The organism is Nonomuraea aurantiaca (genome assembly GCF_020215705.1).
Lineage (GTDB): Bacteria > Actinomycetota > Actinomycetes > Streptosporangiales > Streptosporangiaceae > Nonomuraea > Nonomuraea aurantiaca.
Genome location: NZ_JAIWNB010000013.1, coordinates 1 through 57,671, shown reverse-complemented (window position 1 = coordinate 57,671; position 57,671 = coordinate 1). Strand labels below are relative to the sequence as shown.

At 70.8% G+C, this 57,671-nt stretch carries 48 protein-coding genes (1 of these 48 running past the window's edge); 29 read left to right on the top strand and 19 right to left on the bottom strand.

Annotated features, from left to right (window positions below):
- Positions 1 to 227: the 3' portion of a PPOX class F420-dependent oxidoreductase gene (locus LDL49_RS28690; RefSeq protein ID WP_225295281.1), read on the top strand. It extends 160 nt beyond the left edge of the window; only the last 227 of its 387 coding nucleotides appear in the window; the start codon falls outside the window, past its left edge; its stop codon occupies positions 225 to 227.
- A gap of 139 nt (positions 228 to 366) precedes the next feature.
- A complete protein-coding gene (locus LDL49_RS28685; protein ID WP_225295279.1) occupies positions 367 to 1,824 on the top strand; it encodes a serine/threonine-protein kinase in 1,458 nt (485 codons plus the stop codon).
- A gap of 22 nt (positions 1,825 to 1,846) precedes the next feature.
- Here LDL49_RS28685 and LDL49_RS28680 read toward each other — a convergent pair whose 3' ends face one another.
- On the bottom strand, positions 1,847 to 2,143 hold the full coding sequence (locus tag LDL49_RS28680) for a DUF3817 domain-containing protein (RefSeq protein WP_225295277.1): 297 nt from the start codon (positions 2,141 to 2,143) through the stop codon (positions 1,847 to 1,849).
- A gap of 108 nt (positions 2,144 to 2,251) precedes the next feature.
- Here LDL49_RS28680 and LDL49_RS28675 point away from each other — a divergent pair, with 108 nt between their 5' ends.
- From LDL49_RS28675 to LDL49_RS28665, 3 genes are all read left to right on the top strand, one after another.
- Entirely contained in the window at positions 2,252 to 2,863 is a 612-nt protein-coding gene (locus tag LDL49_RS28675) for a TetR/AcrR family transcriptional regulator (protein WP_225295275.1), read from the top strand.
- 141 nt (positions 2,864 to 3,004) lie between these two features.
- Positions 3,005 to 3,511 (top strand): LLM class flavin-dependent oxidoreductase, encoded by a 507-nt coding sequence (locus tag LDL49_RS28670; protein ID WP_225295635.1) that lies wholly within the window; start codon positions 3,005 to 3,007, stop codon positions 3,509 to 3,511.
- A complete protein-coding gene (locus tag LDL49_RS28665; RefSeq protein WP_225295273.1) occupies positions 3,492 to 3,674 on the top strand; it encodes a site-specific DNA-methyltransferase in 183 nt (60 codons plus the stop codon). The genes LDL49_RS28670 and LDL49_RS28665 overlap by 20 nt, the downstream gene beginning before the upstream one ends.
- 13 nt (positions 3,675 to 3,687) lie before the next feature.
- On the opposite strand, the gene LDL49_RS28660 is transcribed toward LDL49_RS28665, so the two are convergent.
- Positions 3,688 to 4,362: a TetR/AcrR family transcriptional regulator gene (locus tag LDL49_RS28660; protein ID WP_225295271.1), complete on the bottom strand. Its 675-nt coding sequence runs from the start codon at positions 4,360 to 4,362 to the stop codon at positions 3,688 to 3,690.
- Between the two features lie 88 nt (positions 4,363 to 4,450).
- Between LDL49_RS28660 and LDL49_RS28655 the strand changes: the two genes are divergently transcribed.
- The 5 genes from LDL49_RS28655 to LDL49_RS28635 all read left to right on the top strand — a co-directional run bounded on the left by LDL49_RS28655 (position 4,451) and on the right by LDL49_RS28635 (position 9,901).
- Positions 4,451 to 5,989 (top strand): acyl-CoA carboxylase subunit beta, encoded by a 1,539-nt coding sequence (locus LDL49_RS28655; RefSeq protein WP_225295269.1) that lies wholly within the window; start codon positions 4,451 to 4,453, stop codon positions 5,987 to 5,989.
- Positions 5,986 to 6,201 carry an acyl-CoA carboxylase subunit epsilon gene (locus LDL49_RS28650; RefSeq protein ID WP_225295268.1) on the top strand — a complete coding sequence of 72 codons (216 nt, stop codon included), beginning with the start codon at positions 5,986 to 5,988 and terminating at the stop codon, positions 6,199 to 6,201. Before LDL49_RS28655 ends, LDL49_RS28650 begins: the two co-directional genes overlap by 4 nt.
- A gap of 2 nt (positions 6,202 to 6,203) precedes the next feature.
- Positions 6,204 to 7,955, top strand: coding sequence for an acetyl/propionyl/methylcrotonyl-CoA carboxylase subunit alpha (locus LDL49_RS28645; RefSeq protein ID WP_225295633.1), 1,752 nt, complete (start codon positions 6,204 to 6,206; stop codon positions 7,953 to 7,955).
- Positions 7,956 to 8,069: 114 nt separating this feature from the next.
- The gene (locus LDL49_RS28640; protein ID WP_225295266.1) at positions 8,070 to 9,497 is read left to right on the top strand and encodes a pectinesterase family protein; all 1,428 of its coding nucleotides are present in this window, start codon (positions 8,070 to 8,072) and stop codon (positions 9,495 to 9,497) included.
- Positions 9,498 to 9,514: 17 nt separating this feature from the next.
- A complete protein-coding gene (locus LDL49_RS28635) occupies positions 9,515 to 9,901 on the top strand; it encodes an RICIN domain-containing protein (protein ID WP_225295264.1) in 387 nt (128 codons plus the stop codon).
- 49 nt (positions 9,902 to 9,950) lie between these two features.
- Here LDL49_RS28635 and LDL49_RS28630 read toward each other — a convergent pair whose 3' ends face one another.
- From LDL49_RS28630 to LDL49_RS28615, 4 genes are all read right to left on the bottom strand, one after another.
- Positions 9,951 to 10,511 (bottom strand): DUF4261 domain-containing protein, encoded by a 561-nt coding sequence (locus tag LDL49_RS28630; RefSeq protein ID WP_225295262.1) that lies wholly within the window; start codon positions 10,509 to 10,511, stop codon positions 9,951 to 9,953.
- A gap of 131 nt (positions 10,512 to 10,642) precedes the next feature.
- The gene (locus LDL49_RS28625; protein ID WP_225295260.1) at positions 10,643 to 11,674 is read right to left on the bottom strand and encodes a hypothetical protein; all 1,032 of its coding nucleotides are present in this window, start codon (positions 11,672 to 11,674) and stop codon (positions 10,643 to 10,645) included.
- Between the two features lie 120 nt (positions 11,675 to 11,794).
- On the bottom strand, positions 11,795 to 12,781 hold the full coding sequence (locus LDL49_RS28620) for an alpha/beta fold hydrolase (protein ID WP_225295258.1): 987 nt from the start codon (positions 12,779 to 12,781) through the stop codon (positions 11,795 to 11,797).
- Between the two features lie 195 nt (positions 12,782 to 12,976).
- Positions 12,977 to 13,918: an AraC family transcriptional regulator gene (locus LDL49_RS28615; protein ID WP_225295256.1), complete on the bottom strand. Its 942-nt coding sequence runs from the start codon at positions 13,916 to 13,918 to the stop codon at positions 12,977 to 12,979.
- 82 nt (positions 13,919 to 14,000) lie between these two features.
- Here LDL49_RS28615 and LDL49_RS28610 point away from each other — a divergent pair, with 82 nt between their 5' ends.
- The 5 genes from LDL49_RS28610 (at position 14,001) to LDL49_RS28590 (ending at position 20,062) form a co-directional block, all read left to right on the top strand.
- Positions 14,001 to 14,837 carry an NAD(P)H-binding protein gene (locus LDL49_RS28610; protein ID WP_225295254.1) on the top strand — a complete coding sequence of 279 codons (837 nt, stop codon included), beginning with the start codon at positions 14,001 to 14,003 and terminating at the stop codon, positions 14,835 to 14,837.
- A gap of 129 nt (positions 14,838 to 14,966) precedes the next feature.
- Positions 14,967 to 17,417, top strand: coding sequence for a beta-galactosidase (locus tag LDL49_RS28605; protein WP_225295252.1), 2,451 nt, complete (start codon positions 14,967 to 14,969; stop codon positions 17,415 to 17,417).
- Between the two features lie 354 nt (positions 17,418 to 17,771).
- Entirely contained in the window at positions 17,772 to 18,737 is a 966-nt protein-coding gene (locus tag LDL49_RS28600; protein WP_225295250.1) for a sugar kinase, read from the top strand.
- The gene (locus LDL49_RS28595; RefSeq protein ID WP_225295249.1) at positions 18,709 to 19,470 is read left to right on the top strand and encodes an IclR family transcriptional regulator; all 762 of its coding nucleotides are present in this window, start codon (positions 18,709 to 18,711) and stop codon (positions 19,468 to 19,470) included. The genes LDL49_RS28600 and LDL49_RS28595 overlap by 29 nt, the downstream gene beginning before the upstream one ends.
- Complete coding sequence (locus LDL49_RS28590) at positions 19,457 to 20,062, top strand: bifunctional 4-hydroxy-2-oxoglutarate aldolase/2-dehydro-3-deoxy-phosphogluconate aldolase (RefSeq protein WP_225295247.1); 606 nt, start codon at positions 19,457 to 19,459, stop codon at positions 20,060 to 20,062. Before LDL49_RS28595 ends, LDL49_RS28590 begins: the two co-directional genes overlap by 14 nt.
- A gap of 9 nt (positions 20,063 to 20,071) precedes the next feature.
- Here the strand turns inward: LDL49_RS28590 and LDL49_RS28585 are convergent, their stop codons facing one another.
- Together LDL49_RS28585 and LDL49_RS28580 are read right to left on the bottom strand one after the other, a co-directional pair.
- Positions 20,072 to 21,085: a LacI family DNA-binding transcriptional regulator gene (locus tag LDL49_RS28585; RefSeq protein ID WP_308016199.1), complete on the bottom strand. Its 1,014-nt coding sequence runs from the start codon at positions 21,083 to 21,085 to the stop codon at positions 20,072 to 20,074.
- Between the two features lie 71 nt (positions 21,086 to 21,156).
- On the bottom strand, positions 21,157 to 21,672 hold the full coding sequence (locus LDL49_RS28580; protein WP_225295243.1) for a hypothetical protein: 516 nt from the start codon (positions 21,670 to 21,672) through the stop codon (positions 21,157 to 21,159).
- A 225-nt stretch (positions 21,673 to 21,897) separates the two neighbouring features.
- Here LDL49_RS28580 and LDL49_RS28575 point away from each other — a divergent pair, with 225 nt between their 5' ends.
- From LDL49_RS28575 to LDL49_RS28535, 9 genes are all read left to right on the top strand, one after another.
- Positions 21,898 to 24,702, top strand: a complete 2,805-nt coding sequence (locus tag LDL49_RS28575) for an AfsR/SARP family transcriptional regulator (protein WP_225295241.1) — start codon at positions 21,898 to 21,900, stop codon at positions 24,700 to 24,702.
- 138 nt (positions 24,703 to 24,840) lie between these two features.
- Positions 24,841 to 25,083, top strand: a complete 243-nt coding sequence (locus LDL49_RS28570) for a thiomuracin/GE37468 family thiazolyl RiPP peptide (RefSeq protein WP_225295239.1) — start codon at positions 24,841 to 24,843, stop codon at positions 25,081 to 25,083.
- Between the two features lie 59 nt (positions 25,084 to 25,142).
- The gene (locus LDL49_RS28565) at positions 25,143 to 27,833 is read left to right on the top strand and encodes a lantibiotic dehydratase (RefSeq protein WP_225295237.1); all 2,691 of its coding nucleotides are present in this window, start codon (positions 25,143 to 25,145) and stop codon (positions 27,831 to 27,833) included.
- Positions 27,826 to 28,860 (top strand): lantibiotic dehydratase C-terminal domain-containing protein, encoded by a 1,035-nt coding sequence (locus tag LDL49_RS28560; protein WP_225295235.1) that lies wholly within the window; start codon positions 27,826 to 27,828, stop codon positions 28,858 to 28,860. The genes LDL49_RS28565 and LDL49_RS28560 overlap by 8 nt, the downstream gene beginning before the upstream one ends.
- A 3-nt stretch (positions 28,861 to 28,863) precedes the next feature.
- Complete coding sequence (locus tag LDL49_RS28555; protein ID WP_225295234.1) at positions 28,864 to 29,892, top strand: thiopeptide maturation pyridine synthase; 1,029 nt, start codon at positions 28,864 to 28,866, stop codon at positions 29,890 to 29,892.
- Positions 29,889 to 31,307: a SagB family peptide dehydrogenase gene (locus tag LDL49_RS28550; RefSeq protein WP_225295231.1), complete on the top strand. Its 1,419-nt coding sequence runs from the start codon at positions 29,889 to 29,891 to the stop codon at positions 31,305 to 31,307. The genes LDL49_RS28555 and LDL49_RS28550 overlap by 4 nt, the downstream gene beginning before the upstream one ends.
- A gap of 57 nt (positions 31,308 to 31,364) precedes the next feature.
- A complete protein-coding gene (locus LDL49_RS28545) occupies positions 31,365 to 33,383 on the top strand; it encodes a YcaO-like family protein (RefSeq protein WP_225295229.1) in 2,019 nt (672 codons plus the stop codon).
- A complete protein-coding gene (locus LDL49_RS28540; RefSeq protein ID WP_225295227.1) occupies positions 33,376 to 35,322 on the top strand; it encodes a TOMM precursor leader peptide-binding protein in 1,947 nt (648 codons plus the stop codon). Before LDL49_RS28545 ends, LDL49_RS28540 begins: the two co-directional genes overlap by 8 nt.
- 11 nt (positions 35,323 to 35,333) lie before the next feature.
- A complete protein-coding gene (locus LDL49_RS28535) occupies positions 35,334 to 35,687 on the top strand; it encodes a hypothetical protein (RefSeq protein WP_225295226.1) in 354 nt (117 codons plus the stop codon).
- On the opposite strand, the gene LDL49_RS28530 is transcribed toward LDL49_RS28535, so the two are convergent.
- The 4 genes from LDL49_RS28530 to LDL49_RS57210 all read right to left on the bottom strand — a co-directional run bounded on the left by LDL49_RS28530 (position 35,638) and on the right by LDL49_RS57210 (position 47,378).
- Positions 35,638 to 36,852: an MAB_1171c family putative transporter gene (locus LDL49_RS28530; RefSeq protein WP_225295224.1), complete on the bottom strand. Its 1,215-nt coding sequence runs from the start codon at positions 36,850 to 36,852 to the stop codon at positions 35,638 to 35,640. The genes LDL49_RS28535 and LDL49_RS28530 overlap by 50 nt on opposite strands.
- A gap of 51 nt (positions 36,853 to 36,903) precedes the next feature.
- Complete coding sequence (locus LDL49_RS28525; RefSeq protein ID WP_225295222.1) at positions 36,904 to 37,332, bottom strand: helix-turn-helix domain-containing protein; 429 nt, start codon at positions 37,330 to 37,332, stop codon at positions 36,904 to 36,906.
- Positions 37,333 to 37,442: 110 nt separating this feature from the next.
- On the bottom strand, positions 37,443 to 37,769 hold the full coding sequence (locus tag LDL49_RS28520) for a hypothetical protein (RefSeq protein ID WP_225295220.1): 327 nt from the start codon (positions 37,767 to 37,769) through the stop codon (positions 37,443 to 37,445).
- Positions 37,770 to 37,811: 42 nt separating this feature from the next.
- Complete coding sequence (locus LDL49_RS57210; RefSeq protein WP_263655633.1) at positions 37,812 to 47,378, bottom strand: LamG-like jellyroll fold domain-containing protein; 9,567 nt, start codon at positions 47,376 to 47,378, stop codon at positions 37,812 to 37,814.
- 191 nt (positions 47,379 to 47,569) lie between these two features.
- Between LDL49_RS57210 and LDL49_RS57205 the strand changes: the two genes are divergently transcribed.
- The 3 genes from LDL49_RS57205 (at position 47,570) to LDL49_RS28475 (ending at position 52,103) form a co-directional block, all read left to right on the top strand.
- Positions 47,570 to 50,341, top strand: coding sequence for a helix-turn-helix transcriptional regulator (locus LDL49_RS57205; protein WP_308016198.1), 2,772 nt, complete (start codon positions 47,570 to 47,572; stop codon positions 50,339 to 50,341).
- Between the two features lie 98 nt (positions 50,342 to 50,439).
- Entirely contained in the window at positions 50,440 to 51,192 is a 753-nt protein-coding gene (locus tag LDL49_RS28480; protein ID WP_225295218.1) for a peptidylprolyl isomerase, read from the top strand.
- Between the two features lie 89 nt (positions 51,193 to 51,281).
- Positions 51,282 to 52,103: an SAM-dependent methyltransferase gene (locus LDL49_RS28475; RefSeq protein ID WP_225295216.1), complete on the top strand. Its 822-nt coding sequence runs from the start codon at positions 51,282 to 51,284 to the stop codon at positions 52,101 to 52,103.
- A 3-nt stretch (positions 52,104 to 52,106) separates the two neighbouring features.
- Here the strand turns inward: LDL49_RS28475 and LDL49_RS28470 are convergent, their stop codons facing one another.
- Positions 52,107 to 53,591, bottom strand: a complete 1,485-nt coding sequence (locus LDL49_RS28470) for a serine/threonine-protein kinase (protein WP_225295214.1) — start codon at positions 53,589 to 53,591, stop codon at positions 52,107 to 52,109.
- A 105-nt stretch (positions 53,592 to 53,696) separates the two neighbouring features.
- A complete protein-coding gene (locus LDL49_RS28465) occupies positions 53,697 to 54,017 on the bottom strand; it encodes a hypothetical protein (protein ID WP_225295212.1) in 321 nt (106 codons plus the stop codon).
- A gap of 134 nt (positions 54,018 to 54,151) precedes the next feature.
- Between LDL49_RS28465 and LDL49_RS28460 the strand changes: the two genes are divergently transcribed.
- Positions 54,152 to 54,394, top strand: a complete 243-nt coding sequence (locus LDL49_RS28460) for a DUF2188 domain-containing protein (protein ID WP_225295209.1) — start codon at positions 54,152 to 54,154, stop codon at positions 54,392 to 54,394.
- Positions 54,395 to 54,402: 8 nt separating this feature from the next.
- On the opposite strand, the gene LDL49_RS28455 is transcribed toward LDL49_RS28460, so the two are convergent.
- From LDL49_RS28455 to LDL49_RS28435, 5 genes are all read right to left on the bottom strand, one after another.
- Positions 54,403 to 55,008 carry a flavin reductase family protein gene (locus tag LDL49_RS28455; protein WP_225295207.1) on the bottom strand — a complete coding sequence of 202 codons (606 nt, stop codon included), beginning with the start codon at positions 55,006 to 55,008 and terminating at the stop codon, positions 54,403 to 54,405.
- Positions 55,009 to 55,038: 30 nt separating this feature from the next.
- Positions 55,039 to 55,344 (bottom strand): hypothetical protein, encoded by a 306-nt coding sequence (locus LDL49_RS28450; protein WP_225295205.1) that lies wholly within the window; start codon positions 55,342 to 55,344, stop codon positions 55,039 to 55,041.
- Between the two features lie 52 nt (positions 55,345 to 55,396).
- A complete protein-coding gene (locus tag LDL49_RS28445) occupies positions 55,397 to 55,552 on the bottom strand; it encodes a hypothetical protein (protein ID WP_225295203.1) in 156 nt (51 codons plus the stop codon).
- 105 nt (positions 55,553 to 55,657) lie between these two features.
- Positions 55,658 to 56,185 carry an SRPBCC family protein gene (locus LDL49_RS28440; protein WP_225295201.1) on the bottom strand — a complete coding sequence of 176 codons (528 nt, stop codon included), beginning with the start codon at positions 56,183 to 56,185 and terminating at the stop codon, positions 55,658 to 55,660.
- Between the two features lie 32 nt (positions 56,186 to 56,217).
- Complete coding sequence (locus tag LDL49_RS28435) at positions 56,218 to 56,625, bottom strand: hypothetical protein (RefSeq protein ID WP_225295199.1); 408 nt, start codon at positions 56,623 to 56,625, stop codon at positions 56,218 to 56,220.
- Positions 56,626 to 56,720: 95 nt separating this feature from the next.
- Here LDL49_RS28435 and LDL49_RS28430 point away from each other — a divergent pair, with 95 nt between their 5' ends.
- Positions 56,721 to 57,380: a TetR/AcrR family transcriptional regulator gene (locus LDL49_RS28430; RefSeq protein WP_225295198.1), complete on the top strand. Its 660-nt coding sequence runs from the start codon at positions 56,721 to 56,723 to the stop codon at positions 57,378 to 57,380.
- Positions 57,381 to 57,671 lie beyond the last annotated feature (291 nt).

Here is a 57,671-nt window from a genome sequence, read left to right as displayed (position 1 = left end):
AGGCCCGCAACCTGCGGCGCGACCCCCGGGTCGCACTCTCCCTGACGCCGCCCGACAACCCGTTCCAGCCGGTCATCGTCCGCGGCAGGGTCGTCGAGTGGCTCGAGGGCGACGTCGCCTGGGAGATCGTCGACCGGATCTCGACGAAGTACATCGGCGGCCCCTACTCGCGCAGTCAGGAGCGGGTCGTCGCGCTCATCGAGCCCGATCGGCAGATCGTGGGCTGAGACGCCCTGTCGCATGTCATCTTGCTGGGTGCGATCTTCGCTTACTGTGCATCTCGGGGAAATCGCTGAGGCAGAATGTCCGGGCCAGGGCGCACGGACGCGCGGCGTGGCGGGGGGATCACGGAGGATGACATCGGGAATGAGCACCCAGGCGCAGGAGCAGCTCGGCCCTTACCGGATGATCGAGAAGATCGGCGAGGGCGGCATGGGGATCGTCCACCTCGGTATCGACGGCGCGGGCCGCAAGGTCGCGATCAAGGTGCTGCACCAGCACGTGGCCGCCGACCTCAAGGCGCGTGACCGGCTGGTCCGCGAGGTGGAGACCATGCGGCGGGTGCGCAGCCCGTACGTCGCCGAGGTGATCGACGCCGAGCTGACGGGTGGCCGGCCGTATGTGGTGACCCGTTTCGCCGCGGGCCGCACGCTGGAGGACATCGTGCTGTCCCAGGGGCCGATGGAGGCGCGCGAGGTCATCAGGCTCGCCCAAGGACTGTGCCAGGCGCTGGTGGACGTGCACGCGGCCGGTGTGATCCATCGGGACCTCAAGCCGTCCAATGTCATGCTGGTCGGCGGCGAGCCGCTGGTCATCGACTTCGGCATCGCGCACCTGGTGAACGCGACCAGGCTCACGCTGACGGGCATGTTCGTGGGGACGCCGGGTTATCTGGCGCCCGAGATCATCCGGGACTCGCAGATCACCCAGGCGGCCGACGTGCACGCGCTGGCCTCGACGGTGTTCTTCGCCGCCACGGGGCTGCCGCCGTTCGGGACGGGGACGTTCGAGGCGGTCTGCTACAACACGATGGAGGGGCGGGCGCAGCTCGACAAGGCGCCGGTGTGGTTGCGAGACTGGCTCAGCCGGGCGCTTGAGGTCGATCCGGCGGCTCGGCCCAGCGCGCGGGAGCTGTTGCGGATGGCCAGGGCGCTCGATCCCGCGGGCCGCCCAGTCGAGGCCAAGGGGCGCCGAGAGCGTACGCTGACCATGGACGCCGTCTCCGACCTGCTCCCGCCGGTCGACTACGCCCGGAGGCACCACGAGGAGCCGCCGTCGTACGTGCCCGCCCCGGCGCCGACCCTCCACGTCGATCAGCCGGAGGAGCGCCGCCCGGCCCCGGCTCCCGCGCAACCCTTTGATCTCCAGCGGTTCCTGGCCGGTAGCGGGTTCGTCGGGGTGCTCGCGCTCGTGACGCTGGTGGCGTTGACCGTCCTCATGCCGGTCGCCGTGGGCCTGCTGGCGGCGGCGCTCACGGTGGCGCTGCGCGTCGCCGAATACTTCCTGGCCGAGACCGAGCGGACGTTGTCCAGGGAGGCGCTCGTGACGGGGGGCCACATGCTCCTGTCGCTGGCGTTCGGCATCGCCGCCGCGAGCTTCCTGCACATGGCCGGCCGGTTGAGCGTCGGCCACGCGGAGTCGCTGGCCGCCGGCGCGTTCACGCTGGGGCTGTTCGTGCTGCCCGGCTCGGGAACCGTACGGTGGGCCGCCTCGGACATCCTCGCCCGCTTCCTGCCCGGCCGCAGCGCGACCGTGGTGACGGTGGCCGTGATGGGACCGATCGCGCTGATCTCGGTGATCGTGGCCCTGGTCCAGGGCTTGTAGCACCGCGCGAAACGGTCTTCCCTCAGGCGGGTTGACCGGCCGCCGCGCGCGCCGCCATCCGCCGTTCGAACCACAGGGAGCAGAACGGCGGCACCGCGCACGCCAGGCCCAGCACCACCGCGCCCCGGCTCCAGCCCGCCTCGCGTGCCGAGAGCAGCACTCCGGCCACGTACAGCACGAACAGCGCCCCGTGGATCGGCCCGAACACCTTCACGCCGAGCTCCCCGGTCGCGGTCACGTACTTGAAGAACATCCCGACCAGCAGCCCTGCCCACGAGCATGCCTCGGCCACCGCCACGACCCGGAACCAACCCAGCATTTCCCACCCTTTCGCCCGAATACCGCGCATACTCTACAGGCTGTAGAGGACGGCGAGCGGCGGCCGAGGGCCGTTCTGGGGTGCATGATCGTCTGGCACACTGAGTGCATGAGTGGACGAGGTCGCCCGCCGGACCCGGACCTCGAAGCGCGGGTCCATGCCGCGGCGCTCGACCTGTACGGCGAGGTGGGCTGGGCGGGGTTCAGCCTGGACGTGGTGGCGCGGCGGGCGCGGGTGGGCAAGGCTGCCCTCTACAGCAGGTGGGGCAGCAAGGAGAAGCTGATCGTCGACGCGCTGACGGCCATGCACCCCGATCCTGACTCGCATGCCCCGAAGCGGTCGGGGTTGCTGCGGGAGGACCTCATCGTCATGGCCGTGAACATCCTCGACGGCTACTTCGATCGCCGGGGCCTGGTCATCCTGCGGGCGCAGATCGAGGCCAAGGTCTATCCGGAGCTGTTCGGTCATGCGCTGGAGCGGCTCCAGCGAGAGCGCATCAGGGAGGGCCGCGCCATCGTGGTGAGCGGCATCGACCGGGGCGAACTCCCGGCGGGGACGTCCCCGGCTCGGGTGCTGGACGCGGTCGCGGGCATCCTGACCAACCACGTGCTGTCGACACCGGCCAGCCAGATGCCCGCGCTGATCAAGCGCAAGGAGAAGTTCGCCGAGGAGACCGTCGACTTCGTGCTGTCGGCGGTCGGCTACCGGTCGGCCGTCTGACCGTTCCAGGACAATCGGTCACTTGCTGGGTTCTCGACGGCGGGATCGCCATCATCACCGGCGCGGGCCACGGCTGGGACCTCCAGGACCTCGCGGCCAAGGTGACGACGTCGTTCCGCCCCAAGGCCGCGGCCTTCCTCCATCACTCTTCCTGGTTTCGCCGGACGGGCTGAGGAGACCGGCTTCGACGTCGTCACCACCACCGAGGTCGATCACGATCCCTTCCTGCCGCTGGCGCTGGCCTCCCAGGCGACCAGCCGGGTCCGGCTCGCGACGGGCATCGCGGTCGCCTTCGCGCGCACGCCGATGGCGATGGCGTACGTCACCAACGATCTTCAGGCGCTCTCCGGTGGGCGCTTCGTCCTCGGCCTCGGCACCCAGACCAAGCCCCACATCACCCGCCGCTTCAGCATGGAGTGGGGCAAACCGGTGACCCGGATGCGGGAGTACATCACCGCCCTGCGCGCGATCTGGAACGACTGGAACAAGGGCGAGGACGTCCGGCACACGGGGGAGTACTACCGGCACACGCTCATGACCGCGACCTTCCGCCCGGCGCCGCACGGTCACGACAATCGAGCGGCTCCACGCGCTGTCGGTCCGTCCGGAGGCCGACCGCTGGGACCGGATGGCCGACCTCGTCGATGACGAGGTGCTGGACACGTTCTGTACGAGCGGCACGCTGCCCGAGGTGGCGGCGGAGCTGCGCCGCCGGTTCGGCGGGCTGGTCGACCAGGTGCATCTCCATCCGCCGGCGGGCACGCCGGAGGCGGAGATCCGCGCTGCCCTGGCCACGCTCCACGACGGGTGAGCGACAGGTCCTCTCAGCGGGCCTCAAGGTGGGCTTGGATGGCCTCCATGACGGCCCGCGGCGAGGCCGAGCGGCTGAAGGTGGCCACCACCACCTGCTCACCTTTCTCCTGTGGCTGCTCCAGATGGCGGAACGTGGCGATGACGTAGCCGAGGGCGTGATCCAGGAGCCCGAAAGGATCGTAGGCGCCCCCGGCGCGCAGCCAGCCGCGCAGGACCTGGTTGTGCGCCGCCACGACGGAGGCGGCCATGAGCTCGGCCCGCAGGCCGGCGTCGGGCGAGTCGCCGAGCCATTCGCCGACGAACTCCCGGAACAACCGCTGGTAGCGGGCCACGCTGGCGATCTCACGGTCGCGCAGCGCTGGCACCTCCCGGACCAGGCGGTAGCGGCGCAGCGACACCTCGGCGTCGTCGACGTAGTGCGCGAGCACCAGGCGCACGGCGTCGGTGATGGCCACGATCGCGGTGTCGGCGGCGGAGGCGCGCAGGCGGGTGTCGATCCTGGCCAGCAGCGCGTCGTGGTCGGGGAAGATCGCGTCTTCCTTGGAGTGGTAATGGCGGAAGAACGTGCTGCGGCTCACGCCCGCCCGGGCGGCGATGTCGTCCACGGTGGTGGCGTCGTAGCCGTTCTCGTCGAACAGGGCGACGGCGGCTTCGGCCAGGCGATGGCTGATGCTCGGTTTCGGCACAGGGGCCATTCTTCCGGATTCAGGGGTGTCCAAAACGTACGAAACTCAGTACCGTACTTATGAAACTGAGTCCCATGGACGGTGAGGGATGAGACCACCTGACACCGCGGGCAGCCTCGCCCGCCTGAAGGAGCGGCTCGACGAGGCCGTCCACGTCGCCGAGGCGCGGGCGGTGACCAAGCAGCACGCCAAGGGCCGGCTGACCGCCCGCGAGCGGATCGAGCGGCTGCTGGATCCCGGCTCGTTCGTCGAGCTGGACGCCCTCGCGAAGGGCTCGCTCGGCTACGGCGACGGCGTGGTGACCGGGTACGGGACGGTGGACGGCCGCCAGGTGTGCGTGTTCTCGCAGGACTTCACGGTCGCGGGTGGCAGCCTGGGGGAGGTGTACGGGCAGAAGATCTGCAAGGTCATGGACCTGGCGATGCGCAACGGGTGCCCGATCGTCGGCATCAACGAGGGCGCCGGGGCGCGCATCCAGGAGGGTGTGGTCTCGCTCGGGCTGTACGGCGAGATCTTCCGCCGCAACATCCGCGCCTCCGGCGTGATCCCGCAGATCTCCCTCATCATGGGCGCCTGCGCGGGCGGTCACGTGTACTCGCCGGCGCTCACCGACTTCACCGTCATGGTGGACGAGTCCTCGCACATGTTCGTCACGGGCCCGGACGTGATCAAGACCGTGACCGGCGAGGACGTCACCTTCGAGGAACTGGGCGGCGGGCGGGTGCACAACAGCCGCAGCGGTGTGGCCCACTACCTGGCGCACGACGAGGACGACGCGCTGGACTACGTCCGGGCGTTGCTGTCGTACCTGCCGGACAACAACCTCGACGAGCCGCCGCACCCGGTGTTCGAGGCGGACCTGGAGGCCTCCGCCGACGACCTGGCGCTGGACGTGCTGGTCCCGGACTCGCCGAACCAGCCATACGACATGCACGAGGTGATCGGCGCGCTGCTGGACGACGGCGAGTTCCTGGAGGTGCAGGCGCTGTTCGCGCCCAACATCGTGGTCGGCTTCGGCCGGATCGAGGGCCGGCCGGTCGGCGTGGTGGCCAACCAGCCGATGCGGCTGGCCGGGACGCTCGACATCGACGCCTCCGAGAAGGCCGCCCGGTTCGTACGCACCTGTGATGCCTTCAGCGTCCCCGTGCTCACGCTGGTGGACGTGCCCGGCTTCCTGCCCGGCACCGACCAGGAGTGGAACGGCATCATCCGGCGCGGCGCCAAACTCCTGTACGCCTACGGCGAGGCCACCGTCCCGCTCGTCACCGTCATCACCCGCAAGGCCTACGGCGGCGCGTACGACGTGATGGGCTCCAAGCACCTGGGCGCCGACGTCAACCTGGCCTGGTCCACCGCGCAGATCGCGGTCATGGGCGCCCAGGGCGCGGTCAACATCCTGCACCGCAAACGCCTGGCCGCCGCCGACGACCCCGACGCGCTGCGCGCCGAGCTGGTCCACGAGTACGAGGACACCCTCGCGACTCCATACCTGGCGGCCGAACGCGGCTACGTGGACGCCGTCATCCGGCCGAGCGAGACCCGCCGTGAGGTCACCAGGGCGCTGCGGCTGCTGCGCGGCAAGCGCGACGCCCTGCCGCCCAAGAAGCACGGGAACATCCCGCTATGAGCACCAACGAGGACACCGAGGTGCGCGTGGTGAAGGGCGCTCCGACGCCGGAGGAGCTCGCCGCCCTGGTCGTGGCCCTGCGCCTCGCGCGACCGGCGGCCGCCGCGCCGCGACCCGCCGTCACCCGTCCACGGCGCGTGCTGCGCCGCCCCCTCGTGCCAGGCCCGCGCGGCTGGCGAGAGTCGAGCTGGAACCTGGGAGGACACCTGTGAGCCTGCGCAAAGTGCTGATCGCCAACCGCGGCGAGATCGCCGTCCGCGTCGTCCGCGCCTGCCGGGACGCGGGCATCGGCTGCGTGGCCGTCTACGCCGATCCCGACCGCGACGCGCTGCACGTCCGCCTGGCCGACGAGGCGTACGCGTTGGACGGCGCCACGCCGGGGGAGACGTACCTGTCGATCGACAAGATCATTGAGGTGGCGGCGCGGTCGGGCGCCGACGCCGTGCATCCCGGTTATGGGTTCCTGGCGGAGAACGCCGCCTTCGCCCAGGCGGTCATCGACGCCGGGCTGGTCTGGATCGGCCCGCCGCCGCCCGCCATCACCGCCCTCGGCGACAAGGTGGAGGCCCGGCACATCGCCCAGAAGGTCGGGGCGCCGCTGGTGGCCGGGACGGCTGGCCCGGTGTCCGGGGTGGACGAGGTGCTGGCGTTCGCGCGGGAGCATGGCCTGCCCATCGCCATCAAGGCGGCCTTCGGCGGCGGCGGGCGCGGCCTCAAGGTCGCCCGCACCCTCGAGGAGATCCCCGACCTGTACGACAGCGCGGTCCGCGAGGCGGTGGCGGCCTTTGGGCGCGGCGAGTGCTTCGTCGAGCGCTACCTCGACCGGCCCCGCCACGTCGAGACCCAGTGCCTGGCCGACGCCCACGGCGGCGTGGTCGTGGTCAGCACCCGCGACTGCTCGCTCCAGCGCCGCCACCAGAAGCTGGTCGAGGAGGCGCCCGCGCCGTTCCTCACCACGGAGCAGGAGGCCCTGCTGCGCGACAGCTCCAAGGCCATCCTGCGCGAGGCCGGTTACGTCGGCGCCGGGACCTGCGAGTTCCTCGTCGGCCAGGACGGCACCATCTCCTTCCTGGAGGTCAACACCCGCCTGCAGGTCGAGCACCCGGTCAGCGAGGAGGTCACCGGCATCGACCTCGTACGCGAGATGTTCCGCGTCGCCGAGGGCGAGCCGCTGGGCTATGACGACCCGCCGGCTCGCGGCCACTCGATCGAGTTCCGGATCAACGCCGAGGACCCCGGCCGCGGCTTCCTGCCCGCCCCCGGCACCATCACCCGCTGGCGGGCCCCCTCCGGCCCCGGCGTCCGCCTCGACGGCGGCTACGAGCAGGGCGAGACCGTGCCCGGCTCCTTCGACTCCCTGGTCGCCAAGCTGATCGTCACCGGCGCCTCCCGCGAGCAGGCGCTCCAGCGCGCCCGCCGGGCGCTGGCCGAGTTCGAGGTCGACGGCATGCCCACCGTGCTGCCCTTCCACCAGGCGGTCGTGGACGACCCGGCGTTCACCGCCGAGCCGTTCACCGTCCACACCCGCTGGATCGAGACCGAGTTCGACAACCACCTCACCCCCTACGCCGGACCGGCCGCCACGGCGGAACCGGCGGAGCGGGACCGGATCACCGTCGAGGTGGCGGGCAAGCGCCTGGAGGTCGTCCTGCCCGCCGGGCTCGGCGGTCCGCAGAGCGCCGGCCCGTCCAGGCCCGCCGCCCCGCGCCGCCGAGGCGCGAGTGCCGCGCGGTCCGCGCCCAGCGGAGACGCCCTGGTCAGCCCGATGCAGGGCACCATCGTCAAGCTGGTGGCCGCCGATGGTGACACCGTGCGCGAGGGCGACACGATCGTGGTCCTGGAGGCCATGAAGATGGAGCAGCCGCTCACCGCCCACCAGGCCGGCACCGTGGTCGGAATGGCCGCCCAAGTGGGCGCCACGGTCGCGGCGGGCGCGGTGATCTGCGAGATCAAGGACCCGTCGTGACCCTGAAAGCTTCATGCGTGACCTTGGGATTTCGGCTCGCGGTCGCTCGTTGAGTTGACATCCCTTTGACGGTGCCTCTTCCTCGGTGGCGACGAGAGGAAGGGGAAACGCGACATGTTCGTACGCAAGCATGCGGGCGCCGCGCTGCTGGCGGCTACGGCGATGGTCTGCGGAGCCGTACCGCAGGCCGCGGGGGCGGCGGCCGTACCCGTCGCCGGTGGCGTTTACCAGCTCAAAGTGACCAAGAGCGGCCAGTGCCTGGACGTGACGGGCGGTTCGCCGGACAACGGCGGCCTGCTGCAGCAGTGGGGTTGCTCGGGAGCCACCTGGCAGCAGTTCACGGTCGTCTCGGGCGGCTCCGGCGTCTACACCCTGCGCGCCGTCAACAGCGGGCGTTGCGTGGACGTGCCCGGCGGAGCGGCCACCAGCGGGCTGCGGTTACAGCAATGGGGCTGCGGCGACGGCACGAAGGGCAACCAGCTGTGGCGGTTCGTGGCCTCCGGCAGCGGGACGTACCAGGTCGTCAACGTGGCCACCAGCCTGTGCATGAGCGACGAGGGCGCCTCCACCGCCTCCGGCGCGTCGATCATCCAGGAGACCTGCACCGCCAACACCAACAAGCAATGGGCCTTCGAACCCGTGGGGTCCAGCGCCAAGCCCACGGTGGCGGCGGACGGCTCCGGCACCTACCGGACCGTGCAGGCCGCCGTCGACGCCGTGCCTGCGGGCAACGCCGGCCGGGTGACGATCACCATCGCGCCCGGGTCATATCGCGAGATCGTCCGGGTTCCCTCGAACAAGCCGTACATCACGCTCCAGGGACTTGGATCTTCGGCGGCCCAGACTGTGATCGTTAACAACCACTATGCCGGGGCATACGGGACATTCGGCAGCGCCACCGCCTTCGTCGACGGACACGACTTCATCGCCACCAACCTGACGATCTCCAACGACTTCGACGAGAACCCGAACGTCACCGGCCACCAGGCGGTCGCGCTCAACCTGAACGCCGACCGCGCGGTCCTGCGCAACGTGCGCCTGCTCGGCGACCAGGACACCTTCCTGGTCAACAACGCGGCCCGCGCCTATGTCGCCGGTTCCTACGTCGAGGGCACGGTCGACTTCGTGTTCGGCGGCGGCACCATCGTCTTCGACAACTGCGACGTCTACGAGAAGCGCAGCACCGGCGGCCCGATCACGGCCGCGAGCACCGACGCGGCCAAGACCTACGGCTTCCTGTTCTACAAGTCGCGGATCTCCGGAGGGTCCTCGGCCGGGACCACCACCCTGGGCCGTCCCTGGCGGCCCGACGCCCAGGTGCTCTACCGGGAGTCCACGCTCAGCTCGGTGATCAATTCCGGCCAGCCGTGGACCGACATGTCCGGCAACTCCTGGAAGAACGCCCGCTTCTTCGAGTACCGGAACACCGGCGCGGGCGCCGGCTCGAACGCCAACCGGCCGCAGTTCAGCGACGCCCAGGCCGCGAACTACACGCCGCAGAAGTACCTGGCCGGCTCCGACGGCTGGAACCCCATCTCCTGACCCCCCGAAGGACGATCATGAACTTCCGTGCAACGCTCACCGCGCTGGCCGTCCTGGCCGCGCTCGGGGTGGCCGCCGCGCCCGCCCAGGCGGCCACCCCCGTCGCCGGCGGCACCTACCAGCTCAAGGTGACCAAGAGCGGCCAATGCCTGGACGTGACGGCGGGGTCGAAGGACAACGGCGGGCTGCTGCAGCAGTGGAGCTGCAGCGGTGACAGCTGGCAGCGGTTCACGCTCCAACTCCGCCAGAGCGGCAGCGTCTGCGTCAGCTGCACGGGCAAGAGCACCACCAGCGGCTCGGCCTTCACCCCCGGCTCGTTCTATTCCTACACCCTCGACCCGGCCGCCGACGTCCCGTCCCTGCTCAGGACCTACGCGGGGCCCCAGGCGAACATCGGCGCCTGACGCTCCCGTCGCGGGCCGCGCGTCCATCACCAGTGACGCGGGCGGCCCGTCAGGGCGCGGGCGTCAGCCGGACGTATCCGTACGGGTTGAAGAACAGATCGTCCTCGTCGTAACGGTCGCACGGGCCGGTGCGCAGCGACCAGCGGGGTGCGTCCTCGGTCATCCGGAACCCGGCGCCGTCCTCGATCTCCTCGGCGCGCGGATCGGTCAGCAGGTAGATCGCCAGCGTGTCCAGGTGCGCGACCAGCTCAGGCAGCTCGGCCTTCGCCGGAGGCGCCGCACCGACCTCGATCTCCACCTCGGGCGCGCCGAGCAGGTGCATACCGCAGCTGTAGAGCACCTGGCCGTCGTGGATCGGCCGCTTCACCCAGGCGGCGACGAGCGCGCCGGCCAGGTCCTCGTCCGTGACCTCGGCCAGGCCCTCGTCTGTGAGGTCGGCCGCCTGGTCGGCCAGTGCGAGCCAGCGGTCCCGGCCGTGCGCGATCCCACTGCTCTCGTTCTTCACCGCCGTGGCGCCGGACCGCAGCAGCGCGGCAGCCGACATCGGATGGGGACGCTCCGCGATCGGGTGCGGATGCTCCGCGATGGGATGGGGATGCTGCGCGGTCATGCGCGGTCGAGTGCGGGTGCTGCGCGATCGGGCGCGGCTGCTGCGCCATCCGGTGTGGATGCTCCGCGATCGCGCTGGGAAGTTGGCGGCGCCGACCCTGTGCGGGGGCGGGCGCCGCCGGCGCGCACGCGTCAGCGGAAGTCGGAGACGCGGAACACGGCCATCATGTCCTTGGTCCGGACCCCGGAGTAGAAGGACGCCTCGGCGCCCACCCAGCCGCGGAAGGCCCCGCTGTCGTCGATGATCTGCTCAAGCGGCTTGATGTGGGAGTTGCCCGAGTAGCAGAACTGCTTGGCTTCCATGGCCAGGCAGGTGCACCAGTGCCACAGGGTGTCGCGGCGATCGCTGTTGGAGACCTTGACGAGGTAGTACTGGATGGAGCTGACGTTCGCCTTGGTGCCGCCGCCGACGTTGGGGCAGCCGCCGGACTTCTGGCAGGCGCCCGGGGACGACGGCTGCAGGTACGTCAGGCACCACGTCGTCGTGGCGCAGTTGCGGAAGGAGGACTGCTTGAAGACCTGGCCGTCCGACCGCACGATGCGATTGCCCGCCCAGGAGACCAGGTCCTGCTTGAGCGTTCCGGAGAAGGCGCGCACGGAGCTCATCGCGCGGCGAGTGGTGAGCGGGGCGTTGCTCCCGTAGCCGTATCCGTTGGTAGCCAGGGTGCCGCCGGCGAACTGCAGCTGGGCGAGCTTGCCGTCAGGCGACAGCTTCACGCGCCACTTCTCGGTCCAGGTCTGGGCGATCTTCCACCTGATGCTCACCACGTCGCCGGCCAGCGTGTACGTACCCGTGCGGGATTCGTCCGGGGCACCGGTGAAACCGGCGGCGGTCAGCACGTCGCAGGCGCGTACGCGTGTGCTGGAGCCGCCCGCCTTGGTCGCGCAGCTCGAATCCGGGACGACACCGGTTTTCTGCCTGCCCTCGGGCTTGCGCTGCCACCAGAGGTAGGTGCTCGCGCTGACAGTGCCGCCCGCCTTGAACTGGTACGTACCCAGACGCACCCAGTTCTGAGTGGACCCGGCGCGCAGGAAGCCCTGCGAGACCACAAAGTTGGCCTTCCCGCCGGGCAAGGACGACTGGGATGGTGCGGCGCTTGCCGAACTGGCCATGGGGGCCAACAGGGTGAGCGTCGCGAGCACGGCGGTGAGAACTGCGCGCACGGAGATCCTCCTCGAATACGGTCTTTACCGATTCTTGCCCATGCGGCCCTCCGATACCTGCCTGTTTGACTTATGTTCACTGCCGCTGGTCACGATTGTTGGGACTCCCGATCTGCGGTTTCAGGCCGGCAGACCGGCGAGCCAGCCGGTCAGGATCTCGTTGACCTCCACATGGCGTTCCTGCTGAACCCAGTGCCCGCAGCCGTCGAGGATGTGTGAGGAGACCAGGCCCGGCAGGGTCGCCGGGAACGCCTTGATGGCGTCGGCCAGCCAGGTGGTGGAGGCGTCCAGCGCGCCGCCGATGAACAGGGACGGCTGGGTGATGGGGGCGCCGTCGAAGCCGGCGAGGTCTTCCCAGTCCCGGTCCATGTTCCGGTAGCGGTTGAGCGCCCCGCTCATGCCGGTCCGCTCGAACTCCGCGGCGTAGACGTCGAGATCATCCTCACTGAGCCAGGCGGGCCGCCGATCAGCGGGGAAGCGCTCGCGCAGCCTCCCGCCCCGGGACACGAAATGCGGATCGGGGGAGTCGGCGGGCGGCATGGTGTCGGCGGACAGGGCGGCGTAGAAACCGGCGAGCCAGCCGCGGACGTCGGGTTCGATCTCGGCCTCGGCCCGGCCGGGCGCCTGGAAGTAGCCGACGTAGAACTCCTCCTCCGCGCCCCTTTCTCCCGCGCCCCTTTCTCCCGCGAACTCCTCCTCTGCGCCCATGCGCGCGAACATCTCGGTGGGTCGCGGCCCGCCGCGTGGGGCGTACGGCACGCTCAGCAGTCCGACCGCGCGGAAGACGTCCGGCCTGATCAGGGCGGAGTCGGCGGCGATGGTCGCGCCCCAGTCGTGGCCCACGATCACCGCCGTCCGCTCGCCCAGGGCGTGCACCACGTCGACGTTGTCCTCGACCAGGTCGAGCATCCGGTACGCGGCTACGTCCTCAGGCTTGGAGGAGCGGCCATAGCCACGCACATCGACCGCGACGGCCCGGTACCCGGCCACGGCCAGCGCCGGCATCTGGTGGCGCCAGGAGTACCAGGACTCAGGGAAGCCGTGCACCAAGAGCACCAGCGGCCCAGAGCCCTGCTCCACCAGGTGGATGCGGCCGGCACGAGTCATGACCAGCCGATGTGTGAGCTCCGTGTCTGAGGCGGGCTGGGCCATCGATCCTCCAACGCTTTCGATCCTCCCCGGCCGAGTGCACCACCGGCCGGTGGCTTTCGCGGGAATCATCTGAGAGATGGTGAGTCCGCCGCGAATCGTGTTGCCGCTTCGGCAAAACCGCTCTGAGATGCCACCCCCTTGGACTCCGGATCAGTGTGCTTGGCGCCAGAGGGACGGGCTGACGCCGCGGGCTCGCTTGAACGCCACGCTGAAGGCGAACGGGTCCTCGTACCCGACCGCACGGGCCACGGCGGCGATGGTCATGTCGGTGTCGCGGAGCAGGTCCGAGCCCAAGGTCATCCGCCAGCCGGTGAGGTAGGTGAGCGGGGGTTCGCCGACCAGGTCGGTGAAGCGGGCGGCGAAGGCGGCGCGGGACATGCCGACCTTGGCGGCCAGCGCGGCGACCGTCCACCGGTGAGCGGGATCCTCGTGGAGCAGGCGCAGCGCGTCGCCGATGGCGGGCACCGTCAACGCCCGATACCAGGCGGGGGACGCCGCCTGCGGCGTGGCGCACCAGGCTCGCAGCGCCAGTACGAGCACCAGATCCAGCAGCCGGCCCAGGACGGCGTCCTGACCGGGCTCCTCGCGGGCGATCTCGGTGGCGAGCAGATCCAGCGCTGCCCGGGTACGGGGCCCTGCGGGGATGACCGCGAGCGGCGGGAGCATGGTCAGAAGGCGGTCGCCCACGTCGCCGTAGAGGTCGTAGCCGCCCCGGATCATGGTCGTGGCCCCGGGCAGGCCGTCGCCGTAGGTGCGGGGAGCCAGTCTCCGCTGGGCCCCAGGCGGCACTTCGCTCCCGTCGAGAAGGTGTTTCCTGCCCTGGTAGAGCATGACCTGGGGCGGGGTGTCCGGGTCGTCGGCGATCGTGTGACGACCGGTGCCGCTGATGAGGGCGAGGTCGCCCGCGGACAGGCGTACCGGTGCGGCATCGGCCTCGTCGAGGCGGACCGACGCGTGACCGCCGAGCGTGGCCACGATCGTGAGCGGAGGAGCGTCGGCGAAGGTCAGCGACCACGGTGGCCGCTGGATCAGCTGCCTGATCATCGCGTTGCCGGCGCGGGCCCGATGCAGCAGATCGCTCAGGACGTCCATGGAGGCCACCGTAGACGATCACAAAGGTATTCCGGACTTTCTCCCATGGACCGTCTTGGCCTCCCTGCAGTTCTCTGGGCACATGACGAACATCCTCATCTTGGGCGGCGGAAACGGGAAAACCGGTCGCCGCATCGCCCGGCGCCTCCGGGACGCCGGTCAGCCGGTACGGACCGCGTCACGCGCCACTGGTGGCATCCGCCTCGACCTGGGCGACTCCGCGACCTGGGCACCCGCGCTCGACGGCGTCACCGCGGCCTACGTCATGGAGCCCAGCCTGCAGACCGGCGCCGAGGGCCGGGAGCGCATTCCCAGGTTCGTGTCCGAAGCGGTCGCCGCCGGTGTGCGGCGGCTGGTGCTGCTGACCGCCTCCGGCGTCGACCAGATCGACGATCATCCCCTCAAGGCGGCCGAGCAGGCCGTACGCGGCTCCGGTGTGAACTGGACCATCCTGCGGCCGGACTGGTTCGCCCAGAACTTCAGCGAGGGTCCCTGGCTACCGGGGGTCCTGGAAGGAACCCTGGCCCTGCCCACCGGCGACGGGCGCGTTCCGTTCATCGACGCCGAGGACATCGCCGAGGTCGCCGCGGCGGCGCTCACGGAAGACCGCCACAACGGGCAGATCTACCAGCTGACCGGCTCGCGGGCGATCGGCTTCGGTGAGGCGGCGGACCTGATCGGCAAGGCCGCCGGGCGTACGGTCCGGCACGTCGACGTCGCCCCCGAGGTCTTCGTCGAGCGTCAGGTCGCTGTCGGGGTTCCGCCCGAGTCCGCGTGGCTGCTCGCCGGGGTCCTGGTGGCCATCCGCGACGGCGAGGGCACTGAGGTCTCCGACGGCGTGGAACGAGCGCTCGGCCGCCCGCCCAGGCCCTTCGAGGAGTACGTCACCGAGACCGCCGCGGCCGGTCACTGGCACTGATCGAGCGCCGACCATGATGGTGGGCACCATGTCGACATGGTGCCCACCGGACCCGGCACGACGGTGACGCCGGAAAGGGGGCCGTGCGAGACATGCCGCGAGTGTTGAGCGACGAGGAAGGCCCCAGCTGTGCAGCGACTGAGTGTGCCGGGCGAGTTGGCCCCGCCCTTGCAGGGTCATCTGCGTCTCGGCGATCCGGCGCACGGGCCCGACGCGATCGAGGTGAACGCGCGCCACCTGACCCGTGGTGGCAGGCCGTGGTTTCCGGTCATGGGCGAGTTCCACTACGGCCGTTATCCCGTGGGCGAGTGGCGGGAGGAACTGCTCAAGGTCCGGGCAGGAGGAGTGACGGCTGTCTCCACCTATGTGTTCTGGAACCTGCACGAGGAGCGGCGCGGTGTGTTCGACTGGACGGGCGACCGTGACCTGCGCCGGTTCGTGATGACATGTGCGGAGCTCGGGCTGGACGTGGTCGTACGGATCGGTCCGTGGGGTCACGGGGAGTCGCGCAACGGGGGATTCCCTGACTGGGTGCTCGCCGCGGACGGTGTGCCGCGTACCGATGACCCGCGCTACCTCGAGCTCGTCCGGCCGTTGTTCGAGCAGATCGCCACACAGCTCCAGGGTCTGACGCGTGAGCACGGGGGCCCGGTCGTGGCCGTCCAGATCGAGAACGAACTGTACGACCAGCCTGACCACCTGCTCACCCTGAAGCGGATGGCCCAGAGAGCCGGAATCGACGCCCCGCTGTGGACGGCCACCGGCTGGGGCCATGCTCAGCTGCCGCCGGACGAGCTGATCCCGGTGTTCGGCGGCTACTCCGAGGCGGCCTGGGACACCGCGCACGACGGGTGGCCGCAGCAGAGCCGGGCGCACTACTTCTTCGGTCCCGGCCGCAACGACGACTCCATCGGCGCCGACCTGCGTACCGTCTCATCATCGCTCTCATCGTCGGGGACCGACGAGAGCCACCTGGCGCGCTACCCGTTCGCCACCTGCGAGCTGGGTGGTGGCATGTACACCTCCTACCATCGTCGCCCCCTGGTGACGGCCGCCGACATCGCGGCTCTGGCGCTGGTCAAGCTGGGCAGCGGCTCGGTGTGGCAGGGCTATTACATGTACCACGGCGCATCCCAGAAGATCGGCGCCCTGTCCACGCTGCAGGAGTCGCACGCCACCGGCTACCCCAACGACTGCCCGGTGATCACCTATGACTTCCAGGCGCCGCTCGGCGAGTACGGGCAGTTCCGCGACTCCTACGCCTACTTGCGGATGCAGCATCTGTGGCTGGCCTCCGACGGACCCGACCTGGCCACCATGGTGCTGACGATGCCGCCGGGCGCGCCGGACGACACCGCCGACCGGCGGTCCCTGCGCTGGGCCGTACGCTCCGACGGGCGCTCGGGATTCCTGTTCGTGAACAACCATCAGCCGGTCGAGACGCTGCCCGACCAGGAGAACGTCCGGTTCGCCGTCGAGCTGGCCGGCCGCGAGCTCGTCGTCCCGAGCGAGCCGGTGACCGTGCCCTCCGGGGCCTTCTTCATCTGGCCCCTCGCACGGCCGATCGGGCGCAGCGTGCTGCTGACCGCCACCGCCCAGCCGGTGTGCGTCATCGACGGCGCCGAGCCCGTCCAGGTCCTGACGCAGACCGCGGGCATCCCGGTCGAGCTGGTCTTCGACGGCGCCACCGTCACCGCGATCGACGGCCCGGCAACCGTGACCGACGGCGACGACGGCGGTAACGGCAGCAAGGGCGGTAAGAGCGGCGCCGGCGGCAAGGTCGTCGTGCGTGACCTGCGCCCCGGTGTCGACTGCCTGTTGCGCGTCACCGCCGCCGATGGGTCGAGGGCGCACGTCCTGGTCCTGGACGAGGAGAACGCGCTCACCGCCACCCGCGCCAAGGTGTGGGGCAGAGACCGGCTGATCCTCAGCTCCCGCCCGGCGGTCGTGGACGGTGACCGGCTCATCCTCTACGGCGGCGGGCCAGGTGATCTGCTGCGCGTCTTCCCCGGTCCCAATAAGGAGTACGACGGCTGCGAGGTCATCGAACTGCCCGCCCAGTCCGTCGAGGCGCTGTCCGCTGAGACGGTGGCCCCCGAGGCGCCCTCCGTCAAGACGGCGTCTCCCGGGGCGGGCAGAGAGTTCGCCGAGGTGGAGCAGGTGGTGGCGGCGGGGCCCGCCAGGCGGCCGGTCATCGACGCGGCGTCAGGCCGTGCCTCGGCCCCCACCGACCAGGACTTCGAGCACGCCGCCGTCTACCGGGTCACCGTGCCCGCCGTCCTGCTCGACAGCGGGGAGGAGGTGTTGCTGCGGCTCGACTGGTCCGGTGACGTCGGCCGGGCCTACATCGGCGGGCGCCTGGTGGCCGACCGGTTCTGGTACGGCCCGTGCTGGGAGATCGGCCTGCGCCGTTTCCGTGAGGAGCTGCTGGAGCACGGGGTGATCGAGCTGCGCCTCCTGCCGTTCGCGCAGGACGCGCCCGTGTACGTGCCCCCGCGGACGCGCGGGCGAAGGTGGCCGCTGGAGCTGCGCTCGGCAGAGTTCGTGCCGGTCACGCGTACCGTGCTGGAGATGAAGTGAGCGCCCGCTGAAGGACACGGCGTCACGCGGACCACGATCAGGCGTTCCAGGACCATCCCTCGCCGCGGCGCGGGAACCGGCTCATCGGGTTCGGCCCGCGGACGCTCTTCTGCCGCTGCCGGAAGTTGCCCTCCATCCACCGCACCACGTGCCGCGCCTCAATTCCGTCGAGGCACCCCGGCCCGTGGGCAAGCGGAAGCGTCGACTATATTGCAAATGCAGCACGGGCATTGCATATGGTGCAACATGGAGGGTCAATGCGGGTAGTGACATGGGCGGGGATGGATCGGCTCGCCCGCGAAGAGGCTCCGGAGATGTACGTCGGCTCCAGCGCCCACGAGGGATGAGCGGCCGATGACACCCACAGACGTGCTCGCGATCGGCGAGACCATGGTGATGGTCACCCCGACCGCGGGCGGCCGCCTCGACGCGGACAGCAGCTTCATCCTGCGCCCCGGCGGCGCGGAGGCCAACGTCGCCGCGCTGCTCGCCCAGCTCGGCCACACCACGGCCTGGGCCGGCGCGGTCGGCCGCGATCCGCTCGGCGACCTCGTGGTCGACTCGCTCCGCGCCCGCGGGGTGGACGTCGGCCTCGTCCACCGCGATGACGAGCGGCCCACGGCCGTGTACTTCAAGGACCCGACCGCCTCGGGCACCTCCGTCTACTACTACCGGAGCGGCTCGGCCGCCTCGGCCATGACCGCCGCCGACGTGGCGGGCTGGGCCGCGCGGCCAGTGAGGGTGACGCACATCTCCGGCATCACCGCGGCAATCTCCCCGCCGTGCCTGGAGCTGAGCCGACACGTCGTGTTCGACCGGCCGCTGCGGCCGTCCGTGGTGAGCTTCGACGTCAACCACCGGCCGCGCCTGTGGAACGGCGCCGACGCCGCGTCCGTGCTGCTGGAGCTCGCGCGGCGGGCCGACATCGTCTTCGTCGGCCGCGACGAGGCCGCGGCGCTGTGGGGCACCACGGACGCCGAAAGCGTGCGCGAGCTGCTCGACGGGCCCACGTACCTGATCGTCAAGGACGCCGCGATCGAGGCGGTCGGCTTCACCCCGACGGGGGTGCACCGGGCGCCGTCCCTGCCGGTCGAGGTCCTCGACGCGGTCGGCGCGGGCGACGCGTTCGCGGCGGGGTGGCTGAGCGGGTTCCTGGACGGCCGCGACGAGGTGACGCGGCTGCGCCTGGGACACTACGCGGCCTCCCGGGTGCTGATGTCCCCGGCCGACCTGGCCGATCTTCCCCCCGCTGACGAGGTCGTCTCGCTGCTCGCCGAAGGAGGGCGGTACCTTGTCGCAGACCGTCGCTCGGGCCATTGACATCATCGGGTTCGTCTCCGTACGGCACCGCACGCTCGGTGAGATCGCCGAGCACCTGGGCGTGCACAAGTCGACCGCGCTGCGCCTGCTGCAGACGCTGGAGGAGGGCGGTTTCGTCCGGCGCGTCCCCGGCAGCGCGTACGGCATGGGCTTCCAGCTCATCGCGCTCGGCCAGCTGGCCCTCGACCAGGTCGAGGCCCGCTCGCTCGCGCACCCGATCCTGAGCCAGCTGAGCGAGAGGTACGGTCACACGGTCCACCTCGGCGAGCTGGCCGGAGACCAGGTCGTCTACGTCGACAAGATCGACGGCCGGGGCAGCGTGGCCATGGGCTCGCGCATCGGGCTGCCCGCCCAGGCGCACACCGCGGCCGTCGCCAAGGTCATCCTCGCCTACCAGGACGACAGGACCCGCGCCCGCGTCCTGGAACCCGCCGCCTTCACCCGCTTCACCCCCACGACCATCACCGACGCCGACGCCTTCGAGGCGGACCTCGCGCTCACCAGGGAGCGGGGCTGGGCCGAGGACGACGGCGAGCACGAGGACTACATCAACTGCCTGGCCCTGCCGGTGTTCGACGCGCGCGGCAAGGTCACCCACGGCATCTCCATCACCGCCCTGCGCGCGGTCGCGCCGCTGGAGCAGCTGCGCGCGCACATCGACGAATTCCGCCAAGCGGCCCACAAGATCTCCAAGACTCTGGGCTGGACAGGAGACGCACATGGACGCCGCTGAGTTCTTCGGCAGGCACCTCGACCGCAACCCGGTCCTCGGCATCTTCCGCAACCTCGACCCCCCGGCCACCGTGCGGATGTGCGAGCGCGCGTGGGCGTCCGGCATCGAGCTCATCGAGGTGCCCGTGCAGACGGCCGACGCGTTGCCGTCGCTGCGCGCGGCGCTGGAGGCGGCCAGGGCGAACGGAAAGAGCGTCGGCGCGGGCACGGTGACCACGGCCGAGCAGCTGGCGGCCGTCAGCGAGCTGGGCGTCGCCTTCACGGTCGCGCCCGGACTGCATCCCGAGGTCGCCGCGGAATCGCTGCGGCTCGGACTGCCGCACCTGCCGGGTGTGGCCACGTCCACGGAGATCGCCGCCGCCCTGGCCCGCGGCTTCACCTGGCTGAAGGCGTTCCCCGCGGCGCAGCTCGGCGCCGAGTGGATCAAGGCGCAGCTCGCGCCGTTCCCTGGAGTCCGATTCGTCGCGACGGGAGGCGTCGACGCGTCCAACGCCGCCGCCTTCCTCGCGGCCGGCTGCCGGGGGGTCGCCCTGGGCTCGGCGCTGAACGACCCTGATGCCCTGGAACGGCTGCGCGCGCTGACGAATAGCTGACCGCCATGATCAAACGGCTGCCGAGTCCAAGTCCTGGCCGCCGGGAGGCGCGGTGGAGCGGCGGACGACCAAGGTCGGCGTGACGGAGAAGTGCACCGCCGACGTGCGGCCTTCGATGCGCTCCAGCAGCAGCCGGCCCGCCGTACGGCCCATGACCGCTCCGTCTTGATCGACCGTGGTCAGGGCGATGTTGGGATGGGCGGCCAGCCGGGTGTTGTCGTAGCCGGCGACGGAGACGTCACCGGGGACGGAGAGAGCGACCTCATGGAGGGCGGCGAGGACGCCGAGAGCCGCCTCGTCGGAGCCCGCGAAGATCGCGGTGGGGCGTGGGGACCGGCTCAGCAATTCGTAGGCGCCGCGATGGCCGCCCTCCTCGGAATATGAGGTCGCGACCACCGCGATCTCCTCGGCCAACCCGTGCTCACGCATCACCCGCTCGTAGCTCTCGGCCCTGATGTGCGGCACCTGGTCGGCGAGCTTCCGCTGGTCCTGCCGGAAGGTGATGTGCCCGATGCGCCGGTGACCGAGCGCGATCAGGTGCTCCATGACGAGCTCGGAGCCGATCCGGTCGTCATCCACGATCGAGTCGTACGCCGGCGACCGGTCGTGCCTGCCGAGCACCACGGTCGGGATCTCGCGGGCGACCTGTTCCAAGCGGGTGCGCCGGGCGAGCGGAGCGATCATGAGGATGCCGTCCACCTGCCGATCTATCAGGGCGTCGAGCGCTCGTTCCTCGGTCTTGTCCTGGGTGCCGCCCTGGATCATGATCGCCTGATAGCCGGACTCCCCAAGGTGCTCCACCAGGCCGGTCATGATCTCGGCGTAGAACGGGATCCCGATGTGCCGCATGAGCACGCCGATGGTGTACGCCCGCCCGCGCAGCGCCCGCGCGGCGGCCTGGGGGCGGTAGCCCAGCTCCTCGATGGCCCGCTGGACGCGCTCACGCATGGCCTCGCTGACCCCGTAGTCGTTGCGGATGACCTTGGAGACCGCCGCCTTGGAGACCCCGGCGTGTTTCGCCACGTCAGAAATGGTCACTCTTCGTCGTCGCTCGGGCGCGACCATGGGCATCCCTTCTCGCCGAGTCCCGCGGGTCAGGATGACCTGGTACGCGGAGCCAGTGCCGCCTCGATACGGTCATGAATCCCGGCCGCCTCGGCCGAGAGCGGCGGCCTGCGCACCGTGGGAAGACGGCCGGCGTGTCGCAGCACCAGCATCGCGAACCGCTCGGCCTCGTGCTCCTGCGGCTCGGAGTATGTCGTCCGGCCGAGCACCGAGCGGACCATGGCCGGGTCCAGCGTCGGCAGCAGGATCCGCAGCAGGGCGTCGGGGGCGACCGGCGCCGACGCGTGCTCGCACACCATGTGGCCCAGCTCGTGCAGGATGATGTGCTCCTGATGGCTGCGGCTGGTCCGCTGCTCGTAGCAGATGAAGTCGACCGCGTCGGTGGCCAGCCACATGCCGCTGGGGCCGTCCGGGGCGGTGTCGACGGGCCTGAGCTCGATGCGGCGCTGCCGGGCCAGCGCCACCTGGTGGGTGAACTCCACGATGTCGAACGGATGCGGGATCTCCAGCCGCTCGACGATCTCTTCCAGGCGTTCGCCGCTCACGAACCTCCTCATGGGGCGTACCGGCCACAACACCCACATCATAGGCCGCCCGCAAAGGTTCAACGGAAGTTTAAGCACGCAGCTGCCCGTCTTAGCTTAGATTGACCAGGAGGGCGGCAACTGCCGTTTATCCACCATCCATACCCCGGCAAATGCCGGCAACGCGGTCCGTAGCTCGTCCCCGTGGGAGGTCAGGCATTGGCAGGCGCGTCATCCGGAACGGCTGTGGAATCGCGTGGCGGCGGCATCAGCTTCGGCGTCCTGGGGCCCTGGGAGGTGCGGGTCGGTAACGACGCGGTGGCGGTACCCGTGGGCCAGCTACGGACGGTCCTCGCGTCGTTGCTGCTGTCAGTCGGCCAGTCGGTCTCGACACCCACGCTGGCCGAGCGGCTCTGGCCGGGCGAAGGGCCGGGCTGGCCGCGCGGCGCGGTGCACACCTATGTCACCAGGCTGCGGCGGCTGATCGGGGCGGACCTCATCCAGACCGAGCCGGACGGCTACCAGCTCCAGGTCGAGCCCGACGCGGTGGACCTGCACCGGTTCCGCGGCCTTGTGCGCCGCGCCGACGACGCCGGCTCCGTGGAGGAGGAGATGGCCCTGTTACGCGAGTCGCTGCGGTTGTGGCGCGGTCAGCCTTTCGGCAACGCCAGTGGTCCCTGGCTCGAACGCGAGGTGATACCCCTCCTGACCGAGGAGTGGTTCGGCGCCACCGAGCGCCGGATCGACCTGGAGCTGGCCAGCGAGCCGTCGGGGCGCCTCATCGCCGAGCTGTCGGAGCTGACCAAGCGTTACCCGAGCCGCGAGCCGCTGTGGACGCGCCTGATCACCGCGCTGCACCGCAGCGGCAGGCGGGCGGAGGCGTTGAGCGCCTACCAGCGCGTACGTACGGTGCTGCGCGAGGAGCTCGGCCTGGACCCGAGCGAAGAGCTGGTCCAGCTGCACCAGGCGGTGCTCATGGGCGGCACCGACGACCGCCCGGGCGGCACGGTCGTCCGGCGCGCGACGCCGAGCCCCCGGCAGCTGCCCCACGGCATCGCGCGCTTCACCGGCCGGGAGGAGGAACTGGCGGCGCTGGACAGGCTGCCCTCGGGCGTGGCGGCGTCGGGCCGGACCGGCAGAGGCGCGAACGCCCCGATCATCGTGGCCATCGACGGCGCTCCCGGGACGGGCAAGACGACGCTGGCCGCGCACTGGGCCCACCGAGTCGCCCATGACTACCCCGACGCCCAGCTCTACCTCAACCTCCGCGGCTACGGACCGAGCGAGCCGATGACCCCGGCCGCCGCGGCGGAGAGCCTCCTGCGCGGTCTCGGGGTGGAGAGCGACGCCATCCCCGTCGACGTGGACGAGCGCTGCGCGTTGCTGCGTACCATCCTCGCCGACCGGCACGCCCTCATCCTGCTGGACAACGCCCGGAACGCCGACCAGGTGCGCCCGCTCCTGCCGGGCGCCAGCGGCCTGGTCATCGTGACCAGCCGCGACCAGCTACGGTCTCTGTCGATCCGTGACGGCGCGCACCGTGTCACGCTGGGCCCGATGCCGGAATCCCAGGCCGTCGAGCTGCTGGCGGCGGCCGTCGGCCCCTCCCGGGTCGCCCGCGAGCCCGCGGCGGCCTCCCGGCTGGTCGAGCTGTGCGACCATCTGCCCCTGGCGCTGGCCATCATCGCCGAGCGCGCGCAGCGCGCCGCCACGCTCGCCGAGGTCGTCGACGGGCTGGCGGACGAGAAGGCCCGCCTCGACAACCTGGGAACCGGCGAGAACGATCCGAACATCGACCTGCGCGCCGTTCTGTCCTGGTCCTACGGAGCGCTCAGCCCGGCGGCGGCCGCCACGTTCCAGGCGCTCGGCCTGCACCCCGCCAGCGACATCGCGCTGGAGACGGTCGAGGCGCTGGTCGACCTTCCGCCATTCGAGGTCAAGCGGGGCCTGGACCAGCTCGTGGCGGCCCATCTGCTCGAACAGCGCCGCCCCTGCCGCTACCAGCTGCATGACCTGATCCGGCTGTACGCCGTCGATCAGGCACGGCTGCACATGCCGCCCGGCGAGCGGCAGGCCGCCGCACGGCGATTCCTCGATCACTACCTCTTCGCCGCCGTGCGTGCCGACCAGCACCTGGTCCCGTGCCGCCGCCGCGACTTCCTCGCGCCGATGCGGCCGCGCCGGCGCCCCCTCGCGTTCGCCGACGCCGACGAGGCGATGGCCTGGCTGGAGCTGGAGTACGACTCCCTCCGGGCGGTGACCTCATGGGCGGCCACGAACGGGTGGGCTCACTACTCATGGCGCATAACCATGGCGATGACCAGCTTCTTCGACGCGCGCATCCCCTGGTCCGACGGCCTGGACAGCCTGAAGTCGGCGGTACGCGCGGCGCGGACCGCGAACGAGCCCATCGGCGAGGCCTACACCCTCAATTCCGTGGGCTGCATCTATTCCGACAGGGGTGACGTCGATCTGGCGGAGCGACATTTCCGCGAAGCGCTCGTGCATTTCGAGCGGAGCAAGAGTCCGTACGGCGAGGCCATGGCGCTGTGCAATCTCGGCATGACATATGGCGAGGCCGGAGAATACGGAAAGGCCCAGCGGCACCTGATGCGTGCCCTGGATCTGCACGAGCGGAACGAATATCCCCGTGGCATCGCCCTGGCGCTGGACAACATAGGAATCGCGCAGACCGTGGCGGGCCATTACCGATGCGCGGTCAAGGCGTTCCAGCAGGCGCACCGGATCAACCTGCGGCTCAGGGAGTACACCTCCGACGCGATGTGCCTGCGCAACCTGGGCCGCGCCTACGTCATGACGGGCGACACCCGCGCCGCCGTCCGCGCCTACCGCCAGTCCATCGACCTGTTCCGCCGGATGAGGAACCAGCGCTGGGAGGCGATCACCCTCGCCGATCTCGGCAACGCGCTCAACGAGGCCGGACACGACACGCTGGCCCGCGGCATCCTGCGGACGGCGCTCGACCTGATGGCCGGACTGGCGGACCCGCGCGCCCACGACATCGAGGCCGTGCTCGCCTCCACCGCGTGAGAGCGGCCTTTCCAAGAAGCGATTCAGCGCGCCGACAGGTCGGTGACAGGCCGGAGAAAGGCTGTTCTCCACGCGTCGGGGTTAGCCTTCCGTCGGAAGCCATCAGCCGCGGGTTTCCTGGAGGTAAGCAGGGGACCGATGATGCACGGCTATGGGTCTCACGATTTTCTCCCGAGAAAGGCTGAAAAGAAAATGAGCATTTCCCAGAAGCTCGACTTCGACCTCAAGAATCTGCCGATGGACGTTTTCGACCTCGCTGACAGCGGTCTTGCCATCGAATCTCTGACCGCGGGCCACGGGATGGCGGAGAACGGCGCGTCCGTGCTCTGCCCGAGCGTCTGCAGCACCTCGACGTCGTCGACGAGCTCGAGCAGCAGCTGATTCCCGGCCGGGCCGCCGGCATGGCGCCCGCGGCCCGGCTCCGGCGCTTCGGGGAGGAAATGGTGATCTTAACGAGCGGCGCCCACGTGGAGTCGTCCGTCGTGGTGCGGGTCGCGGGTGTGCCGGTGGCGGCGTTGTCGCGGCTACGCCTGGACGGCGCGTACGGCCGGGCGGAAGGGCTGGCCCGGCAGGCGGCCACGTTACGGCGCGACGGCGAGGCGTTGTCCGAGGCCCTGTATCCCCTGATCGGAGCGCTGGACCACGGGACGGCCAAGCCGGCTCTGGTCGGCCTGCGCCGGGCGCTGCACCAGCGACGACTGCCCCGCGACACCGAATGGAACGCGCGTGTCGCCGCGCTGCTCCCCGCCGAGATCGGCGACGCGATCGAATCCTGGATCGTCACCAGGCATCGGCTCGACGAGGGGCGACGCGCGCTCGACGACGTGTTCGCCGCCGAACTGCGGGAGAAGGAGCTGGTCCTGCGTGACGTGGCCGGACATCCGGGCTTCCGCCGGGCACTGTCGCAAGCCAGCCCGGCCCTGTTCGGCGAGCTGGCCAAGTGGCTGGCGGACGCGCGGCGGCGACCGCGCAGGCAGTCCATGGCCCGGTTGGCGAAGTACCTGGCGAGAGCGGCCGCCAAGACGAGCCCCTACGGCACCTTCATGGCGAGTGGCACGGGGGCGTGGGCGGACGGCGAACCAGGTGAACCAGGTGAACCAGGTGAACCGCCCGTACGGTTCGCTCCCGCGGAGATCCAGGGAGTGCTCGAGATCCACACCTTCCTCCTCCAGCGGATCGGCGAGACGCTCACCCGCGATCCACGCCTGGCCCGGCACCTGGTCCTGCGGGTCAACCCGAGTGCGACCCTCCAGGACGGGACCGTCAGCTTCATTGGGCGCTCCACCGAGGAACCCATCGTGAGCCTGCCGGCCACCGCCGCGGTCGAGGCGTGCCTGAGCCTGGCGGCGCACCGCCCGCCGCTCACGCTGGTCGAGCTCCGCTCCCGCCTGTCGGGCGGCGCCGCCGACGCGGCCCCGGTCGAGGCGTTTCTCCAGGCGTTGGTGCGGGCCGGGCTCCTGGAGGAGCAGCACCCCGTCGCCGACCAGTCGGCCGACCCGCTGGGCGACCTGGCCGACTGGGTCGCCGCCCATGGGGGAGCCGACTTCGCGGACGTCGTCCACGCGCTGCGGCGGGTACGCCGGCAGGCGCGGCTGCCCGTGGTCGTGGACGACGTCGAAGGGCACTGGAAGCGGCAGCACGAACTGGAAGCCGCGCTCACCGACCTGGCGGAGCCGCTCGGCTTCGAGCCGGCCGCGCTCGACGGGCAGGGCCGGCACACCTTCCGCGAGAACGCCGTCTTCACGGGCCCGGTGGCGGAGGCCGGGTCGGCGGCATGGCGTCCGGCGCTCGACGACCTGGACGTGGTACGGCGCTGGCTGGGCGCCTTCGATCTGACGCTGCCGTTCCGGATCGCCCTCGGCGCCTACTTCTCCGAGCGGTTCGGCCCGGACGCCCGCGTTCCCCTCCTCGTGCTGCACCGGGCGCTCCAGGAGGTGCTCGCCCAGGACGGCGAGGCCGCCGAGCTGAGCGATGCGGCGCGCGAGGTCGCCCGGCTGATGGGCCCGTCCCTGGGGGCGGGCGGCGCTCTGTCCGAGAGCCCGCTCCCACGGCTTCGGGAGCTGGCCGCGATCCAGCGGGAGGCCCGTCAGGCGGTGCTCGCCCAGCCGGAGAGCGACGGCGTCGTGAGCGTCCCGGCGGAGCTGATCAGGAAGCTGACGGAGAACTGGCCGTCCTGGGTGGTGCCGCCGCGCTCCCTCGCCTGCTATGTGCAGGTCGTCCCCGGTCACGGCGGGATCGGCCTGGTGCTCAACGCGGCGCACACCGGTTACGGCCGTGGACGGAGCAGGGTGCTGGCCCTGATGGCGGAGGCGACGGGCGAGAGCCAGGCCACGGAGCGTCGGCCGAGTGCCCGGGTGCTCGCCGAGCTGGGCGGAGTGGCCGCCTCGGCGTTGAACAGACGGGTGCCGCATGTGGCGTACGAGATCGACTATCCGTTCGCGGTCAGCAGCCGTCCCGCCGAAGAGCGCATCCCGCTCGGAGACCTCGAGATGGTCCTCGATCCGCGCAGCGGCCTGCTCAAGGTGGTCTCGGAACGGCTGGGCGCCGATCTTTCCGCCCTGCATCTGGGCATGATGTCCGACCTGCTGCTCCCACCGGCGGCTCGGCTGCTGATCCAGGTCTCGGGAGAGACGCACTACGTGCATCCCAGCATCCCGTTGCTGGCGGATGAGACCGATCTGGACCTCCCCTCGTCGTTGGTGGCCTATCCCCGCGTGGAGATCGGCGGCGTGGTGATCCAGCGCGCCCGCCGGATCGTGCCGAAGGAGATGCTTCCGGAACGGGCCAAGGGCGAGGGCGACGCCGCCTACCTGCTGCGTCTGGTGGCGTGGCTGCACGAGCACGACCTCCCGGTGCGATCTTTCGTCCGGTTCGCCCGGCCGGACGAGGGTGAGGGCGAGGGGGACTGGACGCAGTGGATTTTCGACAAATCCCGCAAGCCCGTCTACGTCGACTTCGCCAACTGGTTCCTGGTCACGGCCTTCGAGAAGATGCTGGCGAGTTCGGGGCCGATGGTGATCTTCGACGAGGTGCTGCCCGACTTCGCGGACGCGCTGGGGCCGGACCCCGATGACCCCAGCGTCACCGAATTTCTCATCGAGATCTCTGACCAGGACGGCCGGCATGCATGAATCGGACTGGGTCAGCGCCCACGTCTTCTATCACGAGAACCTGGACGGGCTGCTGACGGACGCGGCCGGTCCGCTGATCGCCGAGCTGGCCGGGCGCGGGCTCGCGGAGGCCGCGTTCTTCCTGAGGTACTGGGACGGAGGGCCGCATCTGCGGTTCCGCGCGCTGCCCACCGACCCCGCGCGCCGGGCCGAGGTGGAACGGGTCATCTCGGTGAGGTTCGAGAAGTATCTCGCCGAGAATCCGGCGGGTCGGTCCATGAGCCAGCGGGACTATGCCGGCATAGGCGAGGCCCTGGCGCAGTGGGAGGGGCTTCCCGGCCATACGGAGCGGCTCTTCCCGAACAATTCCGTGGCGTTCATCCCCTACCGGCGTGAGCACGGCCGCTACGGCACCGGGGCCTCGATGGAGGCGGTGGAGCGGCACTTCGCGGAGTCCAGCCGCATCGCCCTCGGCCTGCTGCGCGACGGCCTGCGGCCGGCGGACCGCACCACGGCGGGAGCCGCGATGATCCTGCTCACCTGGTTCTGCGGTGAGCAGGATGCGGCCCGGCTGGCGCCGTGGGTCAGCATCGACCAGGACCGGCCCGGCGACGAGGCCGAGGCCGGTCGGCCTGGCGGCGCGACCCGGGGCCGTCGGCCTGGTGACGCGGCCGAGGCCCGCTTCACCCAACCGGCCGAGCGACCGGCAGGACGTCAGCGTGATCGCGTCATCGGGCTCGCTCGCCGGATGAGAGAGCTCGCCACGCACCTGGAGCACGTCTCCGGGCCGGGCTCCCTGGCGGATTGGGCGCGATCGGTGTCCACGCTCCGTGACGCGCTGGCCGCCGAGGCCGCCGCCGGCCGGTTCGAGCCACCGCCCCGAGGCTGGGAGGGGGAGGGCGCGGTCAAGACGCGGCAGGTCCTCACCGTTCTGGACATCTGCGCTCACCTGGTCTGCAACCGGCTGGGGGTGACCGTGGACGAAGAGGGGGCCGTCCGTCGGCTGTGCGCGGACGCGGTGGCCGTGCTCGCGGATGAGGGGAGATAGTCCGTGCGCTGGAACAGCATTCACGTCCGCTACTACGACCATGACAAGGACCCGTTGATCCTGCACGGCGTACGCCCGCTCTTCCGTGAGCTGGCCGGGCAGGTGGAGGGGCTCTACTACACGCGGCACTGGCGGCAGGGGCCGCATCTGCGGCTCAATTTCCGTACCGACCACGACACCTTCACGCACGTGGTGCGGCCGGCCGCGGAGAAGATCATCGGCGGCTGCCTGGCCGAGCGCCCTTCGTCCCTGCCGCTCGACCCCCAGAAGGAGCTCTCCGCGCATCAGCGGCTGGCCGAGCTGGAACGGGAGTCCGGCCCTCTGACGCCGTGGTTTCCCGACAACACCCTGCGCGTCGCCGAGTACGACGACCGGACAGAGGTACTGGGCGGGCCGCACATGGCCGACCTCGTGGCGGACTTCTACGCCGACACCACCGACCTCGCCTTCGCGATGACCGAGGCCGGGGGCGGCGCGCGACGGCGGCAGCTGGCGTTCAAGCTGATGGTGGCGACGGCGCACCGCCTGTCGGGCACCGACATCTCTCAGGGGTACTTCACCTTCAGGTCCCACGCCGAGGCGTTCCTGTCGACCTTTCCGGAAGCGCGCGGGATGAGGCCGACGTGGGACGGCTACTACCGCGAACACCGCCCGATCCTCCTTGCCCAGCTGCGGGAGGTGCTCGGCGGCGACGACGTGGACGCCGCCCTGCTGGCCGACTGGGAGGCCGCGCTCATCCCGTATCGACGGCGGGGGGCGCGGCTCCTCGAACAGGGCGCGTTCGTCGTGCCGACCGTCAGCGCCGAGCAGGAGTCGAAGCTGGCCGAGTCGAGTCCCTTTCATCGCGCGGGTTACGCCGATCCCGTGTGGGCGGAGATCCGGGACGCGCCCGAGTTCCTCTTGTACCGGCTGATGCTCAACCTCACTTATCTGCACATGACCCGGCTCGGCGTCGTCCCGGTCGAGCGCTTTCTCCTGTGTCATCTGCTCGCCGGCACCGTGGAGGCGTACCTGGAAGGAAGTGGATCATGACCGGGGAGGCTCCGGCGTACGAGGAACATCTGCGGCTGCGGCCGGGGGTCTACAGCGCGACGGGCGCGGACGGCGAGCTGCACCTGTTCCGTCATGATCTGTGGCGGAGGGTGGCCTCGTTCGGGCCGGTGGGCGCGGGCGGCCGTGCCGTACTGCGTCGCCTGGCCGAGGGGCCGTGCCCGCCGTCGGAGCTGACGGCGATCGGTGAGTCCGACCCGGACTTCCTCGGGGCCCTGCGGAGCGGGGGATGGGTGACGACCACGCTGAGCCATCTCGGCAGGCCGTTGTACACGGTGCAGCCCGTCCGGCCGCCCGCCCCCGAGGTGGAGCAGGACATCGACGACGAGGTGAAGCTGTCCGGTTTCGCGGTGTTCCGGCGTGAGGGGGAGGACATCCTCGCCGAGGCGCCGGCCTCGTGGGCACAGGTGCTGATCCATGCCCCGGAAGTCGCGGCCATGCTCACGGAGCTGGCGCGGCCGCTGTCGGCCGGCACGTTGAAGGGCCCGTTGCCCGAAGAGCTGATCGCCAGGCTGCTGCGGGATCTGAGCTGGACCGGCATCGCGATCCCCGCCGGGAGCGACGCGGAGTCCGAGTGGCGTCTGCGCCAGTGGCGACCGCACGACCTGTGGTTCCACTCCCGAAGCCGCAACGGGAACGGGGGCTACTTGGACGCCGGATTCGGCCGGACGAAATGGGGCCAAGGCAAGTTCCCTCCGCTCCCCGCGCACCGGGAACCCTATCCGGGACCCGCGATCGACCTGCGGGTGCCGGACCTGGACGAGATCCGCGGGCGCGACCTCGGGTTGACCGACGCCATCGAGGAGCGGCGCTCGATCCGCGAGCACGACGACGACCGCCCGATCACGGTCGATCAGCTCGCGGAGCTGCTCTACCGATGTGCGCGGGTGCGCCGGGTCAACGTGTGGGACGGCGTGGAGTACGTCGACACGCCCCGTCCCGCCGGCGGCGGGGTCGACGAGCTGGAGTTGTACCCGGTCGTCCGGAACGTCGCGGGGCTGGCGCCGGGCATGTACCACTACGACGCGCACGAGCACAGCCTGCGCCTGGTCAGCGACCCCGGCCCGGCGGTCGGGCGGCTGCTCACGACCGCGGGCCGGGCGGCGGCCACCACCACGCTGCCCCAGGTCCTGATCGTGGTGTCGGCCAGGTTCGGGCGGGTGATGTGGACGTACGAGGAGATGCCGTACGCGCTGGTCCTCAAGCATGTCGGGGTGCTCTTCCAGACCATGTACCTGGTCGCGACCGCGATGGGACTGGCCGCCTCCGGTCTCGGCGGAGGTGACGCGCCGGCCTTCAACGAGGCCACGGGAGCCGATCCGGCGATCGAGGCGAGCGTGGGCGAGTTCATGCTCGGAAGCCGGCCGAGCCCGCCCGCCGACGAGGAACAGGAGTAGACGAACGTGGGCCTACTGCTACGCCCGGATGCGTTCTATGCCCCGGATTCAGCGGGGATGTACCTGCTGACGTACCAGGGATCCAGCCATCTGAAAGGCCGCTCCGTCGGCCCGCTGATCGAGCTGCTGAAGCCTTATCTCGACGGGCGGCACACGCTGGCCGAGCTGACGGAGGAGCTGCCGCCCGAGCGCCGGGCCGCCGTGGAGAGCCTGCTCACCGTGCTGCTGGAGCGGGACGTCGTGAGAGACGTCCCGCTCCAGCAGGACGTCGTGGGAGACGCCGGCACCGGGGACCAGGAGTCCGCCCTGGAATATCCGGAATATCGCCATGAAGTGGGGTTCATCGCGCATTTCCGAGACTCGCCTGTCGCGATATTTCGGGCGTATCGGGATAAAGTGGTGCTCGTTCTGGGGTCGGGGGACATAGTGCCGTGGGTGGCGCGGGCCGCCTTGCGCACGGGATCGCGCCTGGTGAAGATGGCGACACCGGAGGTTCAGGGCGTCGAATGGGTCGAGCGCGGGCGGCGTACCCCTGACCAGAGGGTCGAGAGGCCCCTCCTCGCCGACCTCAGCGAGGAGGGGCTGCTGCCCCTGCTCGACAGCGCGGACCTCGTTCTGCACGTCTCCGGCGGCTCGGCGCATGAACCGCTGCTCGACCGGCTCTGCGCCGAGCGGAGGATCCCCCTGGCTCAGGCGGTCGTGCTGGACGGCGAGGTCTGGCTCGGTCCCGAGGACCTCGGTACGCGATCGGAGGCGAGCTGGACGGCGGGCCGCCGCCGGGTGGCGACCCGGCCCGCGCCGCGCCCGCCCATCGCCGTCGATGAGACGCGGGCCGCCGCCATCGCCGGGGTGCTGGTCCAGCTGGCCTTTCGAACCGCCACCGGGTTGCTGGACGACCACCGTGCCCGGCTGACCAGGATCGACCTGTCCACACTGCGCCGTACGTCACACGCCTTCGTCCCGCACCCCCACGCCCGGCCGGCCGAACCCATGCTCCCGGGATCCGCCGACCCGGCCCGCGACGGCGCCGTTCTCGGCCGGGAGGCGTTCTCCCGGCGGGCGGTGGTGTGCGCCGACGATCTCCTGGGGGTGTTCGGGGAGCCGACCGAGCGCGCCTACGCGCAGATCCCTCTGCACGTCAGCGAGGTGGAGGTGCCCGACCCGGCCGGACTGCTCGGCGGCGCCGTCTCAAGGGTCGTCGGCACGGGGCTCGACTTCGAGTCCGCGCGCCACCAGGCCGCCCTGAAGGCGTTCGCCGTCTACGCCTCGCTGATGGTGGATCCGCGCCGGCTGCTCGCGGCCGACGGCCGCACTCCGCTGGCCGCGCCGGAGTCCGACCCCGACGCCCTGCTCGCGGACCTGCGCGCCGGCAGGATCACCGGGCTCGTCCTCGGCCACCGGCTCGCCGACGGCGGAACGCGACTCATCGCCGCGGACGTCGCCTTCCCCGCGCTGCCCGTGCCGGACAGCGCCGCGGGGACCGCTGTAGGCATCGGCGCGGGAATCACTGCGGGCATCGCCGCCGGATACAGCTGGCAGGAGGCTGTAGACGTCGCGCTGGCCGAGCAGGCGGGACGGCTGGCGCTCGCCGACCTGGAGCATCGGACGACGCCGTTGCCCCGGTTCGACCTGGACAGCGGGTCGCTGCCCCCGCGCGGCGAGCGCTACAGGTCCATGATCCAGGCCACCGGCGAGGCGGTCACGTGTTACGACCTCACCGGGCCGTCGGAGCTTCCGGCCGCCATGAGTTACCTGGGTGACACGCCTGTCGGATACGCCGGCGGGTCGTCGGCGGCCGAAGCCGTGACCGGCGCGCTCGAACAGGCCCTCCTCCACTACCAGGCGCGGCAGAACGCCCAGCCCGCCTACGCGCCACCCGCGCCGCCTGGCATACCGGCCGGGCTGCGCGGCTCGGCGATCCGCCGCCTGCCCGTCGCCTCCCGTACCGGCTCGGCGAGTCTGGTGTCCGCGCTGGCCAGACGCGGTCTCTCGCCGGTGGCGGTGCCCCTCGACCACGATCGTGAGGTTCATTCGATCATGCCCTACACCGTCCACGTGGTGCTGACCCATGCCTGAGATCGCCGTCCTCGGTGAAGGGCTGCTCGTGGAGAGCATCGTCGCGGCGCTGTCCGGCAGCGGATCCTCCGTCTCGCCGCTCCTGACGTCCGGTGCCGTCGCGGCCGTCGTGGCCCATGACCGCTGGGACCTGTCGGGCTACGCCGAGGTCAGAGCCGCCGCCGCGGCGGCGGGCGTGCCCTGGCTGCCGGTACGCGCCGAACTGGGGCGGGTCGTCCTCGGTCCCCTGGAGGAGTCCGGGCTGCCCGGCTGCGTGGACTGCGGCGAGTTCCGGCGCAGACTGGCCCATCTCCAGCCCGACGGGCACGAAACGGTGTGGCGAGAGCAGGGGGCCACCCTGTCCGCGCTGCCGTCGGCCTGGCTCACCGGACTGTCGGCCGACCTCGCCGCCACCTTGGTCGTGGCGGAGATCGCCCGGCTCGCCAACCGGGAGACCGCGCGTACGAGGTCCGCCTTCGTCTACGTGGACCTGGAGACGCTGGCCGTCGAGCCGCACCCGTTCCTGCCCGACCCGCTCTGTGACACCTGCGGGACGCTGCCGCCCGACGACCGGTCGCGGGCGGACATCTCCCTCCGATCCCGCCCCAAACCGGCCCCGGACGTCTACCGGCTCCGCTCGATGACCGGCGAGGTGGACACGCTCAAGGCCAGATACGTCGACGGCGAGAGCGGTCTCATCCGATCCGTGCTCAAGAGCACCGAGGGCGGCATCGTCGTCGCCGCGGCGCCCATGGGTCTGCGCCAGGGCTCGACCGAGTACGGCTTCGGCCGTACCCGCAATTACCAGGGCAGCCAGGTCACCGCGATGCTGGAGACGCTGGAGCGGCACGGCGGCATGGAGCCCGGGGGAAAGCGCACCACGGTGTCGGCCAGTTACGCCGAGATCGGCCGCGACGCGATCGACCCCCGGACACTCGGCCTCTATCCGGCGGAGCGGCATCGGATCCCCGGCTTCCCGTACCGCCCGTTCGACGAGGAGCAGGTGTGCCGCTGGGTCTGGGGATACTCCTTCGCCCGCTGCGCTCCCGTGCTGGTCCCCGAGACCTACGCTTACTACCGGGCCCGCCACCACGACGCCGGCCGCCCGCCGTTCGTCCAGGAGGTCTCCAACGGCTGCGCCCTGGGCGGCAGCCTGGAGGAGGCCGTCTTCCACGGGATCCTCGAAGTGGCCGAGCGCGACGCCTTCATGATGACGTGGTACGCGCGCATGCCGGTCCCGCGGATCGACGTGACCGCCGCCCGCGACTCGATGATCCCCCTGATCATCGAAGCCATCGAGGCCGAGACCGGCTACCAGGTGATGCTCTTCGACACCACCCTCGAACAGGGCATCCCCTGCGTCTGGGCGATGGCCGTCGATCCCGGCGACGACGAGAAGCGCCCGAAGGCCGCCTGCTCGGCGGGCGCTCACCCCGTCCCGGAACGCGCGATCGAGAACGCGCTCAACGAGCTCGGCCCGCTCCTCGCCGACCTCATCAAGCGTTATCCCGACCACGTGGACGAGACCGGCCGGATGGTGGACGACTCGTCGCTGGTGAAGGAGATGGAGGATCATCGCCTGCTGTACGGCGACCACCGGACGTACGACCGGCTGCGCTTCCTCACCCAGACGCCACGGCGGCGGCACATCGATGACCTTCCGGTGCCGCCGGGACTCCGCAACGCCGATCTCCGGGACGACCTGATCGAGCTGGTCAACCGCTACCTCGGCACCGGTCTCGACGTCATCGTGGTGGATCAGACGACCCCCGAGCACGAGGTGTCCGAGCTGGCCTGCGTGAAGGTCGTCATCCCCGGCACCCTGCCGGTCACCTTCGGCCACGACTACCGGCGGGTCGACGGTCTGCCGAGGTTGTACGAGGTGCCGTACCGGCTCGGATACCGGGATCGGCCCCTGGAGCCGCAGGACGTCAACCCGCACCCGCACGCCTTCCCGTAGAGAGGCCGGCCATGTTCGTATCGATCGTCGCCTGGGATCTCAGCAGATCCACGGAGACCGTGGAGAGCCTGCGCGACTACCTGCGGGACTACGCCGTCGACGCCTACGCCACGCTTGACGGGATGCGGCTGAAGGCGTGGTTCTCCAATCCGGCCCGCCAGACCTGGGGGGCGGTCTACCTCTGGGACTCCGCCGAGGCCATGGACGGGCCCGCCCGGGTGAGCCGCGTCATCGAGCTCATCGGCTACCCGCCCACGTCGGTGAGCGTCTTCCAGCTGGAGGCCATCGCGGAAGGCGTCAGTGTGTATCCGAGCCTCACAGGGCTCGGCGCCGCGATGGAAGGAGACCACTCGACCGCGGGCTGAGCGACTCCGGCCGCTGTGAGGTCTCTGGTTCGGCCCTGACGGCCGCCGCCACCCGGATCAACCAGTCGAGCTCGGCGTCAGGGTCGGCCGGGCTGTTGTCGGGGATGGCCGGGCCGCCCGTGTCCGGTCGTACGCCGAGCCTGCTGCGCCGCAGGGCGGAGGCGATCAGAGCGGCCTCGACGGCGATTTTGCGCGCGTCATCGGACAGGCCCGTGGCCTGCGCCTGCCGCGTTTCGGCGAGGCGCGGGTCGAAATAGGGGAGGAGCCGCAGGCGGCCGTCCCAGATTTCGACGATCCGCCGGTACAGGGCCTGCTCCGGATTCCGGAAATCGACGTGCCGGGTCCTCGGCGGATCGAGGGCGATGGCCGGGAACGCGTCGTACAGCGGTTTCCAGAGCGGGAAGAGCCGGCGATAGGAGCGGTCGAGCGACCACCACCGCGCGAGATGATCCAGGCCCAGCCGCGGGCCCGTGACGGGCAGCAGGATGCCGGTCACCACGAACAGGATCGCGAGGCGGAACACCTCCCCGATCAGGTTGCCGTACAGCCACCGCACGTCCCATCCGAGAAGGTGGGCGGACATGGCGGCGAACCGCAGCCCGGCATAGGCGAGGGTGCAGGCGAGACCGAGCAACAGCAGCCGCAGGCCGTTGCGGAGGGAGAAGCCTCTCGCGGCACTCGCGCGGTAGTGCGTGGCGCGCGCGACTTCGGTGACGGTCAACGCCAGATAGGCGACATAGACGTAGGCGCCGGCCGAGATCACCGGGATCTGCACGGCCAGCTGCTGGCTGGCCAGGGCCACCGCGTAGTTCGACGGGGTCGTCACGTGAAGGACGCCGATCAGTGCCAGGACGCCGGCCAGCAGCCGCAGACGCACCCTGGTGCTCCGTACGGCCTGCTCAGCCGGATAGACCATGTAGAGAAAGGCGCATTGCCCGGATGTCGCGGCGATCAAGGTCAAGCAGTTGGAGAGGGTGCCCGCGGTGTTGAGCGTCGTGTGGGCGTCGAGCACTTCGTGGACGGTCTGGTCCTGCAGGCAGATCGACACCGAGAGTGCCAGCAACGCGGCGCATATCCACCGCGTCGACCGGCAGCCGGGTTTGGCGCGGAGGTGGAACAGCTTGATGCCCACCGCGATCCATCCGGCGACGGCCAGGGCGATCAAGACGGGCGCGCCATGACCGATGGCGGACAGCGAAGATCGGTGGCCAAGCGATCACCTGGCATCTTCATCGGAGGGATTCTCCAGCTTCCAGAGCTGATTGACCATTTCGATGATGGCGGCGCGGCTGCCCTGGGTCAGCTCGGCGCTGCGCAGGGCGATGTGCGTGACGCCCGCCTTCCGCATGCCGGCCAGCAGCTCCAGATCCTTGTCGATCTTGGCGGTCTCCGCGTCGTTCAGGAAGTAGGCGACCGGCACCCCGAAGAACGTGGCCAGCGCCGTGAGGTGCATGATCGTGGGATTGACCCGCCGGCCCGTGCGCAACTGCCAGATATAGGTGTGCGAGATCTGTACGTCCTGGCCCTTGCTGATGGCCTCCGCGACCGCGACGTTGCTGTATTCGGCGTCACCTTGGCGACGGACCGTCTGGAACAACCGGTTCAGCTTGTCGGCCAGCGTCCGGGGAGTCTCATCAACACTCATCGCCGTGCCGATCCTTAACAGCCAGAGTTTAGCGACTTTGCCGTCATCCTACACAGGGGTTGACGGGCGGCACCTTGACAGCTTCGGGATCCCCCTGTCGGCTCGGCGAACTAGGGCTCGGCCGTCGCAGGGGGGATGAGCTCGTAGTTCGGGATCGTGGGTCTCAGCCGCTGATACTCCTGCTCGCCCGAAGCCGCCGCGGCGGCTTCGGGGATCTCGACCCGGCCGAGGTAGGGCCCCCGCAGGCAGTGGTCACACCAGAAGTGGGCGTCACCGATGAGCAGGCGGGGGATCCGGAGCCGATACACCAGGCGGAGGCAGGCCCGTCCACAGTTCGGGCAACGCCTGGTGATCGGTCCGGGCAGCTCGTCACGTGCCTGCTCATAGGCGTGCAGCCAGCTCTCCCAGCGGAGTGCCTCGTCATGAGTGTTCGACACAGGGGCCACCTCGGTGCTCGAGCCGTTTTACCCATGGTCCCTCTACTGGTTACGTGGATGGTTGTCCCACCAGTCGTCCTCGAAGGCGTAGGCCCGGTCCTCCCATGGTTCCGCCTCTTCCAGGGTCTTCGGAAAGGCGCCGCCCCCGCGTATGTCCTCCACGTGGAACCGCTCGTGGGCGAGGGTACGGGCCAGCAGTTCCTCGCTGCGGAAGGCGGCTCGCCGCAGCAGGACCATCTGGTTGGGGAAGGTCACGCCGGCCAGCCCGTCCTTCACCTTGTCGATCCTGATGGTCAGGTCGTCGATCCGGATGTCCCAGTCCTGGGCCACCCGGCGGACCGTGTCCATGTTCATCGGGAGCCTCTCGCTCCACTTCGGCCGATCGCCGGGGCGGCGGGCCAGCGTCAGGAAGTCGTCGCCGAAGCCGGCGCCTTCGCTCCCCAGGGCCGCCGCCGTCTCCTCGGAGGAGGAGCAGGCGGCGCCGGCGCCGGTCACGCCACGGCAGGGGGCCAGCTGCACCGCCGGGTCCGGCGGGACGCCCGGGCCCGGGTCGACGCGGCAGTCCTGCATCGCGTCCGCGCCGAACACCCCCGAGCATTGGCCGACGACGTGCGGGGCTGGGTCGAGGCCGCCGTTGGGCTGCCCGTCGCCGGCCTTGGCCTCGATCGGCGTGAAGGCCACACCGACCTTGTCCAGGATCTTGTCGATGGCGTTGTCGACCCGGTGATTGAGTCCCTTGTCGAGCGCGTCGGCGAGCGAGATGCCCGCTGGACCGGGCAACTGGTCGTGGTCGACCGGGCCTGGCTTGGCCGCGCGCGTCTTCGCGGCGATGTCGGCCAGCTCCTGGGGCGTGGGCGGCGGAGGCGGCGGCGGATCCGCCTTGGGCGGGCCGTTGGTGCCCTTGTGGGGCGAGTCGCCGGGCCCGTCATCGCCGGGCCCGTCGCCGGACTTGCCCTTGCCGGGGGAGCCGCCGCCGTCCGGGTACTGGATGTACGGCCCGCTGCCGTCCGGCCAGCCCTTCCACCAGTTGTTCTGCCACCACTTCCCGGCCAGGTAGCCGGCGCCGGCGCCGATGGCCACCGCCGCGAGACAGCCGAGCCAGGCGGGACCACAGAACCGTGAACCGCGCCCGAGCGCGCCGAGTTCCCCGCCACCGGTGAGGACGTAGTCGGCCGCGCTCCAGGCCGGCCTGGCGATGTCCCGATAGACGACCTTGATCGCCTGCTTGGCGGCGCCGCACACGAAGGCGGGGCAGCCGAAGTGACCGGTGGGGTCCATCTGGTTGAGGGGGTCGCCGTCCGCGTAGGTGAAGCGGTTGCCCTTCACCGACGGCATCGGATCCACGTCGAACGTGTCCCTGCTGGGGAACGTGCCGGTTCCGGGGTCGTACCAGCGGGCGGCCATGTTGACCTTGCCGGTGGCCGGGTCGGTCCAGCCGCCCTGGTAGCCGACGTCCCGCTTGGTTCCCGAGCTCGCGACGGCCTTCCCGTACGGGTCGTAGGCCGCCGAATCGGTCAGCACACCCGCCCCGGTGAAGGTGGCGGTCAGGTCGCCGTGCCGGTCGGTGTAGGCGTACAGGCCGGCGACGGAGACGATGTCGCCCGCCGGATCCCTGCCGTAGAGCTCGCCACCCGCCGCGGCCGGGGTGTTGCCCAGGCCGGAGTAGCTGAACGTGCGGCCCGCGGCGGACGCGAGCCGGTCCAGCCCGTCATAGGCGTAGCTCGCGGCGCCGTCGGTGATCATCCGGTCGAACGCGTCGTAGCTCGTCGCGCTCGCGCTGCCGCCGCTCGGCGTCCTGGACTTCAGGGTGCCGCGCGCCGAGTAGGCGTAGCCGGCCGATCCGTCGGAGACCAGTTGGTTGCGCGCGTCGTAGACGGAGGCGGCCGGGCCGGCCTTGGTCCGGTTGCCCGCGTCGTCGTACTCGTAGGCGACCGAGTTCCACGACGTCAGCCGGCCCGCCAGGTCGTAGCCGTAGGTGTTGGCGGCGGCGCCGGCCGTACCGGTCGTGGTCTTGGTGGTGAGCCGGTCGGCGTCGTCGTAGCCGTAGGTGATGGCGGCCAGCGCCGCGCCCGCGGTGGTCTTGAGCGTGTCGGAGGTCTGCCGGTGCAGCGCGTCGTAGTCGAAGGAGCGCTGGGCGCCGCCGTAGTCCACGCCCTTGAGCTGGTCCATCGTGTCGTAGGAGTAGATCGCGGTCCCGCCGGTGAGCGGGTCGCGGACCGTGGTGAGGCGGCTGCCCGCGTCGTAGTCGTAGGCGGCCGTGCCCGCCTTGTCGGTACGGGTCTTCATGCGGCCGTCGGCGTCGTAGGTGAAGGCCGCCGTGCCGGACGGCCCCGCCGTGCTGACGAGATGATCGCGATCGTCGTAGCCGAAGGTGTTGCCCCCGGCCGAGGTCAGCCGGCCCACGGTGTCGTAGCCGAAGCTGTGGGCCGTCGTGGCGGTCTCGGCGCCCGCGCCGGTCTCCGCGGTGAGCCGGTTGAGCGTGTCGAAGGTGCGGGCGATGGTGACCCCGCCCGGCTTGGTGACCTGGACCGGGCGAGCGGCCGCGTCGTAGTCGGTGATCGTCTGGCGTTCGGCGGGCGTGGTGTAGGCCGTGGTCGGCGGGACGAACATCGCCACCTGGAGGTTCCACGAGTTGAAGGCGTAGGAGGTCGCGTTGCCGTTGCCGTCGGTGAAGCGGGTGCGGTTGCCGGCCGCGTCGTAGCCGAAGGTCGTGCTGATGGTGTGCGTCGATGTGGTCTTCTCGTGCTGGCCGGTCAGCCGGTTCAGCGCGTCGTAGTCGTAGGTGGTGACCCCGCCGCCGGGCCTGTCGACGGTGACCGGGTTGCTCCCGTCGTCGTAGCCGATCGTGATGGACCGCAGCTGCTTGCCCGCCGCGTCGAAATCGGCCGCCCCGGTCGCCCGGCCCGCTCCGTCGAACGTGAGCGTGCTGCTGGTGCCGTCCGGGTTGGCGACCTTGGTCGCCCGGCCGGCGTGGTCGCGGGTGTACCAGCGGGCCTGGGCCAGCGGGTTGACGTCGACCACGACCTCGCCCGCCGCGTTGTAGCCGTACTGGCTGCGCGCGCCCGACGGCGTGGTGACGTAGGTCAGGTTCCCCGCGTCGTCGTACTCGTAGGCGGTGGTGTACCCGGCCGAGGCCGGGGTGCGCTCGACGGCGGTGCTGGAGATCCGGCGGCCGAGGTCGTCGTACGTCGCCCCGGTCACCCGGCCCGCCTGGTCCCGTGTCCAGAGCCATTCCCCGGCCACGTCGAAGCCCGACCGCGACTGGTTGCCCGCCGCGTCGGTGGTGGCCACCAGGTTGCCCAGCTGGTCGTAGGTGTGGGTGTCGCCGTGGCCGAGCGCGTCCTCGACGTGCGTCACGCGGCCCAGCGCGTCGTACGTCGTGGTGGAGCTCGCGGTCACCGTGGCACCGGCGCCGAGCTGCCGGTAGGAGGGCAGGGTGAGGACGCGCGGCCGGCTCATGCCGTCGTAGGTGATCGTGGTCCGGTAGCCCTCGGCGTCCTCGCTCGTCACGACGTCGCCGAAGCTGTTGTAGCCGGCCCGCGTCGTCGGCCTGACGTTGTACGGCGTGCCGCCCGCGTGCTCGATGGCCACCGTCGGCGCCTTGGTCGTGGTGAGCCGGCCCGCTTCGTCGTAGGTGTAGTCGGTCACCGCGCCACGGGGGTCGGTCATCGTCTTCGGGAGGCCCCGCTGGTCCCTGGTCCAGGACGTCGCGAGCCATTCCTTGCCGTCCCAGACCTTCTGGGACAGGGGCCGGCCCAGCGCGTCGAGGTCGAACGCGGTCCACGTGTAGCCGCTGTCCTGCGCCTGGACCAGGGAGACCACGCCGCCGTCGGCGTCGTAGCCGTACGTGGTCTTGCGCTTGATGCCGGAGGGGTCCAGCAGCGCCTCGGTGACCCGGTTGGCGGCGTCCACGGTGTAGGCGGTCGTGCTCTTGCCGTTGCCGGAGATCCGCTTGATGAGGTTGCCCGCGCTGTCGTAGGTGTTCTGCTGGAGCGGGATGTCCCGGGTGGTTCCGTCGGCATTGTGGAAGCCCTCGGCCCAGACCGATTCGAGCAGGTTGTCGTCGTAGTAGCGGTAGCGGGTGGTCCGGCCCATGGCGTCGGTGACCGTGGCCAGGCGCCCGGCCGGGTCGTAGGCGCGGGATTCGAGGACGAGTTCCTTGGCGGCGTCGTTGTCCAGCGGGTTGCCCACCCAGTTGGCCAGGCTCGTGGTCAGCGGCAGGCCGGTCGGTCCGTAGGTGTGCCGGAAGTCGGCGCCGGTGGCGTCCACGGTGCTGGTGAGGTTGCCGTAGACGTCATAGCCGTAGGTGGTGGTGTTGCCCGCAGGGTCCTTGACGGAGGAGACGCGGGCGGCGGCGTCGTAGGTGTAGTTCGTGGTGCGGGTGACGTCCTTGCCGGTGGGGTCCGTCCGCTCGGCCTTGGTGACGTTGCCGTCGACGTCGTAGGTGTAGAGGACCCACGGGAGGTGCTTGACGCCGTTGATCACGTCCGTGGTCGCCGGGCCGACGGTGGCGGTGAGGTGGTTGAGGGCGTCGTAGCCCATGGAGGTGCTGACACCGTTCGGGAACGTGTCGGAGACCTTCGTCTCGGAGATGGGCCGGCCGGCGCTGTCGTAGTCGTACTTCGTGGTGAGCCCCGCCGCGTCCACCACCTGGGCGAGGTCGCCGTTCTGGCGGTAGCCGTAGCGGGTGGTCTTGCCGCCGGGAGTGGTCGTGGCGGCGAGCAGCCCGTCCGGGACGGTGCCGCCGTCGGTGGCGGCCTCGGTGCCGTCGGTGTAGGCGTACTTGGTGGTGCCACCGTTGGCGGACCCGGCCACGGGAGGCATGGTGACGCTGAGCAGGTCACCCGAGATGTCGTAGGTGTAGCTGGTGCGGTGCGCCGCGTCGTTCCCGGCGGTGGCCCGGGCGTCGAACGCGCCGGTGAGCTTGTCGTTGCGGGGGTTCAGCGGGTCGCCGGCGTCCAGGTAGTAGGTGAAGTAGGAGGTCTGGCAGGAGCGCGGGCCGCGGCAGGTCACCTTCATGACCGGATTGCCGCGGTCGTCGTTGTACAGCTGAGTGGTGTGCCCGTCAGGGTCGCTCACCGAGGCCAGGTTGCCGTTGAGGTCGTAGCCGTAGCGCGTGGTGCCGCCCGAGGCGTCGTACAGCGAGGTCGGCCGGCCGCCGTGCTGAGGGTCGTAGCTGTAGACCATCGCCTTGCCGCGCGGGTCGGCGGCGAGCACGGTGGTGGCGGGGATGCCGAACGTCGCGACGTCCTTGTAGTGCGCCTGGATCGCGTCGGTGTTCAGGCTGTTCCAGTAGATCGCCACCTCGTCGATGGTGCCGTTGAAGTGGCCCAGGGTGTCCGAGGGCTTGGCGGGCCAGTTGCCCGCGATGAAACCGGCGCCGACGTAGACATGGTTCTGCGCGATCGTGGACACCGGGCCCTTGGACCTGGTCCCGACCACGACACCGTCCAGCCAGAGCCACTGGGTGCTGCCGGAGGCCGTCAGGACGGCGTGGTGCCAGCTCGCGTCGGTCACGCTCGCGCTCGTGGTGATGGGCGCGACCGCGGCGCCGTCCCAGAACTGGCCGCGCAGCTTGCCGTCCGTCCCGACGTACAGCGCGGGCGTGTAGTTCGCTTGCGGTCCGGCCGGGTCGGTGATGGCCTGGGCCTGGTAGGCGAGCAGGACGCCGGGCTTGGCGGTCTTGAACCACAGCTCCGCCGACAGGTCGCCGCCGCCCTTGATCTCGCCGTCGGGCAGCTCCAGGTAGGAGCTGGAGCCGTTGAACCCGGCGGCCGTATCGCCGCCGGTGGCCAGGACGATGGGCGCGCTCTGGTTCAGGGTGACGTTGTGGTAGGTCGCGCCGGTGTCGCGCCCGTCGCCGTACGCCGCGCTGGCCGCCTGGGTGCCGGAGAACTCGGCGAGTCGGTAGTACTCGCGCGGCCGGGCGCTCAGGACCGCGTTCGGGTAGTACTCCGTGCCGGCCTGCGTCTGGGCGGGGTAGACCCGCCACTGCCCGCCGTTGGCGTCGGTCATCGAGGCGACGCGGTCGTTCTGGGTGTCGTAGGCGAGGGTGGCCTGCAGCTTGCCCGACGGCAGCTTGACCGTCTCCAGCGCGCCCGTGTACTGCCCGGCCGCGTACTGGGCGGCGACGGACGTGGGGCCGAGCGGGTGGGTGTAGAAGGCGGGGTCGTCGATCTGGCCGGTGAAGTGGCCGCGCGTGTCCGTGGGCGCGGCGGGGCACCAGCCCGAGGTGTTCACGTAGCCCGCCCCGATGCTGGCGTACGGCAGACGGGTGGCCTTGACCTGGTTGAAGCGGCTGCCCACGATCGACCCGTCCAGGTACATGCCCTGCCAGGTCCCGCTCGCGGTCAGCACCACGTGGTGCCAGGCCCCGTCGCTCACCGCCGCGGTCGACTTCATCGATCCGCAGCTGCCGTCGTCGGCCATCTGGCCGTGCAGCTTCCCGTCGGTCCCGACGTAGAGCATCGGCAGGAAGCCCCAGGGGAGCGGCCCCCGGGAGTCCTCCAGCGTGTTCATCTGCGCGCCGTACAGCACGCCGGCCTTGGTGGTCTTGAACCACATCCCGACCGCCGCGTAGGTGGTGTCGTCGGTGATGTTGTACGGCATGCGCACGTAGGAGCTCGTGCCGTTGAACGTCGCCGAGCCGTCCGTGGTCCCGGCCGGGGCACCCGCCGCGCCGTAGGTCAGGTTGACCGCCTGCGCGTCGTCCTGGCCGACGAACATCTGGGTCTCGTTGGTCGTGCTCTGGTGGAGCCGGTAGTACATCGCGGGGGCGGCGTCCACGACGGCCGTGCGGTGGTGGGACACCATCTTGTAGGTGTACTTCGTACACGCGGTCGTCGTGCCTGGCGGGCAGACCTGGGCGAGCAGGCCGTAACCGTAGCCGTACGTCCACGCGGGAGCGCCTTGGGCGGGCTCGGTGGCGACCGAGGTCACCAGCCCGCTGTTCCAGGTGAAGTAGAGGCCGCGGCCGCTGACCTTGTTGACGACCTTGGCGAGGGTGCCGTCGCCGTTGTAGGTGAGGAACTCGCCGTGCTGGTCGTCGTCGAAGATCCCGGTCAACCGGCCGTTCGCGTCGAACACGTACGCGCCGCCGGACTTGTCGCGCAGGAACCACACCGTGTCGGCCTTCACCAGGCTCACCGACCGGCCCTCGGGCGGCGCGTACGTGCCGTCGGAGTTGCGGCCGAAGCGCGCCTGCCGCCCGTCCGGGTAGGTGACCACGACGTTGCCCGTCAGGTCGCTGTCGGTGACGATCTTCATGTCGTAGGCGGTGGTCCAGCCCACGCCGAACAGCCCCGAACGGGAGTTCAGGCTGCTGTACGAGCGGGTGATCGCCAGGGCGGGACCGGCGGTGGTGAGGCTAGCGTCCGTGGTGGTGGCCGCGTACTGGCCGGTCAGCGGGTCGATGCCCTTGACGGCGGCCGTGCCCGCGCTGTCGGAGACGTGTGAGGAGACCAGGGGCTGCGGCACGACCGTGCGGAACGAGCTCCATCCGGTCGCCGGGCTGGAGGTCTTGCCGTCGGTGACCAGGGCCTGCCACATGTACTGCTCGCCCCATTTGAGCTTGCCCTGCGGCACCGTCCAGTTCGCGGTCTGCTCACCGGTGTTGGAGTCGCCCTTGACCAGGCCGGTCGCCGGGCACGTGCTGGGGGCGGAGACCAGGCAGATGTTGAAGATGAAGTTCAGCTCGCCGCCGGGCCACTCGTCCTCGTCATGGCCGGTCACCGTGAACTCCGGCATCAGGGTGGACTCCACGTACCCGTTGCCCGGCCACATCGAGTCGATCTGGGGCGGCAGGTTGACCACGGTCAGGCTCACGCACCAGACGGGTACGCCCCAGTCGGAGAAGAACTGCCCGTTCGTCACCATGTCCCAGCAGACCTGGTACGAGCCCGGGTTGAGCGGGTCGATCGTGGCGCTCACCTTCGCCGAGCCGTTGTTGCCGATGGTGGCGGGCAGCGCGGCGGCCGCGGTGGAGCTGCCCACGAAGCTGCCGCCGAGGGTGTACACCTTGTAGCCCAGCTTGACCGTGCCGGGGGACCAGGAGTTCATCCCGTTGTTGATCACCGTGACGGGGAGCCTGCCGAAGCCGTTGGCCGTCACCGGCGGGTCGATCGTGGCACCGGAGTCGATCGCGTACAGCGCCCGCCAGGGGCTGTAGTCCACCTGGAGGTACGGCGGGTTGGCCGAGTTGGCGCTGGCGAACTCCTTGAAGCTGTCGGCGGTCAGCGCCAGGCCGTTGTTGCCCGCGCCGTTGGCCCAGTCCGACAGGGCGGACAGTCCCGTGCTGTTGATCCCGATCCACGCCCAGCCGGCGCCGCCGCAGGTGACGCCGCCGCTGAAGCTGGCCGACCCCCAGGTGCCGCCGAGGCTCACGCCGGGATAGGAGGAGATCGTGCCGACGTTCCAGCTGCTGGTGATCGCCTTCACCGTGACGGGGTTGGCCGCGCAGGAGTCCGACAGAGTGTTGTAGAGGAAGAGCGCGGCGCCGGTCACGTAGGCGTGGGGGATCTGCGAGGCGAGGTTGAAGTTGATGTAGGCGTTGTTGCGCTTGGTGCCGTCCTGGGAGCCGACCAGGAGCTGGTCGCTGCCGGAGTGATTGGCGCCGGAGTGGTTGTCGACGTAGGTGTCGGAGGAGGCGCCGCTGGTGGTGCGTACATAGGAGGAGGGGTCGATGATCACCGGGAACGCGCGGTCCTTGGCGCGCAGCCACTCCTGGTCGGCGCTGACCCGCAGGACGTCGCCGGCGAGGGTGTAGTGGACCGCGTCGGAGCGGGCGCCCTTGGCGTCGCTCATGAATCCGGCGGGGACGGTGACGCGGACGGCGCCCCGCTCGTCGACGAACTCCACGCCCTGAGACGAGCTTCGCGGCGTCAGGCCCTTGGCCTGGAAGGGGAAGTCCCAGGGGCCCGTCGCGGCCTGGCGCGAGGTCAGGACCAGCGACTCCTTGAGCCCGTTCCAGGCGGCCTCGATCTGGAGGTCCGTTCCCGGCAGCACCTCACCGTACTTCGCGATATTTCCGGAAATATTGGCTTTGGTGCTTTTCGCGCCTTGGAGGGCGAAGGACAGGCTGTGCCCCTCGTCCAAGGTGAGCGACTGGAGTCTGGGGTCGGCGGCGTCGTCGGCCACCTCGGCCCCGACGTCGTTGGCCGCCTGCCGCCAGCGTCCGCCGGCGCTGGTCAGGTTGAGGTCGATGTCGGCCCACTCCCCGGTGGCCGTCCGGTACCTCACTGGCCTGGAGTACGTGCGCACGGTGTAGGTCTGGTCGGGGTTCTGGAAGACCTTCGAGGTCGCGTCGCCCAGCTTGGGGGCCACCCGGCTCTGCTTGGCGTCGAACCCGTGCACTTCCCCGTTGCCCGGCTTGCCGGTCGCCTTGCCCACCCGCTGCGTCTTGTTCGACAGCTGGGAGACCAGCTTGGGCGGCTTCTGGGCCTCCCGGGGCACGACCCCCTTGGGCAGCTTGGCGGCCTTCTTCTCCGGCAGCTCGGTCTGCGCCCGGGTCGCGTCCGCCGGCACCTGGTGCGCGCGGTTCGCCGCCGAGCCCAGACGCTGCTCGGGGAGCGTCGGCTCCTTGGCAGCCGCGTGGGCTCCCTGACCTGCCATGCTGATGACAAGGGCGGTCACTGTCAGTGCCGAGCAAAGACGAGTGGCCCAACGATTCCTCATGCCGACCTCCGGCGGCGACCGTAGTAGCCACCCATCCGTCCCACATCTGTACGGATGACCTGGATCGAGGGTGCCGGAGTGCTCCCGGTTAGGTATGAGATCAACTCCGAGTCCGGTACTCTCACCTCGTGCTGCACGGGCGCATCGCGGAGCAGAGCGGAATCACGCGACTTCTCGCTGGTGAGAGCGGCGCCCTGTTGATGCGCGGGGAAGCCGGGGCGGGCAAGAGCGCGTTGCTCGCCTTCGCGGCCGAGCTCGCGAGTGATCAAATCGTGCTGCGCGCCTCCGGCACCCCGGAGGAGTCACACCTCCCATACGGCGGCCTGCACATGCTGCTGGCGACCACCCGCCCGCGCTGGAAACACCTGCCCGCCCGGCAGCGCGACGTCCTCGACCGCCTGGGCGAGCCGCGGCTTCTCGATATCGGCGCGGGCGGCGAACCCGTCTCGCCGCACCTGCCTGTCTGGAACCTCCTGCGCCACCTGGCGGGCAGGCAACCCGTGCTCTGCCTGATCGACGACGCGCACTGGCTGGACCGGGAGAGCCTGGCGGTCCTGTCCTTCTGCGTCCGCCGCCTCGCCGCCGCGCGCGTGGTGATCCTGCTGGCCGCCGAGGGCGAGGTGCCCGCGCTCCAGGGGATCGACGAGCTGGACCTGCCCGGTGTCGACAGGCGGGCGGCGCTGGACATCGTCGCCGCGGGCCGGCCGGGCATCGTCCCGCAGGTACGTGAGCGGATCGTCGAGGACGCTCGCGGCAATCCGCTGGCCCTGCGCGAGCTGGCCGCGGGGATCGGCCCCGCGCAGGTCGAGGGCAGGCTGTCGCCGCTGGGTCTGCACACCGGCTGGCCCGGGCGGTCGCGGCGGGCCGATCAGCTGTACGGCGCGTGCTTACGGGCCCTGCCTGAGCGGACGCGCTTCCTCCTGCTGCTGGCCGCCGCCGACCCCGCGGCCTCGCTGCCCGAACTGCTCGCCGCCGCCGGAGCGACTCCGGCCGATCTGGAGCCCGCCGAGACCGCCCGGCTGGTGGAGGTGCGGCCGGACAAGCTCACCCCTCGCCACCTGCTGATCCTGGTCGCCGCCTACCAATCCGCGCCGGTCGCGGCCCGCATCGCCGCGCACCGTGCCCTCGCCGAGGCATCGCCCAAGGGGCGGGCTCTGGGCGAGGCGTCGTCCGAGCGGCGGGTCTGGCATCTCGCCGCCGCCGCGCTGGGGCCGGACGAGGAGATCGCGCGCGAGCTGGAGGCCGTCGGCACGTCGTCGGCGCTGGAGCGCGCGGCCGAGCTGACCAGCGACCCCGAGCCGCGCGCCCGCCGTTACGCCGCCGCCGCGCTCGCCGCGTGCGACGCTGGCCAGCTGCGCCGCGCGGCGGACCTGGCGGCGCACGCGACCAGGCTGAGCGCCGAACCCTCGACGCTGGCCTCGGCCGCCCGCGTGCTGGCCACCGTGGAGGCCGAGATCGGCTCGCCGACCAAGGCCGCGCGGATGCTGCTGGATTCGGCGGCCAGGATCGGCGACGACGACCACGCCATGGCCATCGTCATGATCGCCGACGCGATCCGCCTGTTCGGCTACAGCGGCGACGAGGGGCTCGCGGCCCAGATCGCCGCCGCCGTCTGGTCGGCGCCGGCGGCCTCACGAGCTCCTTCGCGGGTAGTGCGATCAGGAGCCCGGCCCTCCTGGTCGGCTCCGCTGGCCCGGTCGCTGCCCACGCTGGCCAAGATCATGGCCGGTGACCCGTTCAGCGGCTTCGCCGCCATCGGCGAGCTGGTCGAGCACACGCCCGCCCTGGCTACCCAGCAAGCCATCACCGCCACCTCGTTGGGCCTGATGGCCGCCGACGCCGGCTCGGCGCTGCGCCTGACCTCCACGCTGGTGACCGACTGCCGCCACCAGGACCTGATGGGGCTCCTGCCGTACGCCCTGCAACTCCAGGCCCAAGCCCTCCTGCTGGGCGGCCGCAGCGCCGAAGCGCTCGGACTGGCCACCGAGGGACTGAAGCTCGCCGGTGAGCTCGGCCAGACCCACCGAGTCGGGCACCTGAGCGGCCTGGTCGCGCTGATCGCCGCGTTGAGCGGCGATGAGGAGCGCTGCCGGGCCTACGCCGAATCGAGCCTGGACTACTGCGCCGACCACGACGCGCCGGCCAGCGCGGCGCTGGCCACCTGGGCGCTCGGCCTGCTGGAGCTGGGGCTGGGCCGGGCGGGCGCCGCCGTGGCCCATCTCGAGCGGGTGGTCGCGGGCCCCGCGCACCACCCGGTGATCGCGGTCCACTGCGCGGCCGACCTGGTGGACGCGGCCGTCCAGGCCGACCTGCCCGGTGCCACCGTCGAGCCGCTCTCCCTGCTGGAGCGGTGGGCGGGGGACACGCGCCAGCGCTGGGTGGGCGCGGTGGCGCTGCGGTGCCGGGCGCTGGCCGCGCCGGACGGCGAGGCGGAGCCGCTCTTCCTCGGCGCGCTCGATCTGCACGCCGCGTCCCTGACCTCCTTCCAGCGGGCCAGGACCGAGCTCGCCTACGGGCAGTGGCTCCGCCGTATCCGGCGCAGGTCCGAAGCCCGCTCTCATCTGCGGGCGGCGCGGGCCGCGTTCGAGCAGCTGGGCGCGAGCCCCTGGGCGGAGCGCGCCGCGGCCGAGCTGAGCGCGTCGGGGGAGGCCAGTCCCGCGGAGCCGCTGCCGGAAGCGCTGCGCGGGCTGACGCCGCAGGAGCGGCACGTGGTGGTCCTCGCCGCGCAGGGGTCGTCCAACCGGGAGATCGCCGCCCAGCTCTTCCTCAGCCCGCGGACCGTCGGCTTCCACCTCTACCGCGCCTTTCCCAAGCTGGGCATCACCTCCCGGACCGAGCTGGCGGATCTGGTGCGGCAAGCCGTCACCGGCATCAGGACGATCGCGCCGGCCGCCGAGTGACGCCCCGGGGCGGACAGGCTCGTACCGAACCCTTGACTGCGCTGGTCAGATCGATTAGACCTCAGGAAACCCAGCGATCATCACGCAGTGGAGGCAGGATGTCCGGCAGAGCGTTGGTACGACTCGCGGCCCGCGCCGCGTTATCCGCGGTCACGACAGGCTCGCTGATCGCGATCGGTGCACTGCCGGCCTCGGCGGCGACCTTGGACAAGCCGCCGAGGACGACCAAGGGGCCGTGCCAGTACACCGAGACCCCCGAGGACCCGGCCGTACGGCCGGTGCCGCTGCCGCCGGACCCGCGCCGCACGCCCACGCGTCCGGTCTCCGCGGTGCTCCGGACCAACCACGGCGACCTCGGGCTCGCCCTCGACCCGGCCAAGGCGCCGTGCACGGTGCAGAGCTTCGTGCACCTGATCCAGCACCGGTTCTACGACGCCACGTCGTGCCACCGGCTCACCGCGTACGACCGGCTGAAGGTGCTGCAGTGCGGCGACCCCAGTTTCACCGGTGAGGGCGGGCCGGGCTACAAGTACAAGGACGAGCTGCCCACGGATCTGCCGCCGTGGCCGGGCGACCCGACCGGGGTGCGCAAGACGTACGCGCGCGGGGTGCTGGCCATGGCCAACGCCGGCCCGAACACGAACGGCAGCCAGTTCTTCCTGGTCTACGGTGATTCCGGGCTGGGGCCCAACTACACGATCTTCGGCACGGTGGACGCCGCGGGGCTCGCCGTCCTCGACCGCATCGCCGCCGGCGGCATCCAGCCGGAGCCGGACGGTCCCACGCCTCCGGTGGACGGCAAGCCCGTACTCCCGGCCGACATCCGGGACGCCCGGGTGTGCCGCAGGTAGGCCGTCGCGAATACCGGGCACCTGACCCCTCCTGATCACATATCCGCATTTTCCCCTAAGATGCCGTCATAGATGACGAAGGGTGAAGCGTGACCGAGCCTGAGCGGCCTCCGGGGAAGATGGATCCGACCGTCCCCACGGTCGCCCGCATGTACGACTATTTCCTCGGCGGGAAGGACAACTTCCCGGCCGACCGCGAGGCGGCCGAGCGGGTCCTGGAGCTGAGCCGCGAGGGCGGCGCGGACGTACGGGAGGTGGCCCGGGCGAACCGTGGTTTCCTGATCCGCGCCGTGGAGGCGGTCGCCAGGGCCGGTGTGCGGCAGTTCCTCGACATCGGCACCGGCCTGCCGACTCAGGACAACGTGCACCAGGTCGCGCACCGGATCATCCCCGACGCCAAGGTCGTCTACTCGGACAACGACCCGATCGTGCTGGTCCACGCCCGCGCGCTGCTGGCCGACAACCCCGACACGGTGATCATCGACGGCGACGCGCACGACCCCAAGGGGCTCCTGGCCGCCGCCGCCCAGCACCTCGACTTCAGCCGGCCCGTGGCGGTGCTGGGCGTCGCGCTGTTCCACTTCTTCGGTGACGACGAGGAGGTGGCCGGCATCGTCCGGGCCCTGCGCGAGCCGCTGGTGCCGGGGAGCCACCTGATCATCTCCCACGCGTACGTGGAGAGGGGCCAGAGCACCCTCGATCGGAAGATCGAGACCGAGGACGTCTACCGGCGTACCACCTCCGGCGCGCTGCACTGGCGCGACCGCGACATGGTGCGCGGCTATTTCGACGGGCTGGAGCTGCTCGAACCCGGCGTCGTGCCGGTGCAGGACTGGCGCAACGATGACCCGTTCATCGCCCCCGGGCTGGAGAAGGGCGGCATCCTGGGCGGCGTCGGCCGAGTCCCCTAACGGCTAGCGGAGGGCCTTCAGCGCCGCGGCGACGTGCTTGGCCGCCTGGTCGGCGGTTCCGTAGCCGGGCCGGGGGCCCAGGTAGTTGACGTACGCCAGCACGTTGGCCAGGCAGAAGGACACCTGCGTGTTGTGGAAACCCGCGGCCACATCGGGGTCGCGGCGGGTATATGCGGCCGTCCTGTCGCCGACGACCCGCACCGAGCGCAGCTTGGTGTCGGGGTGGCGCACGCGCTCGTCCTTCCCCCGGGTGACCATGCCATCGAGGTTGAGCCCGCAGCTCTTGACGGTCGGGTTACGGTACGTCGTCACCATCAGGCTGGCGTTGCCGGCGCCCTGCCACTGGCACTGCGAGGTGGACAGGACCTGACGTCGCGCCGTGCCCCCGAGCAGCGTGCGCGCCCGCACGTTGGTCAGGAGCTTGCAGGCGTCGGGCAACTGGCCGAACAGCTTCACGGCGCTCTTCGTCGAGGACGGCTTCACGGACTTCACGGACTTCGAGGACTTCGGGGTCTTCGATGACGGGTCGGCGAGCGCGTCCGGAGTCGCGGGCGGCAGATTGAGCCAGATCGCCGTGGCGGCCACGCCGCACACCGCCACCGCCAGCGCGCCCGCCACGACGAGGGTACGGCGGCGCTTCACGGGAGATTCGCGGTTTGCGGGGACCGTGGGGGGCGTGTCGCCTTGGGCGATGTCGTGGAGCCGGCGGGCCGCCTGCTCGGCCGTACACCGGCGATGGGGGTCCTTCTCCAGCAAGGCCGCGAGCAGGGGCGCGAGCGGACCCGCCAACCTGGCGGGGGCGGGATCGCGCAGCAGCACGGCGGCCATGACCGCGGCCGCGTTGGGGCCGGAGAACCCGGGGCCGCCCTCCACCGCCGTGTAGAGCGTGGCGCCGAGTGACCATAAGTCGGCAGCCGGGCCGTCGTCCTCGCCACGTAACCGTTCTGGGGCGATGTAGCCGGGCGAGCCGTTGAGCAGGCCGGTCTGGGTCAGCGCGGCGTCCCCGGCGACCGTGGCGATGCCGAAGTCGGTCAGCAGCACGCGGCCGTCGTCGGTCAGCAGCACGTTGCCGGGCTTGACGTCGCGGTGCAACACGCCCATCGCGTGCGCGGCCCCGAGCGCGTCGAGCACGTGCCCGCCCACCCAGGCGGTCTGGCGCGGGGACAGCGGGCCGTCCGTGCGCACGATCTGATCGAGGGAGCGGCCGTGGATCAGCTCCATCACGATCCATGGCCGCCCTCCGTCCATGACCACGTCGTGCACGGTGACGATGGAGGGGTGCGAGCGCAGCCGCGCCGCCGCCCTGGCCTCGCGCAGGGTGCGCTCGGTGAGCTCGGCTCGGGCCGCGTGGTCGAGCTCCGGTGGCAGGCGCACCTCCTTGACCGCGACCTCCTGCCGGAGCAACTCGTCCACGGCCCGCCAGACCGTGCCCATGCCACCCTGACCGAGTGGTGCCAGGAGCCGGTAACGGCTTGCGACGATGGTCATCATGCGATTATACGGACGTATATTCTACTATTTCGCCTCTTTCGCCCCAGCGGGACCACCCACAACTGGCCGGTCGTGCGGGGCCTGGCCGTCCGTACAAGCCGGTCAGCCGAGGGCCTTTTCCAGCTGTGCCTTGCTCATCTTCGAGCGGCCCTTGATGTTGCGGCGCTTGGCCTCGGCGTACAGCTGATCCCTGGTACGGCCGCCCGCGCCGGAATGGGAGCGTAGCCCGCCCCGCCGGCTCGACGAGATGTCCTTGGTGGACGTACGGCTCGCGGTCCGGGACTCACCGGCCCTGGCCCGCTCCTTGTTGACCGTACGGGCGGCGATTTCGGTCGCGCGCTTGTCGCTCTCCCCCCGCTGCTTGACGCTGTCCTTGATGTGCTCGTATTGCCGTTCCCGCTTCGGGCTCGATCCGCGAGGCATTTCTCCTCCTCATGAGAACCGTCAGACCTTACGGCCCCTACCCAGCCGAGAACCACGAAACAGATACGACTAAGCCCATGATTTCAGGGCACATGGTGGCAACCCTGCGATCACCGGAAAGAGGTATCCCCCAAATGGCAGGTCAGGCCAACTCCAGAGACGTGGTGCAACGCCCCGATGGCAGCTGGGCGGTCACCAGGCCCGGCGGCGAGCGTGCGCTGTTCACGGCGGACAACCAAGCGGCGGCGGTGCAGCACGCGAGCGAGCTGCTGCGGCGCGACGGCGGCGGCGAATTGCGCATCCACGGCGTTGACGGGAAGGTACGCGACCAGCGCACCATCGCCCCCGGCAACGACCCCCTGCCGCCCAGAGGCTGAGCCGAGCGTCACATCGCCGGCTCTTCGTACGGGATGCGGCTCAGGTGCAGGATCGTGCCCAGCGTCCCCCACTCGTCGCCGCCGAGCTTGGTCAGCGGGCGCAGCCGCTCGGCGTCAGGCCGGCCGTCGACGATGTAATCCTCGTGCACCGACGCGAGGAACACCCGTCCGAAGACCAGGGTGGAGTTGCCCATGTGCAGGGTCGTGTGCGAACGGCACTCCATGACCACGGGCGAGAGCGCCACCCTGGGCGGCCGGACATGACGGCTGGGTTCGCGTTCGATGCCCGCGAAGTCGAATTCGCTGAAGTTCCGCGGGAAGTCGGTCGCGGTGCTGTTGATCAGTTGCAGGAGCGGTTCGGCGGAGAAGTTGACGACGAACTCTCCGGTGTCCTCCACGTTGCGCAGCGAATCCTTGCGGCCGATCGAGGTGAACTGCACGATCGGCGGGTCGGTGCTGGCGATGCTGAAGAACGAGTGCGGGGCGAGGTTCTCGATGGTTCCGTCCGGCGTGACGGTGGAGACCCACGCGATCGGGCGCGGGACGACGACCGAGGTCAGGAACCTGTAGAAAGCCGGCCCGCCCATCTCCGCAGGATCGAAGTCGACGCGCATGACGATCAATATTCACCGTCCTCGCCCCGTTTACCAATTGCCACGCGGGCCGCGTTCTTGCCGGGTTAATTCGCCAGGACCCTGGCTCTGGGTGGCGAGCAGATAGGCGACCGAGCCGGGTTCGGCGAGTCGTGCCGCCTGCTCGGCCAGCGTGATCGCGCTGCGATAGTCGTCGAGCGTCCCGGTCGCGTCGGCTCGCAGGCTCAGCAGCACCGCCGCGTTGACGGCGACGGCGGCCCGGACATCGCGCTCCTCCCGCTCCAGTTCGGGGTCGCCGATCAGCTCCAGATGGTGCTCGATGGCCGTGCCCAGCGCACGCTCGCCTGCCGCGAGCATGGCATCGACACCGCGTTGCCGATGAAGGCGTTCGAGCCGCCGGTCGGCCGGGTCAGATACCTGCGCCTGCCAGCAACGCGGTGAGCTGCCGGTCCGCCTCCGCGGTCAGCAGGGCCGGATGCCGACGGATCACTTTCTCCAGGCGTGCCCGGGAGGTCGCCGTAGCGAGCAGTTTGGCAACCGCCTTCCCCACAGAGTCCTCTGCCATCGAGCCTTCCTCCGGGACCGGTGTGGCCCCTCACAAGGACATACTCTCGGCGGGCACTCGCGTTTCACCTCGACAGGGAAGGCAGCCTGGCCGAAGGCGGGCCCGTCACTCTGGGTCGACCAGGGCGAGCCGAGGGCTACGGGCCTCGGCGACCCGCTTGATGCCGGCGGCCCACCCGTCCAACGCGGTCTGGAGCTTGCGGCCGTTCATGAACAACCCCAGCAGCGGCCCGGCCATGGACTCGGCGACCATCAGCTCGGTAGAGCCGTCCTGCAGCGGGGTCAACACGTGCCGGTGTACGGCCTTGGCGCCGAAGGACAGCCCGGTCCACGTCAGCTGCCGGCCGGGTGCGACCACCGCGAACCTGGAGGTGATCGCCGCCTTGCCGTTGCGCCAGGTGAAGGCCGCGTCCTCGCTGACCCCGTCCGTCAGGCGCACGTCGCCGATGGCCGGATCGATCTGCGACCAGCCCTCCGGGTCGGCCAGCACGCTCCACACGACCTCCGGGCCCGTGCCGACGATGATCCTGGTGACCGCCCGGACGGGGGCGGCCGCATCGATGCGGTCATGCTTGGCGTACTGCTCGTGCAGGACCTCCAGCGGAGGACCGGAATAGAACAAGGATCTCAGCACGGGGACTCCCGGAAGGATGGTTCGAGAACGGCTTATTGGGCGGGTGCTTCGTTCCGGAGGTGCGGACGGGCCTCGGACCAGATCGCGGCGGGCTCGAAGCCGGCGGCGTTCCAGGTGGTGGACGTCAGCCGCCCCCGCCCGCGGTAGCGCCGCACGATCGTGACGTGCTCCGGCCACCCCACGAACCCCCGCAGGGCCTGCTCGTCCCGCCAGATCGACACCGAGCCGCACCTGAGCTCCAGCGGTCGCGTCCACAGCCACATCCCGACCGCGCCCTCCAGATCGGGCCAGTCTCGGCGCAGCGCGATCCCGGCCCGGTAGATACCGGGCAGGTCGCGCGCCCTGTCGGCCTGGTACGCGGTCACCGCGACCAGCACGGGACCGACGATGTCCGCGGCCGGTCCTGAGGTCCAACGGCTTCTCAGCATGACGGCGCTCATGACACTCCTTTTTCGGCACGAACGTTCGTGCTTGGATGGGAAGGTATCACGGTGCGGCATAATTGACCGAACGTTCGTGCGCGAAAGGAGCGGCAATGGCGGGCCGACCACGAGACGAGCGGGCGCGGAACGCGATCCTGCGCCGGGCGGCGGACATCGCCTCCAAGGACGGGCTGGAGGGGCTGTCGATCGGACGGCTGGCCGCCGACCTCGGCGTGAGCAAGAGCGGGCTCTTCGGCTACTTCGGCTCCAAGGAAGAGCTCCAGCTCGCCACGATCCGGGCCGCGACGGGTGTCTACCTCGGCGAGGTCGTCCACCCCGCCCTCACGGTGCCGCCGGGCCTGGGCCGGGTGTGGCAGTTGTGCGATCGCTGGCTGAGCTACTCGGAGCGGCGGGTCTTCCCCGGAGGGTGCTTCTTCTTCACGGTCACCGCCGAGTTCGACGCCCGCCCGGGTCGCGTACGGGACACCGTCGCCGCCGCGGGCCTCGAGTGGAACCGCCTGGTCGCGAGCACCGTCGACGACGCGCGCCGCCTCGGAGAGCTCGCCGAGGACACCGAACCCGATCAGCTCGCCTTCGAGCTGATCGCGTTCATGGAGACCGCCAACGCCGTCTCGCTGTTGCACGACGCCCCCGTCGCCTACCAGCGGGCCAGGAGCGCCATCCGGAGATGCCTGCGGGCGGCCGCCACCGACGCGGCGACACCGCCCTGGCCCGATCCCGCGGCTCAGACCCGCGCTGAAGGCGAGCGGTGAGCAGGCGGCCGATCTCGTCCGGGTCGGCGCTCAGGCGTTTTCGACTGGTATGGGAACCGTGGCCGGGCCGGGCGTTCCCTTCGCGCTCGTGGCGGGGCGCCGACCCCGCGGGCGGCCCCGTACGACTCGCCCGCTCGTGGCGGGGCGCCGACCTGGCGGGCGGCCCCGTACGACTCGCCCTGGAATGACGGTCGCTGTCACGGTGCCGCTGTCAGGGCGGTGCGAGCGACGGTGAGGATCTCCTCGGAGAGGGGGGAGTCCTTGGTGGCGCGGGCCAGGACGAGTGCGCCG

Bases quoted from the DNA above. Each gene is read 5' to 3' on its own strand.
- LDL49_RS28525 (WP_225295222.1), bottom strand. From the start codon at position 37,332: ATGAGTGTTGATGAGACTCCCCGGACGCTGGCCGACAAGCTGAACCGG.
- LDL49_RS28480 (WP_225295218.1), top strand. From the start codon at position 50,440: ATGTCCGGCAGAGCGTTGGTACGACTCGCGGCCCGCGCCGCGTTATCC.
- LDL49_RS28590 (WP_225295247.1), top strand. From the start codon at position 19,457: ATGGACGCCGCTGAGTTCTTCGGCAGGCACCTCGACCGCAACCCGGTC.
- LDL49_RS28535 (WP_225295226.1), top strand. From the start codon at position 35,334: ATGTTCGTATCGATCGTCGCCTGGGATCTCAGCAGATCCACGGAGACC.
- LDL49_RS28430 (WP_225295198.1), top strand. From the start codon at position 56,721: ATGGCGGGCCGACCACGAGACGAGCGGGCGCGGAACGCGATCCTGCGC.
- LDL49_RS28600 (WP_225295250.1), top strand. From the start codon at position 17,772: ATGACACCCACAGACGTGCTCGCGATCGGCGAGACCATGGTGATGGTC.
- LDL49_RS28685 (WP_225295279.1), top strand. From the start codon at position 367: ATGAGCACCCAGGCGCAGGAGCAGCTCGGCCCTTACCGGATGATCGAG.
- LDL49_RS28665 (WP_225295273.1), top strand. From the start codon at position 3,492: ATGGCCGACCTCGTCGATGACGAGGTGCTGGACACGTTCTGTACGAGC.
- LDL49_RS28560 (WP_225295235.1), top strand. From the start codon at position 27,826: ATGCATGAATCGGACTGGGTCAGCGCCCACGTCTTCTATCACGAGAAC.
- LDL49_RS28615 (WP_225295256.1), bottom strand. From the start codon at position 13,918: ATGGACGTCCTGAGCGATCTGCTGCATCGGGCCCGCGCCGGCAACGCG.
- LDL49_RS28565 (WP_225295237.1), top strand. From the start codon at position 25,143: ATGGTGATCTTAACGAGCGGCGCCCACGTGGAGTCGTCCGTCGTGGTG.
- LDL49_RS28655 (WP_225295269.1), top strand. From the start codon at position 4,451: ATGAGACCACCTGACACCGCGGGCAGCCTCGCCCGCCTGAAGGAGCGG.
- LDL49_RS28465 (WP_225295212.1), bottom strand. From the start codon at position 54,017: ATGCCTCGCGGATCGAGCCCGAAGCGGGAACGGCAATACGAGCACATC.
- LDL49_RS28540 (WP_225295227.1), top strand. From the start codon at position 33,376: ATGCCTGAGATCGCCGTCCTCGGTGAAGGGCTGCTCGTGGAGAGCATC.
- LDL49_RS28650 (WP_225295268.1), top strand. From the start codon at position 5,986: ATGAGCACCAACGAGGACACCGAGGTGCGCGTGGTGAAGGGCGCTCCG.
- LDL49_RS28620 (WP_225295258.1), bottom strand. From the start codon at position 12,781: ATGACTCGTGCCGGCCGCATCCACCTGGTGGAGCAGGGCTCTGGGCCG.
- LDL49_RS28450 (WP_225295205.1), bottom strand. From the start codon at position 55,344: ATGCTCGCGGCAGGCGAGCGTGCGCTGGGCACGGCCATCGAGCACCAT.
- LDL49_RS57210 (WP_263655633.1), bottom strand. From the start codon at position 47,378: ATGGCAGGTCAGGGAGCCCACGCGGCTGCCAAGGAGCCGACGCTCCCC.
- LDL49_RS28460 (WP_225295209.1), top strand. From the start codon at position 54,152: ATGGCAGGTCAGGCCAACTCCAGAGACGTGGTGCAACGCCCCGATGGC.
- LDL49_RS28455 (WP_225295207.1), bottom strand. From the start codon at position 55,008: ATGCGCGTCGACTTCGATCCTGCGGAGATGGGCGGGCCGGCTTTCTAC.
- LDL49_RS28470 (WP_225295214.1), bottom strand. From the start codon at position 53,591: ATGACCATCGTCGCAAGCCGTTACCGGCTCCTGGCACCACTCGGTCAG.
- LDL49_RS28640 (WP_225295266.1), top strand. From the start codon at position 8,070: ATGTTCGTACGCAAGCATGCGGGCGCCGCGCTGCTGGCGGCTACGGCG.
- LDL49_RS28635 (WP_225295264.1), top strand. From the start codon at position 9,515: ATGAACTTCCGTGCAACGCTCACCGCGCTGGCCGTCCTGGCCGCGCTC.
- LDL49_RS28570 (WP_225295239.1), top strand. From the start codon at position 24,841: ATGATGCACGGCTATGGGTCTCACGATTTTCTCCCGAGAAAGGCTGAA.
- LDL49_RS28680 (WP_225295277.1), bottom strand. From the start codon at position 2,143: ATGCTGGGTTGGTTCCGGGTCGTGGCGGTGGCCGAGGCATGCTCGTGG.
- LDL49_RS28445 (WP_225295203.1), bottom strand. From the start codon at position 55,552: ATGGCAGAGGACTCTGTGGGGAAGGCGGTTGCCAAACTGCTCGCTACG.
- LDL49_RS28610 (WP_225295254.1), top strand. From the start codon at position 14,001: ATGACGAACATCCTCATCTTGGGCGGCGGAAACGGGAAAACCGGTCGC.
- LDL49_RS28550 (WP_225295231.1), top strand. From the start codon at position 29,889: ATGACCGGGGAGGCTCCGGCGTACGAGGAACATCTGCGGCTGCGGCCG.
- LDL49_RS28545 (WP_225295229.1), top strand. From the start codon at position 31,365: ATGTACCTGCTGACGTACCAGGGATCCAGCCATCTGAAAGGCCGCTCC.
- LDL49_RS28435 (WP_225295199.1), bottom strand. From the start codon at position 56,625: ATGAGCGCCGTCATGCTGAGAAGCCGTTGGACCTCAGGACCGGCCGCG.
- LDL49_RS28630 (WP_225295262.1), bottom strand. From the start codon at position 10,511: ATGACCGCGCAGCATCCCCATCCCATCGCGGAGCATCCGCACCCGATC.
- LDL49_RS28675 (WP_225295275.1), top strand. From the start codon at position 2,252: ATGAGTGGACGAGGTCGCCCGCCGGACCCGGACCTCGAAGCGCGGGTC.